A 48,018-nucleotide genomic window follows, 5' to 3' on the forward strand; every position below is an offset into this window, starting at 1 on the left:
GGGACATCTGGATTTTGATGACATATTTACATTTGCGTTAGACTTTCATAACCTGCCAATTTTGCAGCCCTACGTCAGCGACGAGGAAAGTTTGACAACTATCGCAGAGTATTATCTCCGGAAAAATTACTTCTCCGACGCACTCACGATTTATGATCGTTTATCCAACGCAAATCAGGAAAGTGATATCTTATACCAAAAAATCGGTTACTGCAAACAAATGAATGGCGATATACAAGGAGCATTGGATGCCTACTTGCATGCGGATCTTATCAATCCTGATAGTAAATGGGTTATTCGTCGGATCGCCGGTTGTTACCGAACTTTAAAACAGCCGAATGAAGCGCTTAAATATTATCATCGTTACGAGGCTTTCAATCCGAATGATTTATCTATCCAAATATGTATCGGTCATTGCCACCTTGAGCTCAAGGATTACAATGAGGCGCTTAAATATTATTTCAAGGTAGATTATCTGGATAATAAAAGTACGAAAGCTTGGCGTCCGATCGCATGGTGTTCCTTCTTGACCGGAAAATATGATCAAGCCCGTAATTATTATAAGAAAATCATAGATAATCAACCGAATACCCAAGACTTCTTAAATGCTGGACATACGGAATGGGCTTTACAGAATATCAAAGGAGCACTTGTTTTCTATAAAAAAGCTGTAGAGAAAGAATCCGGTGATTTCTTGAAATTCCAAGAGCAATTCAATCAAGATATTCCTGATCTTCTTGTAGCAGGAATCGAGAATGCGGAAGTACCGTTAATGATGGATCAATTGCGGTATTCCTTGAATGATATGTTCTAACAAGATATCTGACAAATTCGGTGAAAATCAGACAAATAATAATCTATTGTATTTTGAGTATTTTAGAAACCTCTATAGCGACATCATATATAGGTTCAAAAGATAACCTAATAAATGAGCGGATACAAAAAGAGTTATCTATTCTAGAACAATGGAAAGCCGGGGAAAAAGTAGATCTAGAAAGTGTAAAACGCTTTGGCATTAATCGTTGTTTTGAAAGTATCACGATCAATGACATGATATTTAATCGGATATATAAAAAGTCCTTTAAAGAAAACTGTACAATTCGCCGGGAGGACTTACGTTACATAAAAGTCTTACATTACAATATAAAACAAGAAATTTGTTTAGGGGAGATTATTTGTAACAAGGATATAAGCCTCGATTTAATTGAGATTTTCAAGGTTCTATACAAAGCTTAATATCCAATCGAACGAATGGTACTGGTTGATGAATATAATGCGGATGATGAACGTTCCATGCAAGCTAACAATAGTTCATCTTTCAATTTCCGTTTTATACATGGAACCTCCAAACTATCAACTCATAGCATGGGATACGCCATAGACATCAACCCTAAATATAATCCTTATGTTAAAGAATCGAATGGGAAAATCATTTATAGCCCGGAGAACGCAAAAGAGTATATCGATCGTTCCGCAAATTTTCCTTATAAGATCGACCACAACGATCTATGTTTTAAAGAATTCAAAAAACGAGGATTTACTTGGGGAGGTGATTGGAGCCACTTAAAAGATTACCAACACTTTGAAAAAACAAAATGAGATATACATAAAAGAGGATGGCGGTTTACTCGTATCTATCCTATGATTTGATATGAATCGCTTCATGATTTAAGGGAAATTTTTTTCGTGATATCCTTATATAAGAACTTACTTTTTGAATATTCCGCAGAAATCCAATATTACCTTGTCTTCTCTCCAGGGAAGTTCCTTGAACTGGGTATGAGCGGTAAGAAGCACCACGATGTCAGCCCTTTCATAGGCCTCCAGATAGTCCGTAAGCTGGAACTCTTCATGTTCCTTCACGTTCGGTTCGACCACTAAAATACTGGTATTGTTACAACTTTGCTTTATCTTGGTCGTGATATATTTGGCTGGGCTTTCACGTAAGTCATCGATATTTGGCTTGAAAGCCAGTCCCATCATGGCAACGCAAGGGTTACGGCAACTCTTCAATTCAAACTCCAGTATGGCATTCTTCACTCGTTCCGCACACCAAAACGATTTATAGTTGTTAATCTCACGGGCATCGGCGATCAATTTACTTTCTGCCGGGAAGTCTGAAGTGATAAAATAAGGATCTACAGTAATGCAATGACCGCCAACGCCACATCCCGGTTTCAAGACATTCACTCTCGGATGCTTATTGGCGAGGTTGATAAGTTCCCATACATTGACACCTGCCTTGTCGCAGATAATGGAAAGTTCATTGGCAAAAGCTATCTGCACATCTCGGCTGGAGTTCTCTGTCAGCTTACACATCTCGGCAGTACGGGTATTCGTCTTATGTAAAGTTCCCTGTACAAATCGTGAATAAAAATCAATTGCCTTTTCTGTTGATTCCACATTCAAGCCTCCGATTACACGATCGTTATGTACCAATTCATAAATCGCATTACCCGGCAGTAACCGTTCAGGACAGTAAGCAATATAAATTTTATCTCTCAATTCTGGACGCTCCACAAAAATGATAGCCGCCATCCGTTCCGTAGTGCCCACAGGCGAAGTTGACTCTATTACATATAAATCACCCTCCTTCAACAATGGCAATACGGCACGGGTAGCCGCCTCTACGCAACTCACATCCGGCTCATGATTACCTTTGAATGGGGTAGGTACTACTATGAGATAGGCATCGCTCAACTCGGGCGTAACGGAGGCATGAAATGTACCTGCTTTCACAACCTCTTGCAGCATATCTTCCAAGCCTGGTTCCACGATGTGCAAGTGACCGGTATTAGTCATTTCCACTATTTGGGGATTGATGTCGACACCCGTTATCTGAATACCGTGCTTGGCGGCAATAATGGCTGTGGGTAATCCGATATACCCCAAACCCATAAAACAAACTTTCATTTTTTATTTTGATTTATATTTAGAAACTCTTTCTACAAACGATTCAATAGCACATTCACTATCCGTCCACAAGCCATACCGTCCCCATAGGGGTTCACAGCTCTGCTCATCTTCTCATAGACAACGGCATCGTCTATCAATATCGATACTTCATTGACTATTTTATTATAATTCGTACCGACCAGTTTTACTATACCTGCATCCAAAGCCTCAGGACGCTCAGTAGTGTCACGCATCACCAAGACGGGTTTACCCAACCCCGGAGCTTCTTCCTGAATACCCCCACTGTCCGTCAGGACAATAGTTGATTTTTCCATCAGATAGACAAAACTCAAGTATTCCTGCGGCTCAATGAAAAATATATTACCTAACCCATGTAAATCTTTCCCGAATACCTCATGTATCGGTTCACACACGTTAGGGTTAAGATGCATGGGATAGACAAAGTCTACACCGGGATACTTCTCTGTCAATGTTTTGATGGCACGGCATATATGAATAAACCTTTTTCCAAAATTCTCACGACGATGCCCCGTAATCAGTACCATCTTCCGTCTATCCTCCAACCGTCCGGTATTGTAGCCAGCATGTTTCAATTTCTCGGCCAACCGATCATCTAGCCCTCTCTCCTTTTTTATCTTATTTATTACCCAATAAAGCGCATCAATCACCGTATTGCCTGTTACCCATATCTGGGAATCTGGAATACCTTCCCGCAACAAGTTGTCGCGCCCGAGTAACGTAGGCGAGAAATGATAAGTAGCCAATCGTCCGGTCAGCAGACGGTTCATTTCCTCTGGCCACGGATTATAGATATCGCACGAACGTAATCCCGCTTCCACATGTCCTACAGGAATCCGTTGATAGAACGCAGCCAAAGCCGAAGCTGTAGAAGTTGTGGTATCACCATGTACCAGTACCACATCGGGGCTCACTTCTTTCAGCACATTACGTATACTTGTCAATATGCGTGTTGTCAAATCATAAAGGTCTTGTTCTTGTTTCATGATATTCAGGTCATAGTCGGGTTCAATATCAAAGATCTTCAATACTTGGTCTAGCATTTCCCGATGTTGTCCGGTCACGCAGACTATCGTCTGTATCCTCTCCGGTTGTTTTTGAAATTCCTTTACCAACAGGGCCATTTTTATTGCCTCGGGACGAGTCCCGAAGACAAGCATTATCTTCTTCATATGTTCATCTATTGAGAGATTAAGGATTAACTTGGTTTATAATCTCACCTTCTTTGCAATGTTGCCGACTCTATTATCTTATACATAGAAGCTGCAAGTTTTTTACGGTCAAAAACTTCTGCCAACCTTAAGCCTCCTTGCGGGCACTTTGTATAAACTTCCGAATCTTGTAACAGCTTCAATTTCTTATTGAAATCTTCCGCATCTTCCGGTTTAAAACAAATACCAGCTCCATACGATTCCACTATTTCCTGGGCTTCTCCCTCTACCCCCATCAAGATAGGTATGCCCATAGCCGCATTTTCAAATAGTTTAGAGGGAATTACCGTAGTAAATAGTTCCGATTTACGTAAATTGATCAAGCAAACATCCAAAATAGAGATATATCGTTTCACTTCTTGTTTCGATACAGATTCAAGCATCGTCACATTGGTACAACCCAATTCTTCTTTCAATCTTACGAGTTTCTCTCTTTCGGCACCATTACCCAAGAAAAGGAAATGAAAATTATTCTTCCCATCCATCTCTTTAGCTTGACGGATAATGAAATCTAACTTATGTGCCATACCATGTGTACCTATATAGCCTATTATCTTTTTACCTTTCAACCCCAATTCATTTATCAAGGTCTCGTCCTTAGGTATCGGCGCAAATAATTCTCTATCTACACCATTTTTCACTACCGCTATCTTGTGGGTAGGGATACCTCGACTGATTAATTTCTTTTTGAAAGAATCTGTCACTACAACAATCTTCGCCGCAGATTTATAGCAACGTATTTCTTCCCATTCAAAATAGCGAATAAAGATACCGTCTTTCATGGCTCCTACGGTTGTGATACTTTCGGGCCACATATCGCGTACCTCCATAATCCAAGGTATACGTTTCCAAAAGTGCAAAGTCCTTCCTGACAAAGCGGTAAAAAATTGTGGTGAAGTTGCCACTATCAAATCCGCTTTCACTAAAAGCCCCGCAAGAAATGAGGTCATAGAGTAGCTGATGTAATCAAGCGTACGCTTCAAAAATCCTTGGTTCGCCACAATGTATGACCATACCCTAATAACCTTGACACCATCGATAATCTCTGTTTGATACAATTTATTCTTATATCCTTCGTAAACTTTACCTTCCGGGAAATTAGGGGTACAAGTTATTACCGTAACTTCAGCTCCAGTTTTCACCCATTCACGGCAATGATCGTATGTACGCATAGCTGGAGCATTCACTTCGGGGGGATAGTTATCCGTCAGAAATAAAATTTTCATGTATATGCTTATTTGCCTATAGTATATCTCATCTCTTTTGTAAAGAGAATTTTCACGGTCTTAGAGGGTAGAAAGAGATTATATGTGGTCGAAACCGTTTCATCTGCAATCTCTACCGATTGAGCATCGCTGAGACTAATGACACCTTGATTGGTTACGATCTTTTCCGCTGTCACACATTTCACTTGTACTTCAGGTGCCAAATGAATATAATTAACAGCTTGATACTCGGATGAGACTCTATCGGTAACGATAAAGCAATTTTCTTCCATTTGGAATGTCCGAGTATGTACACCGTATTTACCGAAACCATCGTGTAACGCTCTTATCAAGTGCTCCGTATCTTCCAGGCAAGTTACCTTAGCTCGTTTCCCCAAACGAAAGCCATCCCAAACCTCATTGGAATTTAGCCCATTAACCGTTAAGGTATTGTGAGCAGCCGTGCTGCGCTCATACTGCCGACGATTGTTTTTATTATAGGTAGAAATACCTGTATCCACAATAAAAGGCTTATCTCCTATGCGCAGTTCATAATTGAATGTATCGGCATGTGTATGTCCCGGTTGGTAAGAGGCCATAATGTTACCTATATCCACGATGGCTTCCATATACTTATTCCTCATCTTCCGGTAACCACACTCTCTCATTGGAATAATCTTGTATTCCACATTTAACCGTTTAGCATAAACAAACAACTCTTTAGGCTCCGGAGCAATACCATAAGCGGCATCATTGAGTAAGGGAATTGTTCCATCGATATAAATTATACTCTCTAAATGCCCCAACATTCGCCGAGCAAATCCCTTCAATTCTATATTTACCATCTCTTGCTCAGGAAAGCACTGTATGTTCTTTGAAAAATTGTAGCAATCAAGCAGCCTGTCCAAGAGAATACAATGATACATAGGTGACTGTTCGTAATGTGCCCCATCCGGAAGTATTTGTTCTTTCAGTTCTCGCAACAATACATACGAAATTTTATAAAAAAGAGCTTTGTCTTCAAAGTAAAGCGAAGCCATATAAAGCGAATAAACATCTTCAAGCAAATGATTGCCCATCAGATGATATTCCAATGTTTTGTTCAACAGCATATATTGCGCATAGAGTGAATCGTTCCACTGTTGAAGCCTCCGTTCCCCTATCTCTTCTCGATGAAGTAGTATAAATTTCATCCAGTTGACACCCCGTAAAGCGATAGGATAAGGATTAAGCCCTATCCGGTTATCAGGTAATTCCTTGATAAATCGCTCTATCCATCGTATCCCTTCTATTACCAAAACATCTTCTTGATTTAGCCAGTCCATATAATTGAGATTGTAGGCCCAAAGCATTCCTTTGCCGATATCATTCCAATCCTTAAAGTTATCCTCCTTATTAAGAAAGCTAAATATGCCTCTACTCATCTCCAGACAATGATATCGAGCTATTGGAGTAATGGTCAAACTCTTATTGATTATACCGACAGGAGCGATAGTCGCTCTATAAAGAGGCTTATGTAAACGATAGCGTACCTGATATACCACTTGTATAAGGCGCAAATGGTATACGGTATGTAATAATAATTTTATATTCATCTATTTTTATTCAATTCTGAGACTACCGCTCTAAATTTTCCTGCTTTAGTACGCTCTATCTCATCCACATATTCAAAGTTCACTAAGATAGTAGGACTAATCATGGAATGAGCCAACTCTATAATGGTAGATTCAGTAGTCTTTGTATATCCGTCCCGTCTTACAATGCGCAAAGTCACCTCTCCTATTTTGCGTTGCACAACTTGACATTCCTTAATGTTCCGAGTATCTTTAAACAAATAACTAAAACGCATTATTTTTGTACCTTCAGGAGTAATCACATAATCTCCATTACGTCCTTCAATAGCGGCAATCACCTGACTTTGCAGACCACAATAACATTTTTCTTTGGAAAAAGTGGCAATATCACCAATCTCATACCTAATGAAAGGCATTCCCATATTTTTAAACCCCGTAGCTACCAGTTGCCCTACATCCTCCTTATTGGAATGAATAATATCTATTAACTCTAAATGTCCCATTTCGTAATCTTCATGATAATGCCCTTTTAAACATTTAGAAGCACAAGCAGCATTTTCTGAAAAACCATAATGTTCCATTATCTGAATACCGGGAAATACTCGAAGTATTTGTTTGCGCTGATAGTCATAAAGTATCTCTCCACTGGGAAACATAAAAGAAGGTACTCTATCAATCGTTAATCCCAATTCTTCCACTAATTGAGTAAACGAGTAAATAATAGAAGAGTAACCTACCATAAAACGTAAATCGGTTTCATTGATAAACTTCACAATAACAGGGACTTTTTCTATTGTAATATGTTGCATATTGAGCATATACTGATGCAAAAACGCATTATATCGCCAATAAGGTGGGCTTTGTTGTGAAAACGGGACGACCAACTTTCCTGTGAAATTGAGGTGTAAATCGCCTTTTTCTATGCCACAGCGCTTACGACCACGCCAAACCGTAGCCCAATACCATGCTAAACTATCTTTTGTCCAATAGAAATCCAACGCTTTTCCTGTGCTGCCACTCGTATGGTAGCGGATCATTGTTTTAGGATTTGCTTCATCCGAGATCATTCCCATCCAATAAGTTCGAACATCTTCTTTGGTCAATACAGGAAATTTCAGTAAATCTTCCATCGTCTTAAAATCCGCAGGAGTAACTCCGGCTTGCAGAAAAGAGGATTTATAATAAGGACAATGCCGATAAGCATAATCCAGTATTTTATATGTCTCAGCTTCTTTATAACGAATTATCTCCGCATAGGATACCTCATCAGATTTTATCAGTTGCCGATATACATCGTTATACTGTCCATTATGACGTTGATGATCTAGTTGATATCCTTTTAAGGTGCATAGCAAGTTTTGCATGAAGACCGGGAGATTACTATATAATTGGAATGTATTCATTATTATTAATCGTTCTTTTCAACTAAAGTCATTGCTTGACAAACTTTTTCATTAATAATATCGGAATTATAATTTTGTTCAAAATAGGCAATTGAATGAGCAGACATCATAAGATAGTTCTCCTTGCTAATAGAAAGAATAGCGTCACGCAACCCATTCTCATCATGAGGTTTAACGAGTAAACCGTTCTTGCCTTCCTCTATCATTTCTGGAATACCCCCGATATGGGTAGCTATTACCGGGCAACCGAGAGACATGGCTTCCATCAGTACCCCCGGATATCCTTCGGTCGGCCAATGACTTGGAAGAACAAGGACATCGTATCTCTTCAAAGTATCCGGCACGTTTTCCATCTTAAGGACACCGTGATATTCCGCTTTTCTTCCATTAAAATAATCTGGATTACCATACTTCTCATCAATTAAAGGTCCATAGAGATGTACAACATAATCTTCGGGTAAAATATCGGCTACATTTACCAGATGATCAATCCCCTTATTTTCCTCCATACGTGAGATAAATACAAACCTCTTTTTAAAATCAGACCTACCTCTTTCTCCAGAAGGTTTTCTGCAATTTGGAAACCAATACGCCCTTTCAGAATGTTGAAACAATTTAGGAGCCTCCCTGATCAGCTTCTTCGTTTCAAAACAGAGAATAGACGCTTGATTGAGTAGTTTCACCATGTTCAAACGCTTTTTGGCTGGGCAATTCTCCAATTGTTCTAAAAAATAACCTCCGAATTTGCGGAATACTACCTTACGCCCTAGTCTATAACAAAATGGAGCGGTATAATAAAACATAGTAAAAGCTCCATTCCTCGAAACATTATACATCACGACCTTAGAAGTAAATATTCCCCATAAAAAAGAGAAACCGAAATGTATCAGATTGATTATTTCATTTTTAGACTTTAATGTATCAATACATTGGTATTTATAATGATGTTCATTACAATAATCCAAAAAATTTTTCATTAAGATAGTTGTTCCACCATATGTTTTCAAATCATCTATATGTGGAATCGCACCAATAATTAATAACTTCTTCACCATAAATAAAATAAGAAACATTATCTCATAAACAATTTTTCATATTTCGTTCCACATTCAGTCATGCTATAAAGTTTATAACTTTCACGAACTTTACGTTTCATCGTAACAAGTTTTTCATCATTTAAAAGTAAAAAACGTTTTAAGGCTTGATAATAAGATTCCTCCGTAAGATCGGACGAGAGAAAACCGTTTACACCGTCTTCTACAGTATTTATAACACCACCCACCGGAGTACATATTGGTATTGTACTCGTACCCAACGCCTCAATCAAAGAGATAGGCATCCCTTCGTAACTTGAACAAAGGCAATAAGCATCAGCCATACTAAGATATTCCAAAATGTTATGCTTTTCTCCTAGTATATAAATAGCGGTACAATTCAGTTTGTCAATTTCTTCAACATACAATTCGTTCTTATGTCCAATCATCAAAAGAGCGATATCAAATCCTTCATTTACCAAGCGTTTAACCACATGAGCCATTAACGTATGTCGCTTAACCTTTTCCATACGTGCCAATTGGATAAGGATTTTTGTATTAGAAGTCATTTTGTATGCTTCTATTTCTTGCCGTATGAAAACCGAGACTAGTATGTTTTCGGGAATATTACGTCCATTCACGATCAATGGGGCATCCATTTTGTAAAACTCCACAAATGAACGATGCGATTCTTTCGATATCGTAACCGGTGTTACCCACCCCTGTTTAAAAAAGAATCTACGTACCAATATATCAATACTACTGCTAGCCTCTCGATCGGCAGTAGTATGTACTGTATGGTAATACATAGAAGAACGATTCATTAGAATTGAAAGTGCACTATACATGATTCCCCGGAGATGAGTATGCACTATATATGGGAATTGCTTTTTTATCAGTTCGTATAAACGAAATAATAGTCTCCAGTCAAATCCCATACGTTTGTTCATAGAAATCACCTTGACTTCCGTAATCAGTTCATCTCTATAAAAACTTGTCGTATCATTTAGTTCGTGCAGAACAACAAGGGTGACATCATGCCCTCTTCTTACCAATTCATTGCATAAATCGACCGTAAACCGTTCACCCCCACCTGAACCAAGTTGGGGTATTATCTCAAATATCTTCATCTTCTTGTTCATCCGATAGCTCTTTATCCAACAATAGTGGGGAAAAAGCTAACATTATCATATATGGATATATAATATATTCCCGCTGGTAAAAAGAAATCCAAAAAACAAGAATAAAAAATAAAGACATATCATTATATCCTTTGTTGTTTAATATAGCTTTAGTATAAAACCACATGAGTAAACAAATCCCGAATAAACCTATTTGAAGAAACATTACTTTTCCTCCAGCATTACCTCCAGTCCTATTAAGAATACTTCTTTTTCTATACATTACTTTTACACCTTCACCAACAAATACATTCTTTGAACACATAAATTTCTGACGAAAATAATTATCAAATTCTCTCGTCACACGATTGTCTCCACTTCTTCCTTTCTCAAAACGTCTAGTTATATAATGTTTCACTATATGTGTATGCTTATAAGTATCATATACTCCACACAAAGCGCCAAAAACTAAAATTATATAAATCAAAGTTCGGATATTACGTAATTGAGTCATAAAATATAAACTTATTAAAATAAAGAAGGCCATAGAAAATGTAAGAAATCCGGATACGATAAACACATAAAATTCCATTCTAAATACTTTCCGGTCAATTACAAATACCATCAATGCACATAGAGTTCCTATCAAGCCTGGCTCTTCAGCCATACTTTGAAATCGAATCATATCTTTACTATATAAAGAAAAGAAATTAAAGAAACCCTGAACTAAAGTATATTTTCCATTTGTTATACTCCGTTCCGTAATACCAAGTGGAATAAAATAACCTTTTAAATAAAATAAAAATTCTATAATCCCTAAAAGAAGAAATATTGAAAATATTTTAGTGAAATAATAAAATGATAATTCTCTTATTTTATTGTTTACAGTTAAAAAGGCACTACCAAATATAGCAAAAAGGACAGTACTGGTAACAGGTATATCACCATTGAATAAAATTGATATACACCAAATTATTACCCATATCACACTAAACCATATTCCATTTTTTATATCTTTCCATTCCCACCTTTCAATATTGAAGAAGACGATCACTAATGGCAAGACATAAAATATATCTGATAAAAGAATAGTAACTCTTGTAGCCAAAACATGATAAGGAGGGAAAAAAATGGAGAGGCAGGTCGAAAAGCATAACAATTTCGCATAATTTTTCTCACTCATAGCCTCTTAAGTAAATTCAAATAAAAATCAACGATATTAGGTCCCAGGTATTTTATTATCTTCCTCTTGAATCGCTTAGAAGAAGAAAGCCAAGTGCCGGCATAATGATGAATACTACGGCTATTTTCTGTTAACTGTAACTCATTATATCCTATTACAATAGGGCAAAAATACTCTTTCGGATAAATCCAAACCCCAGCACACTCTTGTATATCGTTCATATTTTTTAGCCCATGGAGGTACAATATCTCCGTAGTGTACTTTACAACCGTTTTCAAATTAAATGTACCATCATTATTCTTAAAATGGAGTGTCGTATAAAGATCAAGAAGTTCCCGATACAAGTCAAGACCAGGGGTTACTCCAAGGCCGAGACCGGGATTCACTTTCATTTCATTTGTATTGCTGGCAATGAACTCACACCCCATAAATGGTCCACGAGCCACTATATCATCTATTGCTTTTATCACCTCTACATCTGTATCAAAGTAAATCCCTCCCTGTTCATATAGCACTTTAAACCGGACATAATCACTTACAAACGCATATTTCCTAACCGCATAGGCTTCCTGAGTATACGGTATACTACTAACATCAAAATTACTTTCGTTCCATTCTTTAATCTCATAATCGGGTAAGAACTTTTTCCACGATTCTATACACCTCACCGCCAACGAAGGTAAAGGATGACCTCCAAACCAACAATAATGAATTACTTTAGGAATCATTGCGATTGGGTATTATTTAAAGAATTTATTATATAGTTTTTCGACCTCTCTTTTGCCGCTTCAAGTAAAGGATCTACTTTTGAATAGTCTATCCTCAAATCAAAGTCTTCCCCCATACTACTTATATAACGATCATCAAGATTCAACATACTCAATAAGGAAAGAACTCGGTCTACCGCAAATTTCAGGCCAACAACAATAAATGGTTTACGGAAAATAACAGAGAATGCAGTTCCATGAAAAGATGTTGTAACTATAAACTTAGCATCACGAAAAAGAGAAACAAATTCAATAGGACCTGACGTATAATCATAATAATGAGAAAAATCAAAACAGAAACTTTGCTTTATTTCCACAACTTTCCATTTGTTTCTTTGCGCTAAAGAAATTGCCACTCTTCTTGCATCTAAAGAATTTTGTAAATTATAGAGAAGCAAGTAAGGTTTCTCATGTCGTATAGGAACCTCATCACATCGTTTCATCCATTGAGATTTATCCAAGAAAAACACGGGATCGAGTACTACCGGAAAATAATTGCCAGAAATGGAAAATAAAGTATCCGAAAGTTGTTTTTCTCGAACTGAAACAGCCATAAAATTAGTAAGCCAATACTTGATTTGTGATATATCTGTCTCATTTAAATCAATACTTCCCATACTTGGGGCATAAGCTATTTTCTTGACTGCCTTTGGAATATATTCTCCCCAATAAACCAAATCAAACCCTTTATAGGTTAAAAATTTACACTTCCACCAAATTTGATCGCTACCATAAATTATATAATCGTAATTAACATTTTCCAAGTCTTTTGGGGTAATGTACCTAACACTCCTCTCAATACCAAAGAAATTTTCTTGCATCTCATGAAATTTTTTTCGCCTATTTAAAATAAATGGGTAATCGATCAATTTCCGGATAACATATTTAGTTTTCCCAATCCAAGAACTATTCTTCCAATACGAATTAAAAAAACGATAAAAATCGGTGTGTCCTTCAGGCATATAGTCTACAATACTCACATCATATCCTTGAGAACGCAAAAAAGCTAACGTAGCGAAAGTTTGTAAGAAAGCACCGTAATTATACGCTCTATGAAATGTCAAAATCCCAATCTTCATGATTACTATACAAGGTTTTAAATATATTTCCGGATTATCCTTTTTATTAATCTGAATGGATAACCCCAATATTTTCTTACACCCTTTCTCCATCCAATAAACTCCCATTTTTCAAGAGTTTTTTTGAACCCCAAACGTATGTAATCTTTTTCGAAAACATCACGTTGTGAATGTTGAGGATTTGGATAACATAATTGAGCCTGAAGACTATCTTGTAATCTTGTAGGTAATATCTCGGCTTTTCTTTCTATCGCATTAAACCACTCTTCTCCTTTCAGAGTATTGACCAACACCAATGAACAACCTTTGTTATCTGATGCAAATGTTTCACTAATCTTCCCGATATCCCAAAAATCGGCGATAGTAACATCCGAAGGGCGCTTCGTGTTACAATAGTGGCAAGTACTACAACTATGTCTTAAATTGATATGGGAATAAAACATATGTGTATACGTACATCCATAAGTATGGGTATTATTAAAAACAAACGATTCAATATGAGATTTCCATCCTTTTATTTTTTTATCACGAAAGTTTACCGATGTAATATTCTTTTTCTCTTTTACCTCGAGATAAGTAATATAATCTTCCCACATCTTGGGGCTGGGTACACCATGGCAAACTATATCTATCAGGTAAAGTTTGTTTCTTAAATGGGGCCCAACAAACGAAGATAAACCCGCCGTTTGGCAAGGAGTCCCGGAAAAACATACCATCCGCCCCTCATTTAAATCTTGTCTTACTTGTTTGAATACGCCTCTCAAATCACTTTGTACATATTTACTGCCTCTAAACTCGTCTCGTTGCTCTTTATTCAAAGCTCGCTTATGAGTTACATGAAAATGACCTTCATAACCTACTCCATATACCACACCTCCATTTTCCAACACCCAATCAGAAAACAAGACAAATGCAGCACCAGACTGAGAAGCCTGTATTTCATCTATATCTTTATGACGTACCGCATAAGAATCAGGTTGAGGCAGATTTAATCTTGTATCATAAGTTGTATTGAAAGAACAAACATTTACGCATAGCCCGCATCCCACGCATTTTGCCTCATCTACCAGAGGAAACATGAAACCCAATTCGTCTGATACCATTGAAATTGCATTATGGGTACAAATACTTGCACATGCCGTACATCCACAACACGTATGTTTATCCGTAATTAAAATAGGATACATCTACCGTTTAGTTTTCTAATCATTTTTCTTGAATAATCAATCACAATCTTACGTTCATAAGGATTCAAGAGGACAAGGTATGATATAACAATAAGAGTTAAAATAAATATTGTCGTAGTTATAATAAGATGCAAAAACCATGAATTTATATACACTCCAATAAACCATGCGGGAATAACAACTGTAATACCAACAAATGTTAATGGTAATACCACCCCTCTTAAGTAATCTAATGCCTTGTAATATATCAAATTTTCCAATAAATAAGCTCTTATAATTATCGTTATATAAGATAATACTATACTTACATATATCGTGATTTCCGGATTATATCCATATCTTAAAAACAAATAGGATATAGGTAAGTTAAAAATCATCAGTCCTCCTGTAACAATCTCAAAAACCTTAATTCTATCTGTTGCTAAAGCCGCCGCAATAGAAGGAACGTCAATAGACTGAATGATTGAATTAACAAGCACGAGTTGTGTAAATAAGACAGTATTATCAGGTAATTGACCAAGCCAAAGGTATAATAAGACATCTGTATTGAGAATGACAGGAAATGCACAAATTGCGACAAGTATAAATCCCATTTTAGAACTTCTTGCAATTAATAGATGCATTTGTTGTAACTCATTTGTTCCATATAATTTATATATTTGAGGTTTTACAGCAATAAGGAAATTACGTGTTAAGCCATTCACCGCATTAGAAACCTGATAGGCAATGGCACGAGCCGCATTTACCGCCGGAGTGAAAAATATATTTAACAATATATTAACTCCTTGTTCCCGAATCACAACAGAAAGAGATCCTAAGAAATGCCATCCGGAATAGCTGATCAGTTTTTTTACTTGATCGGATTTCAAGCAATAAGAATACCTACTTTCTGGAAAACGGCGACAATAGAAATAATAGGTAAATGCTATAATCAATGAACTCAAAAACATCAAACCGGCATAAAAAATCAATCTATCAAAACCATCGAATCCGATTAATAAGGCTACAGATAATTTCAAACCCACCTCAATCAAAGATATTAACGCAAATACCGACATACGTTCATGACAAATGATTAAAGCATTATAAGGAATAGTAATACTCGATACAACAAAGGTCAATAAAGAAAACTGAAAAACCCAGTTCATCGCTATTCTTCTTTTCTCTGGAATTTCTAAATAAGAATTAATAAACCATACACCTATCGTTTCTGCTAAAAAGAGTACACATACAACAAAAAACACAAACAAAGTAATATTTTGTTTGAATAATTCAGCTAAGGCTTCATGATTATTTCTCCCTAATTCATAAGAGAAATAACGTTGGCATGTGGAAGATAAAGTACTATTCAAAAATACTAACATACTAGCAACACCTCCAACCACATTATAAATTCCATAATCCTCAACACCTAAAGTTTGTAAAACAATGCGTGAGGTAAACAGTGATACAAACATTACCAAAATCATACGCACATATAGAAATACGGTATTCTTGGCAATACGTTTATTATTTGATTTCATAGCATTAGTCATCATCCGAAAGTTGTTCCATGACAAAGGAATCGTAACTCCTCCAACATGTGTTTAGATATTTTTTTCTCTGCGATGACTCTTTCCAAAACTACAAAGTGATGGATATCGCTTCCGCAAAGATGATAATATCCACTTTTCAACAACCACTCGGCCTTTTTCCGAACCTCCGAACCATAAATACCGGTCAAGGAAAGGAGGCTAAGTTGAAACTTCACACCAACTTCCCGCAAAAAGCGATAGTCTTCCTCATTCATATAGGCATACCGTTCGGGATGGGCAAGTAACGGACAATACCCTTTTCTTTGGATGCGCAGCAAAATATCCTGTAATCTCATAGGAGGATTGAAATAAGAAGTCTCAATCAGGAGATAACTACAGTTTTTTCCGATAGGCAATAAATCATTTTCTGTCAACCGCTCTTCAAATAGATTGTCCATCATGTATTCAGCGGCAAGAAACAAATGTATTATACCTTTGTACGCCATTTTTAAATCTTTGAATCTAGCTTCCAAATCTCGTGTGGTATTAGGGATATCTTCCATGATGTGTGGGGTAAGCCATACATCACGAACTCCTAGACATTCCATTTTGGCAAGAATTTCCAACGACTCCTCCATTGTCTTCGCTCCATCATCTACACCGGGTAAGATATGGGAATGATAATCGGTCATTCCATTCAGAATGTCACTATCTGCCAACGATGTTGTCTTTGAAAACAGCCACACTTTTTGATTCAGAATTAAACGTTTTTTATTTTTCACTACCACAATAATCAGAGGTATAGTAGTAACCATGCCGATATCCATAGCGGTAAATGTAGCGGTTCCCAGAGTATTCCGTCCCATTCAGTACCAGACATAAATTTTTGAAACGTTTCTCAATGTAATTGTTCTCCAATTCCGTTAGCATAGAGCGGTCGAGTACCCCGGCGCGTACTACAAAGATAGTGCGGTCTGCCAACTTTTCAATAATCTGTGTATCAGCTACGATATCAATAGGCGGACAATCAATGAAAATATAATCATAATGGGGACGAAGTTCACGAATTAAAATTTCCAATTTACTGTCTTCCAATAATTCCGTAGGATTGGGAGGGACCGTGCCTATAGGTAAAATATGTAAGTTCTCATATTTCTTGTCTGTTCCGATAATTTCTTCCCAACTGTTAACACTGTTACTCAGATAATCACTCAGTCCCATTTTGGGAGAATCCACATACGAGGAAGTGGAGCCATGTCGCAAATCACCGTCAATAACTAATACCCGTTTCTTTTTAATAGCAAAACTCATGGCGATATTCATAGCGAGGAATGATTTACCACTACCGGAATTGAATGAGGTAAGTACAAAAACATTTTGTCCGCTATCCTTCCCCATCATAAAATCTAAGTTAGAACGAAGTACACGGAACGCTTCATTGATAATGTTACGATTACCTTCTTGTACTACAATAAAATTTACCTCTTGTGGTTTACGGAAAAGGAAACCGTTTTTCTTACGATTGCGTATAAACAAAGGTATCTCACCAATAAACGGAATACTCAAGTTTTCCAGATCCTTACGACCACGTACCTTAGTGTTCATATTTTCTTTCACGAAAATAATAATGGCAGGAATCAGTAAACCCAAGACAAACGCCACCAACAAGATATTCAACCTCTTGGGAGCTGTCGGAAAAACACTACCATGCGGTGCGGTTATCACACGGGTATTATATGCCGTGAACGCCTGTGAAAGTTCATTTTCCTCACGTTTTTGAAGGAGATAGAGATAAAGCTCCTCCTTCACCTTTTGTTGACGCTCTACACTGAGCAGATATTTTGCCTGATTTGGGTTAGAAGCCAATTGTTGAGTAGTAGTCACCTCCTGCTGGCGGATACTACGTATTTGGTTATTTAGAGAAACGATGTAATTGTCGACAGACTGAATAATGGTTTGTTGCATACTTTGCAGGGAACTGGTCAAATCTTTTACCAACGGATTTTTCTCACTACTGTTCGCTATTAATCGGTTACGATCCAGTACCATCGTATTGTACTCACCAATCTGGCTTTCAATATTGGTACTACCGATTTCAGAATTTGCAGGCAAAGGTTGATCCATTTTTCTATTGTTCAACTCCCGGCGTATATATTGCGCTGTAGATAATCGGTTATTCAAGGCAAGGAGTTCCTTCTTGTTTTCAGCCGATTGGCTCAGGTAAAGGTTGGAAGCGGCCTGTACATCCGGAAGTAAATGCTCACTCTTATAGCTGGAGATATTTTCATCTACATTACCTAATTCGTTTTCAATCACGCCAAGACGATCGCTAATAAAATGGGAAGTACTGACAGCTATCTGGTTCTTGTCTTGAATCCATTTCTCATTATAGACCTCAATCAGCGTATTCAATATGTCTTCCGCTTTTTGAATAGAGGCATCATCAATGCTAAGATTAATAATCGTAGCATCCTCACTACCCAATTCCACACGCAACAAAAAGGTATAAGCATCAGCGCTAAGATCAACACTCCCTTTCTCATAACGTACAGATGTACCGACATAAGAATCCGAACGATTCAGAGTAGCCGATAAAGTTATAATACCAATCGGCGTATTTATCGCTTCCCCAAGTATTCCGTTAACCTCCCCGTCAACTTCCTCATTATTAATAGTAAAATTAGACAGAATAAATTCATTTTTAGAAGTCAGTTCGAGAGAGAAGCCTATCGCCTCATTTTGTTTTCCCTTGAATATCACAGCAACAGGAGATTGTCTATATAGTTCACGTCTCTTCAAGCCTTCACGTACCATAAACGTCTCATTCAACCCCAATCGTTTCACCACCTCGGTCATCAGGGTAGGCGATGTGAGGGTTAGCAGTTCATTATTGATATTAGTATTATTCTTGAAAATTCCCAAATCACTGAACTCGCTATTCAATCCTGTACCTCCACTCCCGCTTTTGGAATCATCTTTCACCAAAATTGCGGCAGTACGAGTATAGATATTAGGAGTGGATAACAGATACAACGCCGCTATTGCTAGGCATAAAAATAGGAAAAGAGCAAACCAATGCCATTTAGGTAGAAACATACCCCACAAATTTTGTAAACGGATGAAATCATCGGTAGGCTTACCATTATTTATTTTCTTTTCCATCGTATGATCGTAAATGATAACTATTTGGTAATTACGGTTATCAATTATTTAAAAACCAAGACACCTAATGAAGTAAGGAATGAGGCGACACTAACCCAGAGTCCCACCGACTTTACATTATTCTCATTGATAGTACTCTGTCCGGCACGTACTTTATTAGGTTGTACATATACCACATCATTCTGTTTCAGATAATAGACCGGAGAATTAAAAAAATCTTTGTTACGTAGGTCTACCCAATGAACGACACGTTGCCCTCCTTCTTCACGAACAATAAAAACGGCATCACGTTTACCGTAGATAGTCAAATCACCTGCCATACTAATGGCCTCAAGTAGCGTAACCCGATCCTTGGAGATGGCATATTTGCCAGGAGTTTTCACTTCACCCAACACGGAGAAGTAAAGGTTCATAAACTCTACTGTCACCACAGGATCGTTTACCAAATTCTCTTCTATCAACTTTTTTTTGATAAGTTTCGCTATCTCGCTCTTAGTCATACCAGCAATGTGTAGTATACCTATAACAGGAAAGTCTATGTTTCCGTTATCATCCAAGGTATAACCGGATATTTCTCCATTATAGTTTCCCCGCAAATCACTATAACCAGCCCGATACTGTACCTTGGTCAGATTGAATAATGCCGCCAGTTGTGGATCTTTACTGGATACTATAATGGAAATCTGATCTTTAGATTGTACAGTGATATCTTTCACACCTGTAATCGTTTCCGGTTCATTCACCACCACATCTTGCATATAAACTATCTTTTTGGAAGTGTCGCAGGAGGCCAGAAGTGAAACCGCAAGCAGCAGCCCCACAAATACATTTTTCATATTCTCAATATTTTTATTTATCTTGATTGTTTTTTATCTGGTCTATTATTTATCTTCATGGTAATCCATATGTGCATTACTGTCCATATAACGATATCTGTTAAAAATAAGGTAGTGATGGAAACACAATGGATAGATAACACATTAACTATAATAAAAACTATGGCAATACCCATAATACAGACCAGCGCCTGATGTTGCCGTAATCCCAATGCCATGAGTTTATGGTGGATATGGTTCTTATCGGATACGAATAGGTTTTTCCCCTCACGCAAACGATGGATAACCACACGTACCGCATCAAGAACAGGTACCATCAAGAACGAGAACACGATAACGATAGCATTCGGAAAAATGGTATCTTTAGTGATATCCATCATACTTAAGCGGATAACCATCACAACCAGTAATAAACCAATGGTGAGCGAACCGGTATCACCCATAAATATTTTCCTGCCATTACGGACTTTACCAAATACATTATAATAGAAAAAAGGTATCAGCACACCTAGGATAGCAAATGCCAAAAGAGCATAGACCCACCAGCCAATCCGAGCAAACATATATCCGAAAACAAGAAATGCGATGATACTCAAACCAGAAGCTAACCCATCAATACCGTCTATCAAATTGATGGCATTCAGAATAAACATGATGATGAACACAGTAAATGGTATACCTATCCAAAAGGGAAGCTCATAAACACCGAATAATCCGTAAAAACTGTCAAAACAGAATCCGGAAGCTACCAATAAGATACCACACAATATTTGGATAATAAACTTGGAATGATAACACACCCCGACAAGGTCATCCATCATTCCCATTAAGTATAGAGCAAATAGGCAAACAAACAAAGAAAGCAGACAGATAGTGAGATCTATATCAAGCATGTTTTTTCCACCGTATAAGTTATTATACACAAGAACAAGTGACATAACCACCAATATACAAGGGAAAAATGCGATACCCCCCAAACGTGGGATGGGGTCTGTATGTATTTTTCGAGAATTTATTTGATCGAAGAGCCTACGACGGAAAGCGAACAATGAAATCCTAGGTAAGACCACCGCACTCATACTCCATCCCAGAATGAAAACTAACACTACTTCTACAAAATAGAATAGATCCATAGATGGTATTTTCTGTTTTTTTGTATCGCAGTCAAGGCTGTTTTTCCAAGAACTCCTGCGGTATATACGAGGTAGCCACGGCACATACGCCACTGATAACTACAATCAAGCGGTTGTTTTTCTTAATCCGGCAAATATGCCCTTCCGCTCCCTTGAATTTTCCGTCAATTACTTTCACCCGTTCTCCCCGATAAAACTTGGGATTGTCCTCTCCTAAATACTCTATTCCTCTCTCTCCGGACGAAGTCACTAGCATAAAGACATTCATTTCTTGCTCAGGAATAGAAAGAGGGATTTTTCTCGATTCTCTACACTTTGTATATAGAATCACTTTGTTTGCAAATTGTTGCTGTATCTCCATGGCACGTTTAGTGGTGGAACGGAAGAACATGAGCGAATTAATAACCGGCTTACGTATAATTTTCTTAACCCCGTTACGAACCACCATAGTTTCCTCACAGGGAATATAAGACTCGATTTTGTCTTTCTTTAGTGACTCCTCGATTTCAAAAACCTTGTTATAAAAAACCTTTAGCGCAAACCAATATTCAGTGTTGTATGTTGCTATGGTCAATGAATTATTATTATATCTGAGTTGATAAAAAGGATAAAGTTTCCATTCCTGCACTTCCTTATTTTTTCAAATGTAGAAGCTCAGCAATCAAGATTAATCCGGTTGTTTTCTACGAAGAAATCCGGAATGCGGACCGCTCCTGACGACAGTGAGCGGAAAACCGTAACCCTGTATTACTACCGCTTCTATGTAAGAGACCATAGAAATACATTGCAAATGTAATCATTTTAGGTAAATTAGAAAAGAGAAAGAAATGTTTTTAATTCTAATTTTACGTATTTAGTTTTATATACTACTGATTATTAAATAATTATTTATATTATTCCTGTATTTCCCAATAATACTATAATAGGCATGCAGAATGACATGAATATCATTTTCATTTTCCATCAAACACATTTCAGAGTAAAAAAACGAGTAAACCGAGTAAAAAAATATCTCTGTCTGAATTATACATCTGATTATCAGGATATATTCTTTTATTACTATCTCTTACATAGAAACAATAGTATTTGAATCTTTCAGAATTCCACTACCCACATTGATCTATCACAACATTAACTAAAGAGTTTAGATAAATTAAAAGTTTTCTTTTCTAATTCGTATCCCTTCTCTGTACTGACTACTCACAACTGACATAGTGGCCTAGTGATAATTCTATGTTTCAACATCAATGACAATCATCTATTATATGAGAAAAGACCTGGCTCCAACATCAGAAACTGTTATCTTGAGAAGGCTTACAGCAATTTTCAATACTTATGGATATCGTATTGATCGGGCAGGAAGAGTATGAACCATCAAAGATATACCTTTTAGGAAAAGAACATAAAAATCATTCCTATTCAGTACATTCAGCGGAAAGACTGGGATTCGAACCCAGGGAACGGTTACCCGTTCACCGCATTTCGAGTGCGGCCCGTTCGACCACTCCGGCATCTTTCCTTGTGGTTGACGTGTGCAAAGGTATGTAAAATATAGTTCTGTTGTTCTCTTGGAAGACTAAAATTATTTTATCAAACACAAAAAAGGGTATTCTATAAAGAATACCCTTTTTAAAACATACAGCTAATACCTTTATATTACTTGAAATAACGATTATATAAGCCTTCAAATCCTTTGCCGTGACGAGCCTCGTCTTTACACATCTCATGCACGGTATCATGGATCGCATCCAAGTTCTGCTGTTTAGCCAATGTAGCGATACGCTTCTTATCTTCACACGCACCAGCCTCAGCTTCCATACGTTTTTTCAAGTTAGTCTTTGTATCCCAAACGACATCACCAAGAAGTTCAGCAAACTTAGCAGCGTGCTCAGCCTCTTCCCAAGCATAACGTTTGAACGCTTCCGCTACTTCCGGATATCCTTCTCGATCTGCTTGACGGCTCATGGCCAAGTACATACCAACTTCGGTACATTCTCCCATGAAATGAGCGTTCAACCCCTCCAGAATAACAGGGTCTACACCTTTAGCAACACCTAACACATGCTCGTCAACAAACTTCAAAGCACCTTCTGTTTCTACTAATTCTTTAAATTTACTTTTTGGTTGTTTACATTGAGGACAGAAATCAGGAGCCTCATCACCTTCGTGCACATAGCCACATACTGTGCAAATCCATTTCTTTTTCATATATCGCAAATTTTTTATTGGTTGTATGATGCAAAATTAACTAAACTATCCGAATACTGCCATATTTCATCAATAGATTAATTCTATGTGTTAATCGATAAAAACTATGGAACTTATTTTTGGCAGCGACTGTTTACTAACTAAAATATTTATTTCTATGGATACATCAAAGATTATTAGTTTATTAGGTGACAAAAGTGATTATTATTTAAATCACGTATGCAAGACTATAGATAAATCAGTGATTCATCTCCCATCACCAACTTGCATAGACGACGTATGGATTAATTCTGACAGAAACATACAAACTCTCAACAGTCTACAAACTTTATTAGGGCACGGAAGACTCGCAAACACCGGATACGTTTCCATCCTCCCCGTAGATCAAGATATCGAACATACCGCAGGAGCATCTTTCGCCCCAAACCCGATTTATTTCGATCCGGAGAATATTGTAAAATTAGCGATCGAAGGAGGGTGTAACGCCATTGCTTCTACGTTCGGGATATTGGGATCAGTAGCACGAAAATATGCCCATAAAATTCCATTTCTAGTGAAATTAAATCATAACGAACTTTTAACTTATCCGAATTCATACAATCAAATATTATTCGGAACGGTAAAGGAAGCATGGAATATGGGCGCTGTCGCTGTCGGAGCCACGATCTATTTCGGATCAGAACAAAGCCGGCATCAGTTAATTGAGATTGCCGACGCATTCGAATACGCCCATGAACTGGGTATGGCAACCGTATTGTGGTGTTATTTACGAAACAGCTCTTTCAAAAAGGATGGTATTGATTATTCTGCCGCAGCCGATTTAACCGGACAGGCTAATCACCTTGGTGTTACGATCAAGGCCGATATCATCAAGCAAAAGCTACCAGAAAACAACGGAGGCTTTACCGCTATAAATTTCGGTAAGATCAACCAAAAGATGTATACAGAGTTAACGACAGAACATCCGATCGATCTTTGTCGTTACCAAGTAGCGAACAACTATATGGGACGTGTCGGACTTATCAACTCTGGTGGAGAATCTCACGGAGCTTCGGATCTTAAAGACGCCATTGTTACCGCTGTCATAAACAAACGTGCGGGTGGCATGGGGCTGATTAGCGGAAGAAAAGCATTCCAACGTCCAATGAAAGATGGCGTGGAATTACTTCATTCTATTCAAGACGTTTATTTGAATAAGGATATTACAATCGCTTAGTTTGTTATTACGTTGAGAAAAGAAGGCCGTCCATTAAAGCTATATACTTTAGGAACGGCCTTTAAAATTATTTCTTCAACCACATATCCAACCACTCGAAGAATGTACGTTGCCATAGAACGCCATTCTGGGGTTTCAATACCCAATGATTTTCATCCGGATAAATCAGCAACTCAGCCGGTACCCCCCGAAGAACCGCAGCGTTAAATGCCGCCATACCTTGATTTGCCAAGATCCGATAATCTTTCTCTCCATGGATACAAAGAATAGGCGTATCCCATTTATCCACGAACCTATGCGGAGAGTTTGCGAAAGTACGCTGAGCCGTAGCGTTTTGCTTCTCCCAGTACGCTCCACCCATATCCCAATTAGCGAACCACATCTCTTCCGTTTCCAAGTACTGCATTTCCATATTAAAAATACCATCATGAGCGATGAAAGCCTTGAAACGTTTATCATGATGACCGGCCAACCAGTATACGGAGAATCCTCCGAAACTTGCGCCTACACATCCTAAGCGATCTTTATCCACATATGGTTCTTTGGCAACCTCATCAATAGCGGTAAAATAATCTTTCATACATTGCCCGCCATAATCGCCACTGACAGCCTCATTCCATTCCATGCCAAATCCGGGAAGCCCCCTCCGGTTAGGAGCCACGATAATATAATCGTTAGCAGCCATGATCTGGAAGTTCCAACGGTAAGACCAGAACTGACTAACAGGGCTTTGCGGACCTCCCTCACAGAATAACAAGGTCGGATACTTCTTATTCGGATCGAACTGAGGTGGATAGATAACCCATGTCAACATCTGTTTGCCATCCGTTGTCTTCATCCAACGTTCCTCTACTTTACCCATCGTAAGCTGATCGTAAATATGCTTGTTCTCGAACGTCAGTTGGGTTACCTTACGATCCCCCGCCAAATCTATCGAATAAATCTCGTCTCCCATACTCATGGAGTGACGTTGGGCGATCAGTTTATCACCCAGAAGAGCGACAGAGGCATAATCGTACATACCCTCAGTCAATGGAGTAATCTTATTACCGTCAGTCAGATCTATCTGATAAACTTGAGACTCACCATGCCAGACACCCGTAAAATAAATACGCTTACAATCAGCGCTCCAGCAATAAGAATCCACGTTAGAATCAAAATCCTTGCTAACAAATGTTTTCTCTCCTGTCTCCAAATTCATTACCATCAAACGGTTCTGGTCCGCCTCATAACCGTCACGTTCCATACTCAGCCAAGCGATACTCTTTCCATCCGGAGAATACATGGGATTCGTATCATATCCCTTATTTTCTTCCGTCATATTCGTCGTTTGCCTCGTATTTAAATCATACACATAAATATCCGAATTCGTAGAGATAGCATACTCCTTACCAATCTTTTTACGACTAGTATATGCCACCTTGTCAGAAGTGGTATTCCAAGCTAATTGCTCAATACCGCCAAATGGCTTCATCGGACTCTCAAACAACTCACCTTCCATTATATCGATAGGATCACTGATCGATTTACCATCAAAATCAGCGATAAAAGGATGCGGGGCAGTTGTCACCCACTCGTCCCAATGCTTATACATCAAATCCGTGATGATAATACCCGTCGCTTTATCCAGATCAGGATATTTATCAGCGGTACTTTCCACGGTCTTCACTTGCGAGATAAATAAAACCTTTTTTTCATCAGGGGAGAAAGCGAATCCCTCAATATCCTTATCATAATCGGAAAGTTGCTTACGATCTGTTCCATCCGGATTCATTTCCCAAAGCTGGCTGCTACCGCTCTCATTACTAAGGAAGGCGATCTTTGTCCCTCCCTTGATCCATACAGCCCCATTTTCCGCAAATCTAGTTTTCGTGATTTGCTTATTATCCGATCCGTCAGCGTTCATCACGAAGATCTCACGGTTACTCTTGTTTTCCGGTACGCTATAATATGCCACCGTATACACCACTTTTTTCTCATCCGGAGATACGTTCATACCGCCGATACGTCCCATAGCCCATAGAGCCTCTGGAGTCATACGACCGTCTTCGATCTTGATGTCCGACCTCCCGATAACATTTTTATTATTGGTCATCTTCACCTTCACGTTTACGTCCGTGTCCAGATTGCAAGCACCTAATAATAGTGACGTTGCCATAATCATTGTCCCGATAGATTTATTCATGCCATTATAATATATTATAAATTGAGTGCGAAAGTACTAAATATAATTTATATCTTTGCGTATTAATTATAAGAACTGAATAGTATGAATAAGATTTGGTTATTTGGAGCCGCTGTATGTATGGTATTAGCACTCGGCTCATGCAAACCTAAACAGAGCGCGTACAAAGCTGCTTACGAACAGGCCAAAGAAAAAGAGTCGACGGCTCCTGTTGAGGTTGTAGAACAAGAGGAGGAAGTCGTCGAGGTCGCTCCTATCTCAAAACCCAGAACCTCTACGGTTACCACTCGTACAGAAAAGATTAATGCCGCCCAAGGCGAAGACGCCAGCCGTCTGAAACGTTACAGTGTCGTTGTCGGCAGTTTCAAGAACAAGACAAACGCTCACGCATTAAAAGAACGCATGCAAAATGATGGTTATAACGCTGTGTTAGGCGAGAACGAACAAGGCATGTTGCGCGTGATTGTCGCTAGCTTCGACAACAAAGCGGACGCAGCCGATAGCCGCGACGCTATCAAGGCCAAATACGCCCCTAATTTCCAAGATGCTTGGTTATTGGAAAGAGCATACTAAATATAATCTACCAAAAAAATAAAACGAATAGTCTCGTTAGCCTGTAAGATTCTTCTTACAGGCTAACGAGACTGTTTCTTTTTGAAGGAACCGTAAAGACATAAAAATAGCCCGACTTCAACAGTCGAGCCACTTTCACCAATCTAATCTAACTTAACCTAAAACAAAAACCATCTTTCTCTTTTTGCCTTTTCTTACTTATATCCTAATAACCTTTTTACCTCAAATACTAATACCTAGTAGAATTTGTTATGAACTCAAAACATCTAAACACATATGATATAAACGAATTTACTTTTCATAAGTCGGCCACGCTCCTTCTTTCGAACAAACAAAAGCCGCTGTCTTTACCGCAAATTGATGAGCCTCACTCAAGGACTTTCCTCTCAAGAGAGAAATGATAAGAGCTCCAGAGAAAGCATCTCCCGCCCCGACCGTATCTACTAGCACGACCTCCGGTGTCGGTAAAATAGAGATCTCCTCTCTTGTATAAATCGTACTGTAAGAACTCCCGGCGGTCAGAACCAGCATTCTGAGATCGTATTTCTCAATAAACCATAAAGCCATCTCCTTCTCAGTACCGTTCAAACCGAATAGATCTCGAAGCACGTTAAACTCCCTATCGTTCGCCTTCAATACATTCGCCAAATACAAAGACTCTTCAATCAACTCCTTATCGTAATACCGCTGGCGAAGATTGATATCCAGCAGACGATAAGCATCTTTCGGCGCAAAAGAAGAGATCGCTTGTATCGTCTCCCTAGACTGACGGGAACGCTGAGCTAATGTTCCGAAACAAATAGCGTCTGCTTTCTCTGCCAAATCAATGGCATCAGACGTAGGTGATATATGATCCCAAGCTACCCGTTCTTTAATCGTATAAGTAGGGATACCCTCTTGTAACTCCACCTGTACGGTACCTGTCGGATAAGGAACTTTCTCTATCAAATACTGAATATGATTCTTATCTAATTCCTCTATGATCTCTTTACCCAACTCATCATCTCCAACAGCGCTGATCGCATATCCCTTGGCTCCTAAACAAGACGCATGATAGACGAAATTAATCGGGGCACCTCCTACCTTTTTCCCGGATGGAAGCATATCCCATAATAATTCTCCAATTCCTACCACGATAGGTCTACGTATTGATTCAGCCTCTTGTTCCATTGTCTTCTCCTAATGTAAAAACAACTTTCGTACTTATCGACACCGCAAAAGTATATCAATATCATAAATACGACGATAACTATAGCTACAAGATAAATTACATAGGTTACATAAAGTATTTATTCTCAAAAGGCAATAACAGATGTTACACGCATGTAACATTTATACCAGCCCTCATTTGTTTCTATAAGGACTCTATAAACTCGGTTGGCGTTATATTATAAACAGCTTTAAAACATTTAGAGAAATATGCCGGAGAACCAAACCCTGTAGCGAAAGCGACCTCGCTAATCGTACCGGATCTTTGCCTCAAGAGAGCGGAAGCCCTTTTCAAACGATAATTACGTAAGAAATCCGTAGGGGTGATCCCTGATAGTTCCTTCACTTTCCGATATAAATGCACACGAGACAGGCCTAGTTTCTCGCTACCTTTCTCTATACTGAAATCCGGATCGCTATAATTCTCTTCTATCAAAGCGATAAACTTTCGCATAAACAAGTCGTCCATGCTCTCCACTTTTCCCATTGTCTCGAAAGAGATATCCGCAGGAGATTGGGATTCTCTCAAGAAGACCTCTCGCAGACGATTACGTTCTTCCAGTATTTTAATGATACGCAATTTCACGATCTCGATATTGAACGGTTTCTGAATATATTCATCCGCCCCTCCTTCAAAACCATACAAACGTTGATTATCATCCGAAAGAGCGGTAAGCAAGATTACCGGGATATGACTGAGAGCCATATCCGACTTAACCCGGCGGCAAAGCTCGAATCCATTCATCTCCGGCATCATCACATCACTGATAATCAATGATACATTCTCTCTCAATAGGACATCCAAGGCCTTGGCACCATTCTCTGATACGAGTACACGAAAGTTCTCAGATAACTCATGCTGTAAATAAGCACAGATATCCCGATCATCCTCAACGACCAAGATCGTATAATCATATTTTTTACTCAACGTTTCCTGAACTTGAGATACATCCAAATGGGCTACACCAGAGGACAATTCTGTCGCACTCGATATAAATACACAAGATTCGTCAAAATGTGATTTACCTTTCGGGATACGAACAGTAAAGACCGTCTGTTTTCCTTGTTCGCTTTCCACTTGGATAGAACCTTTGTGCATGAGGACAAATTCTCGTGTCAAATGCAATCCGATACCTGTTCCCGGAGCATAGTTTTGCCCACTTGTAAAAAAGCGCTCGAATACAAAGGCCATATTCTCCGGAGGAATACCCTCTCCATTATCTTCAACCGATAAAACGACCTCTGCCTCCTCTTCTCGCAAACGAATCGTGATCTTTCCCTGTTCCGGAGTAAACTTAAAAGCGTTCGAAAGTAAGTTCGTTAATATTTTTTCCATCTTGTCTGTATCCACCCAAACAAAAAGAGAGTCCATATCGTGCTGAAAGGTATAATCAATCTGTTTACTCTGGGCCATATTACTGAAATAAGACTTCACCTCTTGGATAAAAAAGACCAAATCAGTTTTAGTCACCCGTAATCCCATCTTATTATTCTCTATCTTCCGAAAATCCAACAGTTGGTCGATCACACGTTTCAAACGTTCCGCATTCTTTCTAACAATACGGATATCATCCGTGAAAGCCCCCACCGGCGCATCTTGTGCCATTTTATTCAGAGGACCGAGAATCAAGGTCAAAGGAGTCTTTATCTCATGGGATACATTCGTGAAAAACTGCAATTTCTGAGCCGTGACTTGCTCAATGCGCCGGTTCGCTTCCGAGAGTTCCTCCTTTTGTCGCTGCACCAAACGATTCCTTTCGTTCAGCAAACGATTCTTCTGGCGTACCTTACGATTTATATAAACCATGTAAACAGCCGATCCTCCCAATAGAAATGTCAATATCAAGATAATGATCAGGGAACTATAGAGAAAGTTATACTTTGAGAGCAATCGCGACAAATTCGCACGCTGTTTCTCTATCTGGCGTTGATATTCCACCAACCGGTCTGACTGTAAATAAAGAGTACCGGCGTTGGTCTTATCAATCATAGCGGTACTTAACGCATACTTTTTCGTATAAGCCTGTCCACTTAAGATTTGCCAAGCTACTTTAACCGCAAGCCCACCACCTGTCGGATAATAAAAAGACGCATCCAGTTTGCCTTGTGCGACAGCTTCCACTCCCAATCCTTCTCCCAAGAGACCATCCACTCCAATAAATTCCACATGATTCACCAAGGCTGAATCCCGTTTCTCAATCGCCTCACGAGCACCCAAAGCCATCATATCATTATGGGCGAAAACGATATCGACATCCTCTATAGAATCCATACTCAAGACCCCCTCATAGGCATTCTCTTTATACCAACCCCCATCCAATTCCCGGATATTCACGTTCGGGTCTATAGACATCGCATCAACAAAACCTTGATGCCTTTCTATCGCCGAGGAAGAACCTCTCTGCCCCCATATCTCCAAAATCGTAGTCTCATCCTTGATTAATGAGCTGATATACATTCCTATCGAACGGCCAATCTCGTAATTATCCGCTCCTATATATGTAGTATACTCATCGCTGTTGATTTTCCGGTCTAATATGATCGTGGGGATGCCAGCCCGATACGCCTCGACAGCCACAGGCGTAATCGGCCCCGTTTCATTCGGCGATATTATCAGCAAATCTACCTTCTTCTTAATAAAGCTCTTTATTTGACGGATTTGCGTATCATTATCCTGAGCGGCATCTTTTACGATCAAGTTGATCTCCGAATGATTCAGAGCCTCCACCTCCATATCACTTATCATAGATTGCCGCCAGACATCTGTCATCAAGCACTGAGACACTCCTATTGTATATTTCTTTTCTTTTTTACCGGAAGAACAAGCAAAACAGAAAATAAGGGATAGCAGAACCAATATATAAAGCGAATATCCTTTCATGTAGTATACTAATTCGATCGTTTATTTCACAAATATACAAAAACTATTCCGCAATTATCCCCAAACATGTCAGGGTATCTTTTAAGAATGGAGTAAATTTATTAATACCGATTTCATTCAAATGATCAGCGTCTCTATAGCAAGAGTCTGGAAGTGACGCTGCTGTATAATTCAAATAAAAGACCATTCTATCATCTACGTATTCCCGAGCCAAAGAATCTGTCAACCGTCGATAACTCTGAGGAACCCGTTCCATATATTGAGTTGAAACAGGGGCATTATACAAAATAAGAGACAGATTCCGTTTCTTGCATTCCTCTACGATTCGTCTCAACATCCCTTGTTGAAAAGAAGATGGCAATAAACACGCACTCTTGTTATCATAATAATGACGGTCAATAATAACATCAAGTGTCCCCCCGGTCGTCTCCGTGAAAAGACACTCGATCACATTCTTTTTAATCTCAGCCACACAACTTTTGAATGGAATGCCAAATTCATATGAATACATGACTTCCCTGCGGGTTACTGAAGAAACGACCTCCTGTGCCAAAGGGCGCAAATCGTCTCGTTCCTTCAAACGGGGATAAATAGACATATAAGCCGGGAACTCATCCTGATACAAATCATCAGCCACGGTAAACGTATGATAACCTATACCTAATATCACGGTTTTTAAATGGGGAAGAAAGGGCATTTCCAAACATAAGTCGATATAAGTATTGAAATAATTCTCACTGGATTTAGCGTCATTCCTAGATTTACCCAATAGAGCGGCAGATATCGAATGCAGAGGATGAGAGTCTCCCAAAATCAATACCTCCACTTCCGGATCACTCTTAAAATCGGGTATGCTCATATGAAAATAAGAGCGGATCAACAGGCAACTAAGCAACCCTAAACATCCTACCACCCCTAAATACCGGAATATAGCGACAAAGAACCTTCTCATACTTATCAGAATTGAAAATAAATAAAACCTTGTGGATTACTAGCATCGAAACCATAGATGATAATCAACAATACCGTATAGATAACATATCTAACCGGAAGGCTCAGGCCCTCTATCACCAACCCATGCGCTTGTTTTCGGCCGATCCATTCCACAGCGAACATAAGAGTCGTGAAAAAGAAACATTTCTTCAGCAGGAGTTGCCCGAATCCCAAGCCCGTAAATTGAGGAACCGAGAATAATGAAGTATCGAACATCCGTTCAAAATAGATAACCGCTTGCGATATATCTTCCGACCGGAACAGAATCCATCCCAATAAGACCAGCAGAAACGTAACTCCCATCTGTGTCAATTCCTTTACAGAGGGAAGGAAACTGTCCTCTGCCACGGAATCTCTATACCTCCTATTTTGTCCCAACAACAGCAATGGCAGAAATAACAACGCATGATACGCACCCCATACCATAAAAGTCCAGTTAGCCCCGTGCCAGAATCCACTCACCAAGAAAATAGCAAGGGTATTCCGGAAGCTCTTCCATTTTCCACCCCGGCTTCCTCCTAACGGTATATAGATATAATCCCGGAACCAAGTTGTCAACGAGATATGCCAACGCCGCCAAAACTCCGCTATATCCCGGGAGAAATAAGGATATTTAAAGTTCTGCATAAGGTCTATACCAAATAACCGGGCACAGCCGATCGCTATGTCCGAATATCCGGAAAAATCCCCGTAAATCTGTATCGTGAAGAAGAAAGCCCCCAGAAACAAGGTACTCCCATCCAACGTCTGGTAATTATCAAACACACCGTTCACGAACAAAGCGCAGTTATCGGCAACCACCACTTTCTTGAAAAAACCCCAAAGTATCTGGCGTATACCATCCAACGCCAGATCACAATCGAAATTACGAGGCCGCAGAAACTGAGGCAACAGATGGGTAGCCCGTTCTATCGGACCTGCCACTAATTGGGGAAAGAAACTGATATAAGCGAAGAATGCCACGATATCACGAGTTGCCTTGATTTTACCCTGGTAAACATCAATCGTGTAGCTCAAGGCCTGAAACGTATAAAAGCTGATCCCGACAGGAAGTAAGATATTCAAGGTCACGTAATCGGCATCCCAGCTCAACAGATGAAGAACATTCACCAAATTCTCGGTAAAGAAATCAAAGTACTTAAATATTCCCAAGATTGAAAGGTTAAGTAAAATATTACCGGCACTTATCCACTTTCGGACGGATCGATTACCGGAGTATTTCTCCAAATAGAATCCACTCAAGAAGCTACATAACGATGTAAATAGGATCAGTAGCAAAAAGCGCCAATCCCACCATCCGTAAAACAGATAACTCACCGCTACCACAAATAGATTTTGCCACCGCAAAGACTTGAAAACAAACCAGTAAGCAAAGAAGACCAATGGCAGGAATATAAGGAACTCTATTGAATTAAATAACATAAATACTTAATTTTCAGACTCGAGAATACGTATCATCGAGGCGCAAAGGTAAGGAATATCAGATACTGAGCAACAAATATTTCGTATATTCGTAGCTCTAAACACAAAAGGATACAGAGATGAAGATAATCAACGAACAATTACTCGACGAGACCCAAGCCAAAGCCTTGCAGTCTCCCCGCTTGCGAATGAACTATAATTTCCATGAGAGATTGGATGATCCGATCAATCGATTACTGAATGCCATGGAGCCTGGAACGTATTTACGCCCGCACCAGCATTTGAATCCGGCGAAAGACGAGATCTTCTTGTTGCTACGTGGGAAGGTAGCGGTATTCTTGTTTGACGAGGAAGGAAATATCACGGAAAAAACGATACTGAATCCAAGGGAAGGCGCTTATGGAGCGGAAATCAAGGCCGGGACATGGCACGGGCTTCTGGTACTGGAATCCGGATCGGTTATTTATGAGATAAAACAAGGGCCGTTCGCACCGTTGGCACCGGAGAATCTAGCGTCTTGGAGTCCTGAAGCGGAAGATACAGAAGGAGTAAAGAAATATCTGGAATGGCTCGAAAGCCAAGTATAACCAATAAGGCTTTTTGTATAATTAACTAACAATTAGCATCGTAAAACAAGAGTTATCCGGCGGTTTCAACAATACCCATTCCAAGGGAATACGAATGCCTATTGTAAGCTCCTTAGAATAGGCATCGTAAGCACCTTAGAATGGGCATTGTTATTATTTCTGGAAAACCTTCGTCGATTTAATCATCACGTCACGCAAAGGACGATCGTTCTTATCCGTCTTCACCACGGAGATCTTCTCTACGATATCGAAACCTTCCACTACCTCGCCAAAGATCGTTACCGAACCATCCAGATGCGGGACACCACCGATCGTCTTATAAACCTCACGCCGTTCGGCAGGAATCACCACCGGGCCTAATACCGCCAGCGTATCCTCTACCAAGATGGACGCACGGGCATGCAACTCATTCTCCAAGGAATCGGCGGCCAAGGAAGGATCTTGCTTTTTCAGCTCATCCCGGAATTTATAGTACAACCAGTTCCGTCGTATCTCATTGATACGGGCCTCTTTCTCCGCAAGTTCCTTGTCGTCCAATACTTTCCCTTGCACAAAGCAGAATTGCGTACCGGCAGAGGCACGTTCCGGATTCACGGCATCGATCTCTTTCGCGTCGATCAATGCGCCTTTCTTATTAAAATGATTGGGCAATATTTCGGCGGGAACGGTATAACCACCATTGCCATCCCCATACAAGGCACCCGGCTCATGCGCCTTACTCTCCGGGTCACCCCCTTGCACGACAAACTCCTTGATAACACGGTGGAAAAGCATGCCCTCATACTCGTTCGACTGGCAAAGCTTGATAAAGTTATCCCGGTGAAGAGGCGTATCATCGTATAACAGGACGGTGATGTCTCCCTTCGTCGTCTTGATTTTCACATATACGGGTTTATTCGGATCCAAAGGCTTATCCCCACAAGCTACCAACGTGAGCAAGAGCAGGAACAGCGCAAAAAGTTGTCGTTTCATACCTGTTTTATTTATCGGATTAAGTAGTTACAAAGTCGGTTATTCCTCCGCATAGATCAACATCTGGCAATTCTTGCAGTCGAAACACAAACGCAAGAGCGTCTCCTTATAGCGCAGGAAGTAAGGCTCCTTATAGGGAGACTTCTGTTTCTGGTAAGTAGGGCACCACCCCATACTGTACCGCAGGCAATGTTTCGTGAACATCAAGGGGACATCCTTACGGGGAGACAACTCGAAAGCCTCTTCCACGACGGTCACGCCATGCGATTTATAAAAGACGCCGGCCTTGCTATTGGAGACATTCCCTAAATAAGTCAACTGTTTCTCGGGGAAAGGGATTTCCGATGCCTCGCCTACGCACGGCTTTATCGGACGAACCTCTTCCCTGCGGTAACGAATCCTACGGGCAGAAATAAGCCTTTCTACCCCTTGCCTACGCATCTCTGCCAATAAAGAAGAAGGAACAAACCAATTGTCGGACATCGCCACGGCAACTTCCGAAGCCTCGAAAGGCGTATTCCCCAACTTAGAAAGCTGGGTACGGATATTCTCCACCTGATCCCGCCGTGCCGGTTCTTTCTCGAACGGCTGGGTGAGCATGATACGAGCTCCGGTCTCGTCCGTCATACTCAACGTAAAACCAAAGGCGTTATCTTGAAATTCCATCCGGACAGAGAGCTTTCTCTCGGCAGATGGCTTGGATAGCAGTTTATCAAACTCTTGATCGAAATTCCGGAACAAAGGCATCTTCGGACGGATCGCCGGGCGATCCAGCGTAAAGATCCGGTTCGCCTCCACACGGTTTACCCGGAAACCCTCCAACTCCCCTTTCTCGTTAAAAAAGGTAAGACCGTCTCCATTATTCAATTGTTTCAGTCCGGCGATCGTAAAAGAGTTTCCTTTCAGCTCTTTCACCGTGCCTACCGGTTCCCCCAAGGATTTAGGCGTATCAAAACTGGTGATATCTTTCGTGCGTTCCTTCCATAAGAAAGGCGTGAAACCCCGGTTGAAGCTTTTCTCCACCACGGGCTGGAACGTGTACGTGCTATGCCCCGCCGAGGCACGACGGTATTCCGGCCGACGAGCCAAGATAGCGTCCAGTTTCTTCCGGTACCAAGCCGTTACGTTTTTCACGTAAGATACGTCCTTCAAACGCCCCTCGATCTTCAAGGAAGAGACGCCGGCATCCAGCAATTCCTCCAGGTATTCGCCCCGGTTCATATCCTTCAAGGATAAGAGGTGCTTACCCGATACGATCTCCTTCCCGTCCGCATCGATCAAGCTATAAGGCAGGCGGCAATACTGGGCGCATTCCCCCCGGTTAGCGCTTCGTCCGCTCAAAGCGGCGCTCAAGTAACATTGGCCGCTATAACTCACGCATAGCGCCCCATGCACAAAAATCTCCAGAGGCACGGTCGTTCGCTCGGCGATCTCCCGTATCTGGTTCAGCGATAGTTCCCTCGCCAATACAACTTGCGTGAAACCGACTTCTTGCAGGAATCTCACTTTCTCCGGCGTACGGTTATCCGTTTGCGTACTGGCATGCAAGGGAATGGGTGGAAGATTCAACCGGGTGATACCCATGTCTTGAATGATCAAGGCATCTGCCCCGGCTTCATAAAGCTGCCAGATCATCTGCTCGGCCTCAGCTAGCTCGTTTTCTTTCAAGATAGTGTTCAAAGCCACGTAAATACGAGCCGAATAGAGATGGGCGTAATCGCAAAGCTGCCGTATATCGTCCAGCGTATTACCAGCGGCGGCACGAGCTCCGAACTTCGGGGCGCCGATATACACGGCATCAGCGCCATGGTTAATCGCCTCCCTACCGCAAATCAGATCCTTAGCGGGAGATAACAGTTCTATCGAACGGGGTTCTTTTCTCATTACAAGCTTCCTAGTTTTTTAATATCTTCCCGGCAGAACGGGGTCTCTTGGTATACGTAATAGTTCAACCAATTGGTGAACAGCAGGTTCGCATGTCCCCGCCAACGTACCACCGGACCTTGCGCCGGATCGTTATTCCGGTAATAATTACGAGGCTTGTTGATGGGCAGTCCCTTCCCCAAATCACGCATATACTCATCATTCAGCGTATAAGGCGAATACTCGGAATGTCCGGTGATGAAAAACTCACGCCCGCCACGAGCCATCGCCATATAAACGCCGGATTCCTCGCTCTCGGACAATAGGGTCAGCTCAGGCACCTTCATGATGTCCTCCCGGCGAATCTCGGTATGACGGCTATGGGGCACGAAGAACTCATCATCGAATCCTCGGAAGATCGGGACAAACGGTTCCCGGAGCGAATGACGGAAGACACCGAACATCTTGGCCGGCAAATCATATTTAGGTACCCCATAGAAATGATATAGCCCCGCTTGCGCCGCCCAGCAGATATACAGCGTGGAGGTAACGTGCGTACGGGCCCAATCGAAGATCTGCGTGATCTCCTCCCAGTAACTAACCTCCTCGAAAGGCATCTGTTCCACGGGAGCGCCCGTCACGATCATCCCGTCGTAGAAATCATCCGCCATCTCATCGAAGTCCTTATAAAACTCTTGCATATGCTCGATAGGCGTATTCTTCGGCGTATGTCCCTTGATCTTCATGAAATCAAGTTCCACTTGCAGAGGTGTATTACTGAGGAGGCGAACCAAGTCCGTCTCGGTCGTTATCTTAAGGGGCATCAAATTCAATACGACTACCCGAAGGGGGCGGATATCCTGCTCCGACGCACGCAAGGAATCCATTACGAAGATATGTTCCTTCTTCAGCAGCTCGATAGCCGGTAAGTTCTTTTGTAAATTTAATGGCATTCTATCTCTGATTATTTATATGAGCGCGAAGATAAGGAGAATTTTCTCATTATCGCTTATACTTCGCCGGCATGATCTCCTTGTTTTGTACCCATAACAAGATACCATTTTCCGCTCAGGATCAATAAAGATGTATTTAAAACGCTTAAAGAACTTCATGCCTATCAACTTTCTTTTGGTAGCTTCCGAACGGTATGATGACAATAACGCTTACCTGCATTAACATGGTAATAATTTTTCTAAGTTTGCGTTTCTGTGTTTGTCTCCTATTTTTAGATTTTCGCAATATATGAACTTTAATCCCGATCACCAATTCCCGAAAGATAGTGGATGCCCGTTATTACATTCATACATGGTTATGACAGTCTATCTGTTGATATTCTTTGGAGTATTGTTGTCAACCATCTGCTTTCATTAAAGCAAGAGGTTGATATTTTACTTGATACACAATTAAAAAGCGAATGAAATATGCCCCGTAAATCAATGGAATACGAAGTGGATTCCATTGATTTACGGGGCATTCCATTGAGATAGATTCCTCTATGAGAAGGATATGCTATCAAAACCCACCCCCTAAAGCCTTATACAGGTATACCACCGACAGCAGCTCATCCAATACAGCATCATTCAAACCAATTTGGGCATCCAGCAAACCACGCTGAGCGTCCAATACGTCCATATAGCTGATAACCCCGTTGATATATTGCAGTTGGGCGAGTTCCAGATATTTACTGGCAGAAGCTTCCAGGTTCATGCGGGAGGCACGGATCTCCTTCACCTTACGGACGGTCACGATAGCGTTGTTCACCTCCTTGAAAGCTCCTAATACGCTCTTCTCATAACTATATACCTCTTGCTCATAACGAGCTTTCGCCGCTTTCACTTTCGCCTTGTTCTTTCCCATGGCAAAGATCGGCTGTAACAAGTTTCCAGCGATAAAACCGGCCGGGCTCTTCAATATTTCGCTTAGTTCATTACTCTCGAAACCATAATAGCTTGTCAAACGGATCTTCGGGAATAGGTCCGTCTGCGCTACACCTACTTGGGCATTTGCCGCCCGGAGCTTAAATTCCGCTTGGCGCATATCCGGGCGACGCTCCAATAAAGAGGAAGGCAACCCTACTGGTAGGGTATCCGGCAAACGCTGGTCGCTCAAAGACAAGCCACGAGGAATGTCATCCGTATATTCGCCCAACAACATGCAAAGATCGCTCTCCTTGATCTTGATCTGACGCTCCAATGAAGGGATCAATGTCTCAGTACGAGCCAACTCCACCATAGCCTGGTTATATGCCGTCTCGGAAGTAAGTCCACCCTCGTAACGAAGTTTTGCCAAGCGAACTCCTTCACGACGTGCCTCCAAGGTTTGTTGCACAATCGATAATTCTTGATCTAAGGCGCAAAGTTGATAATAATTAGCGGCAACCTCGGCAATGATGGTCAATCGCAAAGCACGCTGGCCCTCTACAGTCTGCATATAAGAAGCGATAGTGGCCTCGTTCGCCCAACGAAGATTACCCCACAAATCCAATTCCCAAGACAAAGTCAACTTCGCCCCAAACTCAGGATCAGGGCTCGGATTATCACCTCCATAGTTCAAACGTTCTTTTTCCGCATAAATACTTGCGCCTACCGCCGGCAACATATTAGCGAAAGAAATCCGCTTAGCCGCGATCATCTCTTTAACCTTAGCAGCGGCGATCTTCATATCTTTGTTATTATCCAAAGCCTTCCTGATCAAATCTTTTAAGGTCTCATCGGCGTAAAGACTCTCCCAAGAGATATCCTCCACAGATGCCGTATCAGTCGTATCCGTATAAGCCTCGATCTTATCCGGCAGGTTTAGCTCCGGACGTACATACCTCTTTCCGATCTTACAGGAAGAGAAAGCCAGCATAGAAAACACGCATACTATCAATATATTTCTCATACTATTATCTATTTTATTTGTAGAGACGGAGCATGCCCCGTCTTATCCCCTCAACGAGATATCCCAATTTACTTTCAGACTATAGGAGACAGGGCGTGCCCCATCTCTACAATTAGATGTTTCAAAAATTATCGCTTCGCGATATGGACCATCCGCATTTTACCTTTTATCTTATAAATCAAGACAAAGAAGAAAGGTACCAATACGATACCGACCGTAATCGCTACCAACATACCAAAGAACACACCCGTACCGATACTATGGCGGGAAGCCGAGCCCGGTCCACTGGCCAACACCATCGGAAGCATACCCAACACGAAAGCCAACGAGGTCATCAAGATCGGACGGAAACGCATCTGGGCGGCATGGATAGCGGCTTTTACCACATCTACCCCATTATCAACTTGTACTTTGGCAAACTCAACGATCAAGATAGCGTTTTTCGCTGCCAAACCGATCAAGGTAACCAAACCGATCTGGAAATAAATATCGTTTTCCAATCCAGTTAACCAGATACCCAAGTAAGCGCCCAAGGTCGCGACTGGCAAAGAGAGCAACACGGCGATCGGCACGATCCAGCTCTCATACTGAGCGGCCAAGAATAAAAAGACAAATAAGAATACCAACGCCAAGACAAACCCGGTCTGTCCACCGGCCTGTTTCTCCTGATAAGAAAGACCGCTCCATTCCAGACCGATATTCTCGGGCAGATGTTCCCTTGCGATCCTTTCCATCGCCGCCATCGCCTCACCCGTACTATACCCCGGAGCAGCTACGGCATTGATCGAAGCCGTGGTAAACATATTGAAACGCTTAATCGTTCCCGGCCCGGTCGTGTATTGTGTCGTGCCCAAGGCTGTTAACGGAACCATAGCTCCATCCTGGCTACGTACAAAGAACAAATCCAGATTATCGCGGGTAGCCCGGTAAGGAGCTTCCGCTTGGATGTATACACGGTAAATACGGTTGAACATATTAAAGTCGTTCACATATACGGAACCCAAATAAGCTTTCATGGTAGAGAAGATATCAGACAACGGGATACCGAGGAATTTCGCCTGATCACGGTCTACGTCAAAATACAACTGAGGTATATCGCTCTGCATGGCAGACGACACGCTTTGAAGCTCTGGCGCTTGCGAAGCGTAATGCAGGAATGTATCCGTGGCACTCACCAGATTATCCCAACTGGCATCTCCCCGGGCCTCCAACTGCATTTCCAGCCCACCACTCTCGCCCAGACCCGGAATTACCGGCGGACGATTCACATAAGCCTTAGCTTCCGGGTAATAATAAAACTCATGGCGGGCATCGGCCATCACATCCTCCACCTTCATACCGGAGGATTTACGCTCTTCCCACGGTTTCAGTATCACCGTCAGCGTAGCTCGTCCTTGGTTTGTCCCGACACGAGGGCTGCTACCCGTCACGTTCTGCACATAGGCCACCGCCGGATGATGATCGAGGAATTCGATCGCACGGTTTGTCACGGCACGCGTACGCTCCAAAGTAGTACCTTCCGGCATCTCCAGCTCGACAGTGAAAAAACCCTGGTCTTCCTCTGGGATAAAACTAGTAGGTAATCCTCGGTTTAAGATAAAGATAGCGACCAACACCATACCAAACCCCGCCAAGATACGACGAGGGTTGGAGATAGAGATACCCAATAGTTTCGTATATTTCTTATTCCCCTTTGCCAACCACAAATTGATCCAGCGAAAGATGAATGGTTTCTTCTTATGAGACGGACGCAAGATAATAGCACACATCGCCGGGCTCAACGTCAAGGCCACTACCGTGGATAACAACACGGAAACTACGATCGTAACAGAGAATTGACGATATAGCTGGCCCGTGATTCCTCCTAAAAAACTCACCGGCACGAACACGGCGGCTAATACCATGGAAGTAGCGATCAAAGCTCCGGATAATTCCCGCATCGCCTTATGCGTGGCTTCACGGGCAGTCATCCGCTCCTCGGCCATGATACGCTCCACATTCTCCACCACCACGATGGCATCGTCCACAACGATACCGATCGCCAAAATCAATCCCAGTAAAGTAAGCATGTTCAACGAGAAACCAAAGATCAACATGAAACCGAACGTACCGATCAAAGAGATAGGCACGGCGATTGTAGGGATCAAGGCCGCACGCCAGTTCTGCAATGATAAGAATACCACGAGAACTACCAAGAACAAAGCTTCGAACAAGGTCTTATACACCTCATGCACGGATTGGGAAATATACTCCGTCATATCAAACGGGAAATTATACTCCAAGCCTTCCGGGAAATTCTCGCTGATTTCCGTCATCGCCTCTTTCACCTTCGTGGCCACCTCCAGCGCATTCGCTCCCGGCAGCATATAAATACCTAAGATAGCGGCATTCTTTCCGTTAATTCCACTCTCCGTAGAATAAGAAGAAGCTTCCAGCGATACACGGGCCACATCACTCATCCGGACAATCGAACCATCCGGATTCGCCCTTATCACGATATCCTCAAACTCCTTTACGGTAGACAAACGTCCCGGAGCCGTAATTGGCAAGGTGACATCTACGTCCAGCACAGGCTGCTTACCCAACTCGCCCGCCGCCGATTCCCGGTTCTGGTCTTTTAAAGCATCCTGCAAATCCTTCACCGTCAGTCCCATATTGGCCAACCGATCCGGATATACCCAGATCTGCATACCATAATAACGGCTACCGATATTCGATACACGGCCCACACCCGGGATACGGCGTAATACGTCTAATACATTGATCGTGGCAAAATTACTTAAATAGATCTCGTCAAACTTCGGATCGTCCGACATCAAACTCAAAGTCATCAACTGGCTGGGTGCTTGCTTCTCAATCGTGATACCATTCTGGATTACCTCGGCGGGCAAACGGCTCTCGGCCAATTTCACACGATTCTGGATCTCAACAGCCGCCAGATCTGCGTCAGCGGATATATCAAACGTCACTGTAATATTCAAGTTACCCGAGTTCGAGCTACTACTTTGCATATAAATCATACCCGGCGTACCATTCAGCTCTTGCTCGATCGGGGTAGCGACAGCCTGAGATACCGTCAAGGCACTCGCTCCCGGATAAGTAGCGCTGATCTTCACCACGGGGGGGGTTATCTGCGGATATTGGTCTACAGGCAACAATATCAGTCCGATGATTCCGACAATCACGATCAGGATTGATAAGACAGTCGAAAAGACTGGACGGTCTATAAAAAATCCCGGTCTCATTGTTCCTCCTCCTCTCTAAGCGCCTGGATAGCCTTCTCATCATCGGCATCTATCGCATGAGCCTTCACTCCCGGTACCAACTTATGATAACCTTCCACCACTACTCGTTCATTCTCACCCAAACCGCGTTCGATCACGACCTTGTTACCGATTTCCGGGCCGGTCTGCACGAAACGCTTCTCAGCTATATTGTCCCTGCGGATGATATAAATAAACGCTCCTCCTTTCTCGATCGAAAGAGCTTTCCGGGGAACCACGATCGAGCGCTCGCGAACATCTAGTAAAAGTTTCACCTTCGTGAACTGTCCGGGAAGTAATTTCTGGTTCGGATTAGCAAGTTCTGCACGCACTCCGAACGTACCGGTCTTCGGGTCTACCAACGGATCGGCGAAATCCACGATACCTTTTACCGGATATTCCGAATCATCTGCCAAAGTAACAGTCACGGTTGGTTGCCAAGAACGGGTCGTATCTCGCTCGCCAAATTTCACGTTACGACGCTCGGCGCGTAAATAATCCAAAGCAGTCATCTTAAAATCGACCAGTACCGTATCACTCTTCACGACAGCCGCCAACTTCGAGTTGACTCCCGGACCGACCAAAGCGCCTACATCCACAAAACGCTCACTTATATATCCAGACAGAGGTGAAGTCACTACCGTATAGCTCAACTCCATCTCCGCTTGATCCAGATCCGCCTTGCTCATGGCGATATTCGCCTCAGCATCCTCTAGGGCAGCCGTAGCGTTATCCAAATCCAATTGGCTCGCGGCATGCTGCTCGTACAAGGGTTTCAGACGCTCCACATCACGTCTCGCCTTGGCCGCTTGAGCTTGATTTTTTTTCAATTGGGCTTTCGCTTTCTCTACTCTAGCACGATATTTATCAGGATTAATCATAAACAGGGGCTCATTCAGCTTCACCCGCTTACCTTCTTCAAACAACATTTTCTCCAAGAATCCCTCCACACGGGCATGTACCTCGACAAAACTGGCGGCACGGATACGTCCCACGTACTCGCCATAAATCTGTACGTCTTCTTTTGAGGGTTTGTCTACGATCACGATGGGTAATTGTTGCTCCTCCTTTTGGCGGCAACCCGTCATCGCTACTACTAGGGCTATCAAGATAACCTGTACTTTTGCCAGTCTTTTCCTGCTCATTCTACCTATATAAATTACTTATGTCACATTTGCCATTTAATAAAGAAAGAATCATTCCATTTTCCCCGAAGGTATCGATAATTAACGTTACTTTACTTTAGAACAAATCACATAGCGTTTATGTTAACATTTATACCAAAATCCAGAAGTGCCCCGCTGGGGAATAAATCCACAGCTAACCGGGGAAATCTACAGTTGAAAACAAAAAATCCTTCCGAATGAAATATTTTTCCATCCGAAAGGATCTCACTGATATCAGGCCTTAATCTATTCTCTTATCGATCACCCGACAGCGCTCTCCACAAATTATCATCCGGTACGGGAGCGACAATCCTCACGTTTTCTTTCGAGACCGGATGGATAAACTCTGCGCTACGGGCATGCAAGCTAATACCTCCATCCTTATTGGAGCGATCAAAACCATATTTCAAATCTCCCTTGATCGGACATCCCATCTTTGCCAACTGGCAACGAATCTGATGGTGCCGTCCTGTCTTCAAATCAATCTCCAGCAGATAATAATTATCCGAATGAGCGATCAATTTATAACGCAGGATGGCTTTCTTGGCATTCGCCCGCTCGGAATCATACGCATAACTCTTGTTTTGCCTCTCGTTCCGCACTAACCAGTCTACCAACTCGCCTTCCTCCTGCGGGGGACGATTCTTGACAATCGCCCAGTAAGTCTTTTTCACCTCACCGGTGCGAAACATCTCGTTTAAGCGGGTCAAGGCCTTGCTTGTCTTAGCGAAAATCACGACTCCACTGACCGGACGATCCAGACGATGCGTGACACCGATAAAAACATTACCGGGCTTGCAATACTTCTCCTTCAACCATACCTTCAGCATTTCCGAAAGAGGTTTATCGCCCGTCTTGTCTCCTTGCACGATCTCACGGCAGGTCTTATCTACCGCTATAATATGATTATCCTCGTAAATAACCTCCATATTACATGTTCATACCGCCATCAACCTGGATCACCTGTCCGGATACATAAGAAGACATATCCGAAGCCAAGAAAGTAGCGATATTAGCCACATCCTCGACCGTACCACCGCGGCGCAAAGGAATCTTCTTGCACCACTCCGCACGTACTTCCTCAGACAACTGGGCGGTCATGTCCGTAATGATGAATCCCGGAGCGATAGCGTTCGCACGGATACCTCGTGAACCCAGCTCCTGGGCTACAGACTTAGCCAAACCGATCATACCCGCCTTGGAAGCAGAGTAATTCGCTTGTCCAGCGTTACCATGAACACCTACGACAGAAGACATATTGATAATACTACCCGCACGCTGTTTCATCATGACCGGAGTACAAGCGTGGATAAAGTTGAAAGCAGACTTCAAGTTCACGTTCAACACAGCATCCCACTGTCCCTCACTCATACGCATCATCAAACCGTCTTTCGTGATACCGGCATTGTTCACCAAGATATCAATACGTCCGAAGTCTTTCAATATCTCTGCAACAACGTTATGAGTCTCCTCAAAATTAGCGGCATTAGAAGCATACCCCTTAGCCTTCACACCACAAGCCTCGATCTCGGCTTGGGTAGCCAAACCATTCTCATCGATCACCAAATCCGTGAAAGCGATGTTAGCGCCCTCTTGGGCAAACTTCAAGGCGATAGCCTTACCAATACCACGAGCAGCACCCGTTACGATAGCCACTTTACCTTCTAATAGTTTCATATTACTCAAATTTTTTAATATCAATGTTTAATCAAGCAAGCTCCCGTTGAATAGCCACCACCGAATACCGTGATAGCGATCAAATCGTCTTTCTTGAAATTTTTATCGTTCTGAGCATATACCAAAGCCGAACTTACGGAACCCGTATTTCCCAGTTCCTCGATATTATGCAAAAATTTCTCGTCCGGCAAGCTCAATTGCTTAGCAATATTCGCCATGATACGCATATTCGCCTGATGACCAATAAAATAAGTAAGATCATCCAGCGTGTAGCCGTTCTTCTCCAATAAATAAAGAACATTCTTCGGCATATACGTACAAGCTTGAATAAATACGTCACGTCCTTCCGGCATCAAGATACCACCGTCACGAGGACGCAGATGAACCGCCTCCATAGCTTTCGACAAATAGCCGAGACCTTGGGTGTAAACCTCTATGATCTCAGCGTCATCCTCACCGATCCGTTCCTTCGAGATAAAGAAAGCGGCGGCGGCATCCCCCCATAAGTGGCCCGCCTTCGGATCCGTCTCATTATAATAAGCAGAGTTCTTATCGGCAGAAAGCACCAAAGCCTTGGTAGCCTTCCCCATGGCGAAATACCCCTCCACAACCTCCAATGCGTTCAAAAAAGAAGAACAAGCAGAAGATAGATATAAAGCTTTCGCATCAGCGATAGTGTACACATGTTGAACCGTATGTGCGGCTGTCGCAACTGTATCATACGGAGAATACGATGCGGAGACGATCAAGTCTACCTCCGTAATATCGTACGGCAATTTGGGAAGTGCATCTTTCACGGCCTCAAGGCTCATGGTATTGATATTCTCTTCCTCCTTAGCTTTTGAGCGGGTGTGAATTCCCGTCCGTTGCTCAATCCACTCACTAGTTAATCCGTTCAATTCAAGAAAATGTTGGTTATCTACCCGTTCTTCAGGCACATAAAACCCTGTCGCATTAATAAACATTCCTTAGTGTCTTTGATTTACTTAATCTTTATTCCGTTGAATATTAAATTCATCACATTATCTCTACGCTTAATCCGCTGGCTGATATTATCCCCCATGATTCCTCGAATATAGGGCACCTCCAGTCCTTTCAAGGCATGATGAAGCACCAGGGCAGTAATGTCCGTATCCGGCATGCTGAATATACCTTCTTTCACGCCGTCATCCAATATACCCTTTATGATCTCCACTTCTCGCAGGTCGAAACTTTTACGGACTTTCTCCACTCGCCATATATCACGGAAAAAGGTGGCTCTCAACGTACCATTCCGAAACACTAACGCCTTCACCGCATCTAAACGGCTATAGATAAACGTTAGCAACTTCTCATCAGCCGGCAAGTCCTTACTGGCTACGTCTACTAACATTTTATGAAGCTGGTCAAGCTCAGACTCCACGACCGCCAAATAGATCTCGTTTTTACTTTTAAAGTATGTATAAAGCGTACGTCTCCCCTTACGAGATGCCTGTGCAATATCGTTCATCGTTGTGTTATCAACTCCCATGCGGGCAAACAATTGTCTGGCCACATCCACCAACATGTCACGTGTTTTAGAAACTGTCATCGGCATT

39 protein-coding genes, 1 tRNA gene and 1 pseudogene (1 of these 41 cut by a window edge) are annotated in these 48,018 nt (G+C 41.4%); 7 read left to right on the top strand and 34 right to left on the bottom strand.

Annotation, left to right across the window (positions count from 1 at the left end; all coding sequences use genetic code 11):
* The 3 genes in view from Q0110_RS11100 to Q0110_RS11110 are tightly spaced (at most 53 nt apart) and all read left to right on the top strand, a layout consistent with a single transcriptional unit that may run on beyond the window.
* Positions 1-814, top strand: partial view of a tetratricopeptide repeat protein gene (locus Q0110_RS11100; protein WP_297906216.1) — the 3' end only. Its footprint begins 1,385 nt before the window's first position; only the last 814 of its 2,199 coding nucleotides appear in the window; its start codon lies beyond the left edge, outside the window; its stop codon occupies positions 812-814.
* A 53-nt stretch (positions 815-867) separates the two neighbouring features.
* On the top strand, positions 868-1,236 hold the full coding sequence (locus Q0110_RS11105) for a hypothetical protein (protein WP_297906217.1): 369 nt from the start codon (positions 868-870) through the stop codon (positions 1,234-1,236).
* A 15-nt stretch (positions 1,237-1,251) separates the two neighbouring features.
* Positions 1,252-1,599 (top strand): M15 family metallopeptidase, encoded by a 348-nt coding sequence (locus Q0110_RS11110; protein WP_297906218.1) that lies wholly within the window; start codon positions 1,252-1,254, stop codon positions 1,597-1,599.
* 108 nt (positions 1,600-1,707) lie between these two features.
* Here Q0110_RS11110 and wecC read toward each other — a convergent pair whose 3' ends face one another.
* The 19 genes from wecC to Q0110_RS11205 all read right to left on the bottom strand — a co-directional run bounded on the left by wecC (position 1,708) and on the right by Q0110_RS11205 (position 23,551).
* A complete protein-coding gene (gene wecC, locus Q0110_RS11115; protein ID WP_297906219.1) occupies positions 1,708-2,913 on the bottom strand; it encodes a UDP-N-acetyl-D-mannosamine dehydrogenase in 1,206 nt (401 codons plus the stop codon).
* Positions 2,914-2,945: 32 nt separating this feature from the next.
* Complete coding sequence (gene wecB / locus Q0110_RS11120; RefSeq protein ID WP_297906220.1) at positions 2,946-4,106, bottom strand: UDP-N-acetylglucosamine 2-epimerase (non-hydrolyzing); 1,161 nt, start codon at positions 4,104-4,106, stop codon at positions 2,946-2,948.
* A 44-nt stretch (positions 4,107-4,150) separates the two neighbouring features.
* A complete protein-coding gene (locus Q0110_RS11125) occupies positions 4,151-5,371 on the bottom strand; it encodes a glycosyltransferase family 4 protein (protein ID WP_297906221.1) in 1,221 nt (406 codons plus the stop codon).
* 8 nt (positions 5,372-5,379) lie between these two features.
* Positions 5,380-6,945, bottom strand: coding sequence for an alginate lyase family protein (locus Q0110_RS11130; protein ID WP_297906222.1), 1,566 nt, complete (start codon positions 6,943-6,945; stop codon positions 5,380-5,382).
* Positions 6,942-8,288: a phenylacetate--CoA ligase family protein gene (locus Q0110_RS11135; RefSeq protein WP_297906223.1), complete on the bottom strand. Its 1,347-nt coding sequence runs from the start codon at positions 8,286-8,288 to the stop codon at positions 6,942-6,944. Before Q0110_RS11135 ends, Q0110_RS11130 begins: the two co-directional genes overlap by 4 nt.
* Positions 8,289-8,332: 44 nt before the next feature.
* A complete protein-coding gene (locus Q0110_RS11140) occupies positions 8,333-9,382 on the bottom strand; it encodes a glycosyltransferase (RefSeq protein WP_297906224.1) in 1,050 nt (349 codons plus the stop codon).
* Between the two features lie 17 nt (positions 9,383-9,399).
* A complete protein-coding gene (locus tag Q0110_RS11145) occupies positions 9,400-10,503 on the bottom strand; it encodes a glycosyltransferase (protein ID WP_297906225.1) in 1,104 nt (367 codons plus the stop codon).
* Positions 10,478-11,665 carry a hypothetical protein gene (locus tag Q0110_RS11150; protein ID WP_297906226.1) on the bottom strand — a complete coding sequence of 396 codons (1,188 nt, stop codon included), beginning with the start codon at positions 11,663-11,665 and terminating at the stop codon, positions 10,478-10,480. Before Q0110_RS11150 ends, Q0110_RS11145 begins: the two co-directional genes overlap by 26 nt.
* A complete protein-coding gene (locus Q0110_RS11155; protein WP_297906227.1) occupies positions 11,662-12,393 on the bottom strand; it encodes a glycosyltransferase in 732 nt (243 codons plus the stop codon). Before Q0110_RS11155 ends, Q0110_RS11150 begins: the two co-directional genes overlap by 4 nt.
* Entirely contained in the window at positions 12,390-13,619 is a 1,230-nt protein-coding gene (locus Q0110_RS11160; RefSeq protein WP_297906228.1) for a polysaccharide pyruvyl transferase family protein, read from the bottom strand. Before Q0110_RS11160 ends, Q0110_RS11155 begins: the two co-directional genes overlap by 4 nt.
* Positions 13,529-14,698, bottom strand: coding sequence for a Coenzyme F420 hydrogenase/dehydrogenase, beta subunit C-terminal domain (locus Q0110_RS11165; RefSeq protein ID WP_366139664.1), 1,170 nt, complete (start codon positions 14,696-14,698; stop codon positions 13,529-13,531). Before Q0110_RS11165 ends, Q0110_RS11160 begins: the two co-directional genes overlap by 91 nt.
* Positions 14,683-16,236 carry a lipopolysaccharide biosynthesis protein gene (locus tag Q0110_RS11170; RefSeq protein ID WP_297906230.1) on the bottom strand — a complete coding sequence of 518 codons (1,554 nt, stop codon included), beginning with the start codon at positions 16,234-16,236 and terminating at the stop codon, positions 14,683-14,685. The genes Q0110_RS11165 and Q0110_RS11170 overlap by 16 nt, the downstream gene beginning before the upstream one ends.
* On the bottom strand, positions 16,233-16,958 hold the full coding sequence (locus Q0110_RS11175; protein ID WP_297906254.1) for a CpsB/CapC family capsule biosynthesis tyrosine phosphatase: 726 nt from the start codon (positions 16,956-16,958) through the stop codon (positions 16,233-16,235). The genes Q0110_RS11170 and Q0110_RS11175 overlap by 4 nt, the downstream gene beginning before the upstream one ends.
* 25 nt (positions 16,959-16,983) lie before the next feature.
* Positions 16,984-19,374, bottom strand: a complete 2,391-nt coding sequence (locus Q0110_RS11180; protein WP_297906231.1) for a polysaccharide biosynthesis tyrosine autokinase — start codon at positions 19,372-19,374, stop codon at positions 16,984-16,986.
* Between the two features lie 44 nt (positions 19,375-19,418).
* Complete coding sequence (locus Q0110_RS11185) at positions 19,419-20,210, bottom strand: polysaccharide biosynthesis/export family protein (RefSeq protein WP_297906232.1); 792 nt, start codon at positions 20,208-20,210, stop codon at positions 19,419-19,421.
* A gap of 17 nt (positions 20,211-20,227) precedes the next feature.
* Positions 20,228-21,343, bottom strand: coding sequence for an MraY family glycosyltransferase (locus Q0110_RS11190; protein ID WP_297906233.1), 1,116 nt, complete (start codon positions 21,341-21,343; stop codon positions 20,228-20,230).
* 31 nt (positions 21,344-21,374) lie between these two features.
* Entirely contained in the window at positions 21,375-21,917 is a 543-nt protein-coding gene (locus Q0110_RS11195) for a UpxY family transcription antiterminator (RefSeq protein WP_297906234.1), read from the bottom strand.
* 858 nt (positions 21,918-22,775) lie between these two features.
* Positions 22,776-22,862: transfer RNA gene (locus Q0110_RS11200), tRNA-Ser, on the bottom strand.
* A 137-nt stretch (positions 22,863-22,999) separates the two neighbouring features.
* Positions 23,000-23,551 (bottom strand): NADH peroxidase, encoded by a 552-nt coding sequence (locus tag Q0110_RS11205; protein WP_297906235.1) that lies wholly within the window; start codon positions 23,549-23,551, stop codon positions 23,000-23,002.
* 157 nt (positions 23,552-23,708) lie between these two features.
* On the opposite strand from Q0110_RS11205, the gene Q0110_RS11210 reads away from it, so the two are divergent.
* A complete protein-coding gene (locus Q0110_RS11210) occupies positions 23,709-24,767 on the top strand; it encodes a class I fructose-bisphosphate aldolase (RefSeq protein WP_297906236.1) in 1,059 nt (352 codons plus the stop codon).
* 67 nt (positions 24,768-24,834) lie between these two features.
* On the opposite strand, the gene Q0110_RS11215 is transcribed toward Q0110_RS11210, so the two are convergent.
* Positions 24,835-26,952, bottom strand: coding sequence for a S9 family peptidase (locus Q0110_RS11215; protein ID WP_297906237.1), 2,118 nt, complete (start codon positions 26,950-26,952; stop codon positions 24,835-24,837).
* Positions 26,953-27,036: 84 nt separating this feature from the next.
* On the opposite strand from Q0110_RS11215, the gene Q0110_RS11220 reads away from it, so the two are divergent.
* Positions 27,037-27,525 (top strand): SPOR domain-containing protein, encoded by a 489-nt coding sequence (locus Q0110_RS11220; protein ID WP_297906238.1) that lies wholly within the window; start codon positions 27,037-27,039, stop codon positions 27,523-27,525.
* 291 nt (positions 27,526-27,816) lie between these two features.
* Here the strand turns inward: Q0110_RS11220 and Q0110_RS11225 are convergent, their stop codons facing one another.
* From Q0110_RS11225 to Q0110_RS11240, 4 genes are all read right to left on the bottom strand, one after another.
* A complete protein-coding gene (locus tag Q0110_RS11225; protein ID WP_297906239.1) occupies positions 27,817-28,695 on the bottom strand; it encodes a carbohydrate kinase in 879 nt (292 codons plus the stop codon).
* 184 nt (positions 28,696-28,879) lie between these two features.
* Complete coding sequence (locus tag Q0110_RS11230; RefSeq protein ID WP_297906240.1) at positions 28,880-31,615, bottom strand: substrate-binding domain-containing protein; 2,736 nt, start codon at positions 31,613-31,615, stop codon at positions 28,880-28,882.
* Positions 31,616-31,658: 43 nt separating this feature from the next.
* Entirely contained in the window at positions 31,659-32,567 is a 909-nt protein-coding gene (locus tag Q0110_RS11235) for a hypothetical protein (RefSeq protein ID WP_297906241.1), read from the bottom strand.
* Between the two features lie 5 nt (positions 32,568-32,572).
* The gene (locus tag Q0110_RS11240; protein WP_297906242.1) at positions 32,573-34,030 is read right to left on the bottom strand and encodes an MBOAT family O-acyltransferase; all 1,458 of its coding nucleotides are present in this window, start codon (positions 34,028-34,030) and stop codon (positions 32,573-32,575) included.
* A 119-nt stretch (positions 34,031-34,149) separates the two neighbouring features.
* Here Q0110_RS11240 and Q0110_RS11245 point away from each other — a divergent pair, with 119 nt between their 5' ends.
* Positions 34,150-34,617: a WbuC family cupin fold metalloprotein gene (locus Q0110_RS11245; RefSeq protein WP_297906243.1), complete on the top strand. Its 468-nt coding sequence runs from the start codon at positions 34,150-34,152 to the stop codon at positions 34,615-34,617.
* 153 nt (positions 34,618-34,770) lie between these two features.
* On the opposite strand, the gene Q0110_RS11250 is transcribed toward Q0110_RS11245, so the two are convergent.
* From Q0110_RS11250 to metA, 3 genes are read right to left on the bottom strand one after another with little or no spacing between them, the layout of a single operon-like run.
* On the bottom strand, positions 34,771-35,589 hold the full coding sequence (locus Q0110_RS11250; protein ID WP_297906244.1) for a peptidylprolyl isomerase: 819 nt from the start codon (positions 35,587-35,589) through the stop codon (positions 34,771-34,773).
* Positions 35,590-35,628: 39 nt separating this feature from the next.
* Positions 35,629-37,473 (bottom strand): U32 family peptidase, encoded by a 1,845-nt coding sequence (locus Q0110_RS11255; RefSeq protein WP_297906245.1) that lies wholly within the window; start codon positions 37,471-37,473, stop codon positions 35,629-35,631.
* Positions 37,473-38,405, bottom strand: a complete 933-nt coding sequence (gene metA, locus Q0110_RS11260) for a homoserine O-succinyltransferase (RefSeq protein ID WP_297906246.1) — start codon at positions 38,403-38,405, stop codon at positions 37,473-37,475. Before metA ends, Q0110_RS11255 begins: the two co-directional genes overlap by 1 nt.
* A 299-nt stretch (positions 38,406-38,704) precedes the next feature.
* Here metA and Q0110_RS18325 point away from each other — a divergent pair.
* Positions 38,705-38,870: pseudogene (locus tag Q0110_RS18325) on the top strand (HepT-like ribonuclease domain-containing protein); the annotation flags it as partial.
* Between the two features lie 94 nt (positions 38,871-38,964).
* On the opposite strand, the gene Q0110_RS11265 reads toward Q0110_RS18325, so the two are convergent.
* From Q0110_RS11265 to Q0110_RS11295, 7 genes are all read right to left on the bottom strand, one after another.
* Positions 38,965-40,335 carry an efflux transporter outer membrane subunit gene (locus tag Q0110_RS11265; protein WP_297906247.1) on the bottom strand — a complete coding sequence of 457 codons (1,371 nt, stop codon included), beginning with the start codon at positions 40,333-40,335 and terminating at the stop codon, positions 38,965-38,967.
* Positions 40,336-40,463: 128 nt separating this feature from the next.
* A complete protein-coding gene (locus Q0110_RS11270) occupies positions 40,464-43,580 on the bottom strand; it encodes a multidrug efflux RND transporter permease subunit (RefSeq protein WP_297906248.1) in 3,117 nt (1,038 codons plus the stop codon).
* Positions 43,577-44,743 carry an efflux RND transporter periplasmic adaptor subunit gene (locus Q0110_RS11275; RefSeq protein ID WP_297906249.1) on the bottom strand — a complete coding sequence of 389 codons (1,167 nt, stop codon included), beginning with the start codon at positions 44,741-44,743 and terminating at the stop codon, positions 43,577-43,579. Before Q0110_RS11275 ends, Q0110_RS11270 begins: the two co-directional genes overlap by 4 nt.
* A gap of 275 nt (positions 44,744-45,018) precedes the next feature.
* Complete coding sequence (locus Q0110_RS11280) at positions 45,019-45,693, bottom strand: RluA family pseudouridine synthase (RefSeq protein ID WP_297906250.1); 675 nt, start codon at positions 45,691-45,693, stop codon at positions 45,019-45,021.
* A 1-nt stretch (position 45,694) separates the two neighbouring features.
* Entirely contained in the window at positions 45,695-46,441 is a 747-nt protein-coding gene (gene fabG, locus Q0110_RS11285; RefSeq protein ID WP_297906251.1) for a 3-oxoacyl-[acyl-carrier-protein] reductase, read from the bottom strand.
* Between the two features lie 20 nt (positions 46,442-46,461).
* Positions 46,462-47,406, bottom strand: a complete 945-nt coding sequence (locus Q0110_RS11290; RefSeq protein WP_297906252.1) for a ketoacyl-ACP synthase III — start codon at positions 47,404-47,406, stop codon at positions 46,462-46,464.
* Between the two features lie 17 nt (positions 47,407-47,423).
* Positions 47,424-48,017, bottom strand: a complete 594-nt coding sequence (locus tag Q0110_RS11295) for a TetR/AcrR family transcriptional regulator (protein ID WP_005855975.1) — start codon at positions 48,015-48,017, stop codon at positions 47,424-47,426.
* Position 48,018 lies beyond the last annotated feature (1 nt).

This window comes from uncultured Parabacteroides sp. (assembly GCF_947855115.1).
Classification (GTDB): domain Bacteria; phylum Bacteroidota; class Bacteroidia; order Bacteroidales; family Tannerellaceae; genus Parabacteroides.

Bases quoted from the DNA above. Each gene is read 5' to 3' on its own strand.
- Q0110_RS11290 (WP_297906252.1), bottom strand. From the start codon at position 47,406: ATGTTTATTAATGCGACAGGGTTTTATGTGCCTGAAGAACGGGTAGAT.
- Q0110_RS11295 (WP_005855975.1), bottom strand. From the start codon at position 48,017: ATGCCGATGACAGTTTCTAAAACACGTGACATGTTGGTGGATGTGGCC.
- Q0110_RS11205 (WP_297906235.1), bottom strand. From the start codon at position 23,551: ATGAAAAAGAAATGGATTTGCACAGTATGTGGCTATGTGCACGAAGGT.
- Q0110_RS11220 (WP_297906238.1), top strand. From the start codon at position 27,037: ATGAATAAGATTTGGTTATTTGGAGCCGCTGTATGTATGGTATTAGCA.
- Q0110_RS11235 (WP_297906241.1), bottom strand. From the start codon at position 32,567: ATGAGAAGGTTCTTTGTCGCTATATTCCGGTATTTAGGGGTGGTAGGA.
- Q0110_RS11185 (WP_297906232.1), bottom strand. From the start codon at position 20,210: ATGAAAAATGTATTTGTGGGGCTGCTGCTTGCGGTTTCACTTCTGGCC.
- Q0110_RS11265 (WP_297906247.1), bottom strand. From the start codon at position 40,335: ATGAGAAATATATTGATAGTATGCGTGTTTTCTATGCTGGCTTTCTCT.
- Q0110_RS11125 (WP_297906221.1), bottom strand. From the start codon at position 5,371: ATGAAAATTTTATTTCTGACGGATAACTATCCCCCCGAAGTGAATGCT.
- Q0110_RS11255 (WP_297906245.1), bottom strand. From the start codon at position 37,473: ATGAGAAAAGAACCCCGTTCGATAGAACTGTTATCTCCCGCTAAGGAT.
- Q0110_RS11140 (WP_297906224.1), bottom strand. From the start codon at position 9,382: ATGGTGAAGAAGTTATTAATTATTGGTGCGATTCCACATATAGATGAT.
- Q0110_RS11110 (WP_297906218.1), top strand. From the start codon at position 1,252: ATGGTACTGGTTGATGAATATAATGCGGATGATGAACGTTCCATGCAA.
- Q0110_RS11230 (WP_297906240.1), bottom strand. From the start codon at position 31,615: ATGAAAGGATATTCGCTTTATATATTGGTTCTGCTATCCCTTATTTTC.
- Q0110_RS11250 (WP_297906244.1), bottom strand. From the start codon at position 35,589: ATGAAACGACAACTTTTTGCGCTGTTCCTGCTCTTGCTCACGTTGGTA.
- metA (WP_297906246.1), bottom strand. From the start codon at position 38,405: ATGCCATTAAATTTACAAAAGAACTTACCGGCTATCGAGCTGCTGAAG.
- Q0110_RS11135 (WP_297906223.1), bottom strand. From the start codon at position 8,288: ATGCAAAACTTGCTATGCACCTTAAAAGGATATCAACTAGATCATCAA.
- wecC (WP_297906219.1), bottom strand. From the start codon at position 2,913: ATGAAAGTTTGTTTTATGGGTTTGGGGTATATCGGATTACCCACAGCC.
- Q0110_RS11180 (WP_297906231.1), bottom strand. From the start codon at position 19,374: ATGGAAAAGAAAATAAATAATGGTAAGCCTACCGATGATTTCATCCGT.
- Q0110_RS11155 (WP_297906227.1), bottom strand. From the start codon at position 12,393: ATGATTCCTAAAGTAATTCATTATTGTTGGTTTGGAGGTCATCCTTTA.
- Q0110_RS11280 (WP_297906250.1), bottom strand. From the start codon at position 45,693: ATGGAGGTTATTTACGAGGATAATCATATTATAGCGGTAGATAAGACC.
- wecB (WP_297906220.1), bottom strand. From the start codon at position 4,106: ATGAAGAAGATAATGCTTGTCTTCGGGACTCGTCCCGAGGCAATAAAA.
- Q0110_RS11270 (WP_297906248.1), bottom strand. From the start codon at position 43,580: ATGAGACCGGGATTTTTTATAGACCGTCCAGTCTTTTCGACTGTCTTA.
- Q0110_RS11215 (WP_297906237.1), bottom strand. From the start codon at position 26,952: ATGAATAAATCTATCGGGACAATGATTATGGCAACGTCACTATTATTA.
- Q0110_RS11190 (WP_297906233.1), bottom strand. From the start codon at position 21,343: ATGGATCTATTCTATTTTGTAGAAGTAGTGTTAGTTTTCATTCTGGGA.
- Q0110_RS11165 (WP_366139664.1), bottom strand. From the start codon at position 14,698: ATGTATCCTATTTTAATTACGGATAAACATACGTGTTGTGGATGTACG.
- Q0110_RS11225 (WP_297906239.1), bottom strand. From the start codon at position 28,695: ATGGAACAAGAGGCTGAATCAATACGTAGACCTATCGTGGTAGGAATT.
- Q0110_RS11275 (WP_297906249.1), bottom strand. From the start codon at position 44,743: ATGAGCAGGAAAAGACTGGCAAAAGTACAGGTTATCTTGATAGCCCTA.
- Q0110_RS11160 (WP_297906228.1), bottom strand. From the start codon at position 13,619: ATGGGAGTTTATTGGATGGAGAAAGGGTGTAAGAAAATATTGGGGTTA.
- Q0110_RS11130 (WP_297906222.1), bottom strand. From the start codon at position 6,945: ATGAATATAAAATTATTATTACATACCGTATACCATTTGCGCCTTATA.
- Q0110_RS11245 (WP_297906243.1), top strand. From the start codon at position 34,150: ATGAAGATAATCAACGAACAATTACTCGACGAGACCCAAGCCAAAGCC.
- Q0110_RS11145 (WP_297906225.1), bottom strand. From the start codon at position 10,503: ATGAACAAGAAGATGAAGATATTTGAGATAATACCCCAACTTGGTTCA.
- fabG (WP_297906251.1), bottom strand. From the start codon at position 46,441: ATGAAACTATTAGAAGGTAAAGTGGCTATCGTAACGGGTGCTGCTCGT.
- Q0110_RS11210 (WP_297906236.1), top strand. From the start codon at position 23,709: ATGGATACATCAAAGATTATTAGTTTATTAGGTGACAAAAGTGATTAT.
- Q0110_RS11240 (WP_297906242.1), bottom strand. From the start codon at position 34,030: ATGTTATTTAATTCAATAGAGTTCCTTATATTCCTGCCATTGGTCTTC.
- Q0110_RS11170 (WP_297906230.1), bottom strand. From the start codon at position 16,236: ATGATGACTAATGCTATGAAATCAAATAATAAACGTATTGCCAAGAAT.
- Q0110_RS11150 (WP_297906226.1), bottom strand. From the start codon at position 11,665: ATGAGTGAGAAAAATTATGCGAAATTGTTATGCTTTTCGACCTGCCTC.